This window comes from Edaphosphingomonas fennica, assembly GCF_003034225.1.
In the GTDB taxonomy this organism is placed as follows: domain Bacteria; phylum Pseudomonadota; class Alphaproteobacteria; order Sphingomonadales; family Sphingomonadaceae; genus Sphingomonas_E; species Sphingomonas_E fennica.
Genome location: NZ_PHHF01000054.1, coordinates 55,432 through 113,102, shown reverse-complemented (window position 1 = coordinate 113,102; position 57,671 = coordinate 55,432). Strand labels below are relative to the sequence as shown.

46 protein-coding genes (2 of these 46 only partly in view) are annotated in these 57,671 nt (G+C 67.1%); 27 read left to right on the top strand and 19 right to left on the bottom strand.

All coding sequences use genetic code 11. From position 1 onward, the window contains the following. The 7 genes from CV103_RS22485 to CV103_RS13545 all read left to right on the top strand — a co-directional run. Positions 1–4,984 carry the 3' portion of a hypothetical protein gene (locus CV103_RS22485; protein WP_107395224.1) on the top strand. 1,880 nt of this gene lie to the left of the window's left edge, so the window shows 4,984 of its 6,864 coding nt (coding positions 1,881–6,864); the start codon falls outside the window, past its left edge; its stop codon occupies positions 4,982–4,984. A gap of 87 nt (positions 4,985–5,071) precedes the next feature. Then, positions 5,072–6,604, top strand: coding sequence for a cysteine--tRNA ligase (gene cysS, locus CV103_RS13570; RefSeq protein WP_107395223.1), 1,533 nt, complete (start codon positions 5,072–5,074; stop codon positions 6,602–6,604). Between the two features lie 55 nt (positions 6,605–6,659). Then, on the top strand, positions 6,660–8,096 hold the full coding sequence (locus CV103_RS13565; RefSeq protein WP_107395222.1) for an aldehyde dehydrogenase family protein: 1,437 nt from the start codon (positions 6,660–6,662) through the stop codon (positions 8,094–8,096). A 138-nt stretch (positions 8,097–8,234) separates the two neighbouring features. Next, positions 8,235–9,641: a cytochrome c family protein gene (locus CV103_RS13560; protein ID WP_245896828.1), complete on the top strand. Its 1,407-nt coding sequence runs from the start codon at positions 8,235–8,237 to the stop codon at positions 9,639–9,641. Next, positions 9,641–11,647, top strand: a complete 2,007-nt coding sequence (locus tag CV103_RS13555) for a heme-binding protein (protein ID WP_107395220.1) — start codon at positions 9,641–9,643, stop codon at positions 11,645–11,647. The genes CV103_RS13560 and CV103_RS13555 overlap by 1 nt, the downstream gene beginning before the upstream one ends. 51 nt (positions 11,648–11,698) lie before the next feature. After that, positions 11,699–13,516, top strand: coding sequence for a hypothetical protein (locus CV103_RS13550; protein ID WP_245896831.1), 1,818 nt, complete (start codon positions 11,699–11,701; stop codon positions 13,514–13,516). After that, on the top strand, positions 13,516–17,658 hold the full coding sequence (locus tag CV103_RS13545; RefSeq protein WP_425443874.1) for a multiheme c-type cytochrome: 4,143 nt from the start codon (positions 13,516–13,518) through the stop codon (positions 17,656–17,658). Before CV103_RS13550 ends, CV103_RS13545 begins: the two co-directional genes overlap by 1 nt. Before the next feature lie 7 nt (positions 17,659–17,665). Here the strand turns inward: CV103_RS13545 and CV103_RS13540 are convergent, their stop codons facing one another. Continuing rightward, the gene (locus tag CV103_RS13540; protein ID WP_015457040.1) at positions 17,666–18,037 is read right to left on the bottom strand and encodes a winged helix-turn-helix transcriptional regulator; all 372 of its coding nucleotides are present in this window, start codon (positions 18,035–18,037) and stop codon (positions 17,666–17,668) included. Between the two features lie 103 nt (positions 18,038–18,140). Here CV103_RS13540 and CV103_RS13535 point away from each other — a divergent pair, with 103 nt between their 5' ends. Further along, the gene (locus CV103_RS13535) at positions 18,141–18,749 is read left to right on the top strand and encodes an NAD(P)-dependent oxidoreductase (protein WP_107395218.1); all 609 of its coding nucleotides are present in this window, start codon (positions 18,141–18,143) and stop codon (positions 18,747–18,749) included. Between the two features lie 45 nt (positions 18,750–18,794). On the opposite strand, the gene CV103_RS13530 is transcribed toward CV103_RS13535, so the two are convergent. The 3 genes from CV103_RS13530 to glmU all read right to left on the bottom strand — a co-directional run bounded on the left by CV103_RS13530 (position 18,795) and on the right by glmU (position 22,664). Continuing rightward, a complete protein-coding gene (locus CV103_RS13530) occupies positions 18,795–19,361 on the bottom strand; it encodes a HutD/Ves family protein (RefSeq protein ID WP_107395217.1) in 567 nt (188 codons plus the stop codon). Positions 19,362–19,371: 10 nt separating this feature from the next. Further along, positions 19,372–21,195, bottom strand: coding sequence for a glutamine--fructose-6-phosphate transaminase (isomerizing) (gene glmS, locus CV103_RS13525; RefSeq protein ID WP_107395216.1), 1,824 nt, complete (start codon positions 21,193–21,195; stop codon positions 19,372–19,374). Between the two features lie 101 nt (positions 21,196–21,296). After that, on the bottom strand, positions 21,297–22,664 hold the full coding sequence (glmU, locus tag CV103_RS13520) for a bifunctional UDP-N-acetylglucosamine diphosphorylase/glucosamine-1-phosphate N-acetyltransferase GlmU (RefSeq protein WP_107395215.1): 1,368 nt from the start codon (positions 22,662–22,664) through the stop codon (positions 21,297–21,299). 59 nt (positions 22,665–22,723) lie between these two features. Here glmU and gph point away from each other — a divergent pair, with 59 nt between their 5' ends. From gph to CV103_RS13465, 11 genes are all read left to right on the top strand, one after another. Then, positions 22,724–23,389, top strand: coding sequence for a phosphoglycolate phosphatase (gph, locus tag CV103_RS13515; protein WP_015457045.1), 666 nt, complete (start codon positions 22,724–22,726; stop codon positions 23,387–23,389). 58 nt (positions 23,390–23,447) lie between these two features. Continuing rightward, positions 23,448–24,749, top strand: coding sequence for an ATP-binding protein (locus CV103_RS13510; protein ID WP_070935798.1), 1,302 nt, complete (start codon positions 23,448–23,450; stop codon positions 24,747–24,749). A gap of 24 nt (positions 24,750–24,773) precedes the next feature. Further along, on the top strand, positions 24,774–25,826 hold the full coding sequence (locus CV103_RS13505; RefSeq protein WP_245896826.1) for a substrate-binding domain-containing protein: 1,053 nt from the start codon (positions 24,774–24,776) through the stop codon (positions 25,824–25,826). Between the two features lie 61 nt (positions 25,827–25,887). Further along, positions 25,888–27,273 carry a phosphate ABC transporter permease subunit PstC gene (pstC, locus tag CV103_RS13500; RefSeq protein WP_245896824.1) on the top strand — a complete coding sequence of 462 codons (1,386 nt, stop codon included), beginning with the start codon at positions 25,888–25,890 and terminating at the stop codon, positions 27,271–27,273. Continuing rightward, entirely contained in the window at positions 27,266–28,540 is a 1,275-nt protein-coding gene (gene pstA, locus CV103_RS13495; protein ID WP_015457049.1) for a phosphate ABC transporter permease PstA, read from the top strand. Before pstC ends, pstA begins: the two co-directional genes overlap by 8 nt. Positions 28,541–28,554: 14 nt before the next feature. Then, positions 28,555–29,364, top strand: a complete 810-nt coding sequence (gene pstB, locus CV103_RS13490) for a phosphate ABC transporter ATP-binding protein PstB (RefSeq protein ID WP_051128778.1) — start codon at positions 28,555–28,557, stop codon at positions 29,362–29,364. A 13-nt stretch (positions 29,365–29,377) separates the two neighbouring features. Further along, complete coding sequence (gene phoU, locus CV103_RS13485) at positions 29,378–30,079, top strand: phosphate signaling complex protein PhoU (protein WP_015457051.1); 702 nt, start codon at positions 29,378–29,380, stop codon at positions 30,077–30,079. Between the two features lie 4 nt (positions 30,080–30,083). Beyond that, positions 30,084–30,782: a phosphate regulon transcriptional regulator PhoB gene (gene phoB, locus CV103_RS13480; protein ID WP_015457052.1), complete on the top strand. Its 699-nt coding sequence runs from the start codon at positions 30,084–30,086 to the stop codon at positions 30,780–30,782. A gap of 135 nt (positions 30,783–30,917) precedes the next feature. After that, positions 30,918–31,355 (top strand): nuclear transport factor 2 family protein, encoded by a 438-nt coding sequence (locus CV103_RS13475; RefSeq protein WP_107395213.1) that lies wholly within the window; start codon positions 30,918–30,920, stop codon positions 31,353–31,355. A 77-nt stretch (positions 31,356–31,432) separates the two neighbouring features. Next, the gene (locus tag CV103_RS13470; RefSeq protein WP_015457054.1) at positions 31,433–32,332 is read left to right on the top strand and encodes an SDR family NAD(P)-dependent oxidoreductase; all 900 of its coding nucleotides are present in this window, start codon (positions 31,433–31,435) and stop codon (positions 32,330–32,332) included. Positions 32,333–32,413: 81 nt separating this feature from the next. Beyond that, positions 32,414–33,481, top strand: coding sequence for a hypothetical protein (locus tag CV103_RS13465; protein WP_107395212.1), 1,068 nt, complete (start codon positions 32,414–32,416; stop codon positions 33,479–33,481). A 55-nt stretch (positions 33,482–33,536) separates the two neighbouring features. On the opposite strand, the gene CV103_RS13460 is transcribed toward CV103_RS13465, so the two are convergent. The 4 genes from CV103_RS13460 to CV103_RS13445 form a co-directional block, all read right to left on the bottom strand. Continuing rightward, entirely contained in the window at positions 33,537–33,884 is a 348-nt protein-coding gene (locus tag CV103_RS13460; protein WP_015457056.1) for a DUF2794 domain-containing protein, read from the bottom strand. After that, positions 33,884–34,573, bottom strand: coding sequence for a serine O-acetyltransferase EpsC (gene epsC, locus CV103_RS13455; RefSeq protein WP_015457057.1), 690 nt, complete (start codon positions 34,571–34,573; stop codon positions 33,884–33,886). The genes CV103_RS13460 and epsC overlap by 1 nt, the downstream gene beginning before the upstream one ends. Before the next feature lie 75 nt (positions 34,574–34,648). Next, on the bottom strand, positions 34,649–35,170 hold the full coding sequence (ahpD, locus tag CV103_RS13450; RefSeq protein WP_015457058.1) for an alkylhydroperoxidase, AhpD family: 522 nt from the start codon (positions 35,168–35,170) through the stop codon (positions 34,649–34,651). Positions 35,171–35,267: 97 nt separating this feature from the next. Next, entirely contained in the window at positions 35,268–35,813 is a 546-nt protein-coding gene (locus CV103_RS13445; RefSeq protein WP_015457059.1) for a peroxiredoxin, read from the bottom strand. Between the two features lie 111 nt (positions 35,814–35,924). On the opposite strand from CV103_RS13445, the gene CV103_RS13440 reads away from it, so the two are divergent. Further along, complete coding sequence (locus CV103_RS13440) at positions 35,925–36,830, top strand: hydrogen peroxide-inducible genes activator (protein ID WP_107395211.1); 906 nt, start codon at positions 35,925–35,927, stop codon at positions 36,828–36,830. Positions 36,831–36,922: 92 nt separating this feature from the next. After that, positions 36,923–37,363 (top strand): DUF6628 family protein, encoded by a 441-nt coding sequence (locus CV103_RS13435; RefSeq protein ID WP_015457061.1) that lies wholly within the window; start codon positions 36,923–36,925, stop codon positions 37,361–37,363. Between the two features lie 18 nt (positions 37,364–37,381). Here CV103_RS13435 and CV103_RS13430 read toward each other — a convergent pair whose 3' ends face one another. Together CV103_RS13430 and CV103_RS13425 are read right to left on the bottom strand one after the other, a co-directional pair. Then, positions 37,382–38,716, bottom strand: a complete 1,335-nt coding sequence (locus CV103_RS13430; protein WP_107395210.1) for an AmpG family muropeptide MFS transporter — start codon at positions 38,714–38,716, stop codon at positions 37,382–37,384. 55 nt (positions 38,717–38,771) lie between these two features. Continuing rightward, on the bottom strand, positions 38,772–39,212 hold the full coding sequence (locus CV103_RS13425) for a response regulator (protein WP_015457063.1): 441 nt from the start codon (positions 39,210–39,212) through the stop codon (positions 38,772–38,774). Positions 39,213–39,346: 134 nt separating this feature from the next. On the opposite strand from CV103_RS13425, the gene CV103_RS13420 reads away from it, so the two are divergent. From CV103_RS13420 to rsmD, 3 genes are all read left to right on the top strand, one after another. Next, the gene (locus tag CV103_RS13420) at positions 39,347–40,666 is read left to right on the top strand and encodes a dicarboxylate/amino acid:cation symporter (protein WP_015457064.1); all 1,320 of its coding nucleotides are present in this window, start codon (positions 39,347–39,349) and stop codon (positions 40,664–40,666) included. A gap of 113 nt (positions 40,667–40,779) precedes the next feature. Beyond that, positions 40,780–41,793, top strand: coding sequence for a pseudouridine synthase (locus CV103_RS13415; protein ID WP_425443873.1), 1,014 nt, complete (start codon positions 40,780–40,782; stop codon positions 41,791–41,793). Between the two features lie 4 nt (positions 41,794–41,797). Then, positions 41,798–42,343: a 16S rRNA (guanine(966)-N(2))-methyltransferase RsmD gene (gene rsmD / locus CV103_RS13410; RefSeq protein ID WP_015457066.1), complete on the top strand. Its 546-nt coding sequence runs from the start codon at positions 41,798–41,800 to the stop codon at positions 42,341–42,343. Here rsmD and CV103_RS13405 read toward each other — a convergent pair. The 3 genes from CV103_RS13405 to aqpZ all read right to left on the bottom strand — a co-directional run bounded on the left by CV103_RS13405 (position 42,312) and on the right by aqpZ (position 45,408). After that, the gene (locus CV103_RS13405) at positions 42,312–43,586 is read right to left on the bottom strand and encodes an MFS transporter (protein ID WP_107395209.1); all 1,275 of its coding nucleotides are present in this window, start codon (positions 43,584–43,586) and stop codon (positions 42,312–42,314) included. The two genes, rsmD and CV103_RS13405, sit on opposite strands and share 32 nt — an antisense overlap. Positions 43,587–43,638: 52 nt before the next feature. Then, entirely contained in the window at positions 43,639–44,469 is an 831-nt protein-coding gene (locus tag CV103_RS13400) for a PEPxxWA-CTERM sorting domain-containing protein (RefSeq protein WP_107395208.1), read from the bottom strand. Positions 44,470–44,697: 228 nt separating this feature from the next. Next, positions 44,698–45,408 (bottom strand): aquaporin Z, encoded by a 711-nt coding sequence (aqpZ, locus tag CV103_RS13395; protein WP_107395207.1) that lies wholly within the window; start codon positions 45,406–45,408, stop codon positions 44,698–44,700. Between the two features lie 123 nt (positions 45,409–45,531). Between aqpZ and CV103_RS13390 the strand changes: the two genes are divergently transcribed. From CV103_RS13390 to CV103_RS13380, 3 genes are all read left to right on the top strand, one after another. Further along, positions 45,532–47,829: an ATP-dependent helicase gene (locus CV103_RS13390; protein WP_211314397.1), complete on the top strand. Its 2,298-nt coding sequence runs from the start codon at positions 45,532–45,534 to the stop codon at positions 47,827–47,829. 117 nt (positions 47,830–47,946) lie between these two features. Continuing rightward, positions 47,947–49,104 carry an LLM class flavin-dependent oxidoreductase gene (locus tag CV103_RS13385; protein ID WP_015457071.1) on the top strand — a complete coding sequence of 386 codons (1,158 nt, stop codon included), beginning with the start codon at positions 47,947–47,949 and terminating at the stop codon, positions 49,102–49,104. A 178-nt stretch (positions 49,105–49,282) separates the two neighbouring features. Next, entirely contained in the window at positions 49,283–51,532 is a 2,250-nt protein-coding gene (locus CV103_RS13380; protein WP_015457072.1) for a TonB-dependent receptor, read from the top strand. Between the two features lie 49 nt (positions 51,533–51,581). Here CV103_RS13380 and CV103_RS13375 read toward each other — a convergent pair whose 3' ends face one another. The 6 genes from CV103_RS13375 to CV103_RS13350 form a co-directional block, all read right to left on the bottom strand. Then, the gene (locus CV103_RS13375) at positions 51,582–52,112 is read right to left on the bottom strand and encodes a nuclear transport factor 2 family protein (RefSeq protein ID WP_015457073.1); all 531 of its coding nucleotides are present in this window, start codon (positions 52,110–52,112) and stop codon (positions 51,582–51,584) included. 128 nt (positions 52,113–52,240) lie between these two features. Continuing rightward, positions 52,241–54,544 carry a TonB-dependent receptor gene (locus tag CV103_RS13370; RefSeq protein ID WP_107395250.1) on the bottom strand — a complete coding sequence of 768 codons (2,304 nt, stop codon included), beginning with the start codon at positions 54,542–54,544 and terminating at the stop codon, positions 52,241–52,243. Between the two features lie 29 nt (positions 54,545–54,573). Then, positions 54,574–55,326: a glutathione S-transferase C-terminal domain-containing protein gene (locus CV103_RS13365; RefSeq protein ID WP_015457075.1), complete on the bottom strand. Its 753-nt coding sequence runs from the start codon at positions 55,324–55,326 to the stop codon at positions 54,574–54,576. Beyond that, the gene (locus CV103_RS13360) at positions 55,326–55,823 is read right to left on the bottom strand and encodes an SRPBCC domain-containing protein (protein ID WP_211314396.1); all 498 of its coding nucleotides are present in this window, start codon (positions 55,821–55,823) and stop codon (positions 55,326–55,328) included. Before CV103_RS13360 ends, CV103_RS13365 begins: the two co-directional genes overlap by 1 nt. A 178-nt stretch (positions 55,824–56,001) precedes the next feature. Next, entirely contained in the window at positions 56,002–56,706 is a 705-nt protein-coding gene (gene hutC, locus CV103_RS13355; protein ID WP_070934006.1) for a histidine utilization transcriptional repressor HutC, read from the bottom strand. Then, a protein-coding gene (locus tag CV103_RS13350; protein ID WP_107395206.1) for a formimidoylglutamate deiminase crosses the window boundary here: on the bottom strand, positions 56,703–57,671 show its 3' portion. The gene runs 405 nt beyond the window's last position; only the last 969 of its 1,374 coding nucleotides appear in the window; the start codon falls outside the window, past its right edge; its stop codon occupies positions 56,703–56,705. Before CV103_RS13350 ends, hutC begins: the two co-directional genes overlap by 4 nt.

Here is a 57,671-nt window from a genome sequence, read left to right as displayed (position 1 = left end):
CCTGCTCGATGTCGCCGGCCTGGGCGGCAACGGCACGGATTCCGCCGAAACGGGCTTTACCGGCGGCTCCGGCGGCAACGGCACCGGCGGTTCGGCGGCCGCCACCCAGACCGGCGGCTCGCTGTTCCTCGGCGGGCTCGATGTCCTCGCCAACGGCATCGGCGGCTTTGGCGGCCGGGGTTTCGATTTCGGCTATGGCGACGTCATCGACGGCGGCGATGGCGGCAGCGGCGCGGGCGGCAACGCCACGGTGGCGGTCGGTGCGCTTTTCGCCGCCGGGTCGATACTCCTCGATGTCAGCGCCACCGGCGGCGAAGGCGGCCAATCCGATACCGGCATGTCCGGCAATGGCGGCAGCGCCTTAGGTGGCGGGGGGAACGGCACGGGCGGCGCCTCGCTCAGCTTCGCGGATGCCACGCTTTCGTCGCTCGGCTCGGTCGCGGTCCTCGCCGATGCGGCGGGCGGCTCCGGCGCGATGCGCGGCGGCGATGCGTCCGCCGGCCGGGCCGCTCTCTCCTTCCGGGATAGCGGCCTGGTCAACCTCCCCTCGGCAACGATCGACGTCAGCGCGCGCGGCGGAGATGCATCGGCCACCGGCGGCACGGCGGGATCGGCCACGGCCGGCAGCGGCGCCTTCACCGCCAGCGGCAGCTCCATCTCGTCGCAGGCATTCTCGTTTGCGATCATTGCGCGCGGCGGCGACGCCTTCGACGTCGGCCACGGTGGCGACGCCACGGGCGGCTCCATGGAATTCCGCCTCGCGGATGGCGATCTCTCGCTCGGCGGCGGGCTCGATATCCAGGCCGATGCCGGCGGCGGCTCCGGCCGGTTCGGCGGCAGCGGCCAGGGTGGGCGGGTTGCGGTCGATATCGATACCGCCACGCTCACCCTCGGCAGCAATGGCGGCATCCTGCTCACCGCCGACGGCACGGGCCGGGGCATCGGCAGTTCCACGGACTTCACGTCCGACGACATTGGCGGCAGCGCCACGGGCGGCACCGTCAGCCTCCGCTTATCAAACACCACCCAGTCCGTCGCCCGCGGCGTGACGCTCAGCGCATCTGCCGAATGCGGCTCCAGCGGCGGTGCCGGCGGCGGCGGATCGGGCGGCGACATCAGCCTCGCGCTGGAAAATGGCGCGTTCCTCGATATCGGCAACGGCCTCGTCTTCGATGCATCCGCCCGTGGCGGAGACGGCACCGTCGGCGGCGCGGCGGAGGGCGGCGATATCAGCCTCGCGCTGTCCGGCAGCGCCCGCCTGTCGGCCGCGATGGCCATCGATCTGGATGCCACCGCTTATGGCGGCATCGGCGGCTATGCCGGCAATGGCGGCGACGCGCGGGGCGGATCGATCCTGCTCGATATCGCCGCCGCATCGGCGGAAAGCTTGATCGATATCGGCTACGGCATCGTGGCTTATGCCGATGCCTATGGCGGCGGTTCGACAGGCCAGACCTTCTCCAGCGAAGGCTTCGGCGGCACCGGCGGCAGCGGCACGGGCGGCGACATCCGCGTCAACCTCGCCAGCGGCGGCATCGGCTCCGCCTTCTCCAGCACCTTTTCCGCCATCGGCAGGGGCGGCAATACCGCCAGCAACAACGGCAATGCCGGCACGGGCATGGGCGGCAATATCGAGGTGAGCCTTGCCGGCGGCACCTTCGCCTTCGCCGGTCTCAGCCTCGACACGGCGGGCATCGGCGGCAATGCCGGCGAGTCCGGCTATGGCGACGGCGGCGATGGCGGCGCCGGCACCGGCGGCATCGCCGCGCTGCGGATCGGGCCGGGCGGCGTGCTGCAGACCGATTATCTCGACATCATCGCCAGTGGCACCGGCGGCGACGGATCGGTGGGCGATCTCGCGGCCGCCGGCACGGGTGGCGCGGGCCGGGGCGGCACGGCGTCGCTCCTGATCGAAGGCGGCGCCTTCAGCGGCATGGGCATAACCGTCTCCGCCGATGCCGATGGCGGTTCCGGCGGCGGCGCGTTGGGCGATGCCCCGGCCGGCATCGGCGGCGCCGGCACCGGCGGCTCCGCCACCTTCCGCCTCGCCGGCGGTACCGTGGAAGTCTCGGGCGCCACCGTCAGCGCATCCGGCAATGGCGGCTTCGGCGGCTATGCCAGCGGAACGGGCACGGGCGGCGCGAACGGCGGCGCCGGCACCGGCGGCACGGCCAGCCTGCGGGTCGAATCCGGCAATCTCGCCGCCGGCTACCTCTCGGCGATCGCCGATGCCCGGGGCGGCTATGCCGGCTACGGGATGTTCGATGGCCCGCGGGCGACGGGCGGCGCGGCCCAGGGCGGCTTTGCCGAGCTGACGCTCCAGCCCGCAGGCGCCGTCACCGCCGACATGTTGGAAATCTCGGCCGGGGCCACCGGCTATGGCTCGCCATATTCGCTGGTCGGCGATGCCCGGGGCGGCACCGCGCGGATCGCCACCTCGGGCGGTTCGCTTGCCATCGGGTCGGGCCTGTCGCTCAGCGCCGGCGCCTCGATCCGGGGCGAAGGCGGGGCCGATCTCGACGTGATCGGCGGCACCGTCAGCTTCAGCGCATCCAACGGCACCGCGATCGATTACGGCCCCGGCTCCCTCACGCTCGATGCCTCGGCCGCGATCCTCCCCGGCGAAGGCAGCGGAGAAGGCGAAGGCGGCGAAAGCGGCGAAAGCTTCGTCTTCGCGGCCGCTGCCGCAGCCGGCAATGTCGTAGGCGGCAGCAGTTCCCTCACCCTCGACGGCGTCATGCTGAACCTCACCGGTGATCTCGTCCTCGACGGCGGCAGCGGCGCGGCCACCGAAGGAGCCGCCGCCCAGGGCGGATCGGTCGCGCTCGCCGTGCGCAACGGCGGCCTGCTCACCGTGGGCGGCGGCGCAACGCTCAGCGCGATCGGCGGGGACGCCGCATCGGGCGGCACCGTCGCCGTCAATGTCGACAACGGCACGATCCGCGTTGCGGACAGCACCGCGATCACCTCGGGCGGCGATGTCGTCTTCGCCGCCAGCGGCACCGGGCTGTTCGACGTCGGCGGCGATCTTGCCGTCGTCGCCGGGAACGACATCAGGTCCAGCCACGCCCAGCCCGCCGATCCGGTGGATACGATCCGCGCGGCACGCGCCAGCTTCCAGGCCGGCGGCGACGTCGATCTCGGCAATGGCACCATCGTCAATGCCGGGGCGATCGACATGACGGCCAACGGCGCGGCTTCCGCCTCCACCCTGCGCGCGCAGGGCGATATCGCCATCGCCGCGGCCACGATCGCCATCGACACGCTGTCGGCCGGCGGCAGCATCAGTCTCGCGGCGGAAAGCGGCGATATCCGCATCACCAGCGATATCGCGGCGGGCGGCCCCATCGACCTTACCGGCGCCGGCATCTACCTCCGTTCGCAACGCGACCTCAGCCTCGCGGGCCTGCGCGCCACATCCGGCGATATCGATATCGGCAGCACCGGCACGCTGGATCTCGCCAATATCGAAGCCAGCGGATCGATCCGCCTCGACGGCACCGACATCAGCCTCGTCGATGCCCGTGCGGGCGACAGGATCGTCCTCACCACAAGCGGCTTCGCCACGGCCACGGGGATAGCCGCCACCGGCGATATCGACATATCCGCCCTCGGCGCGATCGACCTTGCCGGAGCCGATGCCGGCGGATCGATCCGCCTCGACAGCCGCGATGTCCGCCTTGTCGATGCCCGTGCCGGCAGCGCGATCGACGTCACCGCGCGCGGCCTCGCCACGCTGGACGGCACGATCGATGCCCGCACGATCAGCGTCGGTTCCTACGATATCGCGATCGGAACGGGACAGGGCGGCACCGCCCTGATCGGCCTCGATACGGATAGCATCACCCTCACCAATATCGGCGAGGGGATCAGCCATGTCGGCGGCGGGAACGCGGAAGGCTGGTCGCTTTCCAATGACGAGTTCGGCCGCCTGGCCGCGCACGACATCAATATCGTGGCCAATGGCGACATGGATGTCGGCCGCCTCGACGTGATCGGATCGGCCGGTGAGGATGGCGAGGCCGGCCGCCGCCGCAACCTGCTGGGCAGCGAATTGCAGCTGGGCGCCGGCGGCACGCTCCGCGTCGTCGATGCGATCTCGCTCACCGGCGCTGCCGACAGCGATCGGCTGGTCCTTGCGGCGAACGATCGCATCCTCGTCGATACCGCCACCGGATCGATCCGTATCGCCAACGCGTCCGGCGGGCTCGGCGGCACACTGGCGCTCGATGCCCCGACCATCTTCGTCGGCACCGCCCAGGCGTGGACGGATATCTCCGGCATGGCCGATATCAACGCCCGCAATGATCGCCTGGCCAACAGCGACGGCATCGACAATGCCGAAGGCTTCCTGCTGGCGCGGGGCATGGAATTCCGTGCCGGCCGGGGCCTCTATATCCAGAACAGCACCGCCGATGCCACGGCGGGCGGCGTGCGCGGCGGCTTCACCGTCGGCGAAGGCGGGCTTGCCCTCATCGCCGCCGGCCAGACCCCGGAAGTCGTCATCAACGGTCGCCAGGCGCTGGCGGACGGCACTTTCCTCACCGGCGAGGCGCTGGTCCGCACCGTGACTCTCCGGGGCGAGGGTTCGGGCTCGATGGCGGGCTTCCATCCCCGCTCGACGATCAACGGCTGCCTGCTGATCGGGCTTGCCTGCAGCATCGGAAGCTCGACCCCGATCGGCATTCCCCAGCAGGATGTGATCGCCGCGCTGGACCCGGACGAAGAGGACGGCGAAGGCGAATCCACCGGCCTTGTCCGCTCGCTCAACACGCCCGTCATCCAGTTCGCCGATGCCGCCGGCATCACGGCCGATCCGGTGATCGAACAGCCGGTTACCGGCGCCGGCAACGAGGATCTGTGGCTCGACACGCCCGATGGCGGCCTGGATACGGTCGGCCAGCAGGTCACCGGCACCCGCAAGGATGACGAGGATCAGGAAAAGCCCGGATCGGGCAAGGATCGCGGCCAGCACCAGCCCTGATCCCGGACTGCCCCTGATCGCGGGATTGGCGTATCCCGCGGCCATGGGTTAGGAGCCCGTTTTCCCTTCGACCGGATGAAGTGATCGATGCCGCATTCCGCCCCCGCCGGCCAGCCGCTGGTCCTGTTCAACAGCGTGACGCGCGCCACCCAGCCCTTCGCGCCGATCGATCCGGAAATGGCGAAGATCTATTCGTGCGGGCCGACGGTGTATAATTTCGCCCATCTCGGCAACCTGCGCGCCTACGTCTTCACCGATACGCTGCGCCGGACGATCAACTGGAAGGGCTGGAACGCCACCCACGTCATCAACATCACCGATGTCGGCCACCTCACCTCCGACGCGGACGAAGGCGACGACAAGATGGAGGTCGCGGCCCGCACGGCATCGCGCACCATCTGGGAAATCGCCGCTTTCTATACCGATGCGTTCAAGAACGACATCGCCCGGCTCGGCATCCTTTCGCCCACGATCTGGAGCGTCGCGACCGATCATATCCAGGATATGATCGCCTTCGGCCGCCGGATCGAACAGCATGGCTCGGTCTATGAGCTGGACTCGGGCCTCTATTTCGATGTCACCACCGTGCCCGATTATGGCCGCCTTGCCGGCACCCGGCCCGATGAGGTCGTCGGCCGGATCGAGGCGGTGGAGGGCAAGCGCCATCCGGCCGATTTCGCCATCTGGCGCAAGTCGCCCGAAGGCAGCACCCGCCAGATGGAATGGGCCTCGCCCTGGGGCGTCGGCGCGCCGGGCTGGCATCTCGAATGCTCGGTGATGAGCATGAAGTATCTGGGCGAGCAGTTCGATATCCACACCGGCGGCATCGACCATCGCGAAATCCATCACTGCAACGAAATCGCGCAGAACCAGGCCTTCACCGGCACCGCCGCCACCGGCGCCAACATCTGGATGCACAACAATTTCCTGGTCGATCGCGGCGGCAAGATGTCCAAATCGAAGGGCGGCTTCGCCACGCTGCAATCGCTGGTCGATCGCGGCGTCCACCCGCTCGCCTATCGCCTGCTCTGCCTGTCGGCGCACTACCGGTCGGAACTGGAATTCTCGCCCGAAAATCTGGGCGCGGCGCTCACCCGGCTGAAGCGGCTGCTGATCTCGGTCGTCCAGTTGCGCGATAAGGCCGGCGACCTGCCCTGGCTGCGCCTCGTTGCGGAAGCCGCGGCCACCAAGGGCGCCTCCTTCGCCTATCAGCGCAGCGTGCTGGAAAGCGATCTTCCGGCCGACGCGGCGGCGCTCGTCGCCCGCTTCGACGAAGCCGTTTCCGCCGATCTGATGATCCCGCAGGCCCTCCCCATCCTGGAGGAAGCGGTGGCGAAGAAGGCATGGTCGCCCGATCTGCGCCTCCGCCTCGTCGCCAGCTTCGATCTGGTGCTGGGCCTCGGCCTTCTCACGCTCGATCGGGCCGATCTGCGGATTCGCCCGGCCGGAGCCACGCTGGAGGAGGCGGATATCGAGGTCCAGCTCGCCGATCGCCAGGCCGCGCGCGCGGAGAAGGATTTCGCCCGATCGGATGCGATCCGCGACGCGCTCGCCGCGCAGGGGATCGAGTTGATGGACGGCGATCCGCTGCGTTGGGAATGGCGGCTCGCCCTCGATTGAGGCGATCCGCCGCCGGCGGCGTTTGAAGTTTCAATCCAAGGGGAGCCGGAAGCTCATGGCGTTGAAACCCACCTACCCGCTCTACGTCGCCAATGCGGCGCGCCAGCCCAATGCCGATCTTGCCGTGACGGACAAGTTCACCGGCGAGGTCGCGACCCGCGTGGCGCTCGCCGATCAGGCGGTGATCGAGGAAGGCATCGCCGCTGCCGTGGAGGCGGCCGGGCCGATGGCGCGGCTCGCCGCCTATGAGCGGCAGGCCGTCCTCCAGCATTGCGTGGCCCGCTTCACCGAACGGGCGGAGGAACTGGCCTTCGCGCTGTGCGTCGAGGCCGGCAAGCCGATCCGCGACAGCCGGGGCGAGGTCGGCCGCCTGATCGATACGTTCCGCATCGCGGCGGAAGAAAGCGTGCGCCTGACGGGCGAGGTGCAGCCGCTCGATATCTCGCCCCGCGCGCGCGGCTATCAGGGCATGTGGAAACGGGTGCCGATCGGCCCCTGCTCCTTCATCTCGCCCTTCAACTTCCCGCTCAACCTTGCCGCTCACAAGGTGGCGCCCGCCATCGCCGTGGGCTGCCCCTTCGTCATGAAGCCCGCCAGCCGCACGCCCCTTGGCGCGCTTATCATCGGCGAGGTGCTTGCGGAGACCGACCTGCCGAAGGGCGCCTTCTCCATCCTGCCCGCCCATCGCGACGGCGCGGACCTGTTCACCACCGACGATCGGCTGAAGCTCCTTTCCTTCACCGGATCGCCCGCCGTCGGCTGGGATCTGAAGGCGCGGGCCGGCAAGAAGAAGGTGGTGCTGGAACTGGGCGGCAACGCGGCCGTCGTGATCGATGCCGATGCCGATCTGGACGATGCCGTCGATCGCACCATCTTCGGCGCCTTCTACCAGTCCGGCCAGTCCTGCATCGGCGTCCAGCGCATCATCGTGCACGAGAAGGTCTATGATGCCTTCCGCGACAGGCTGGTCGCCAAAGCGAAGGCGCTCGTCGCCGGCAATCCGCATGATGAAGCCACCTTCATCGGCCCGATGATCGACGAGAAGGAGGCCGCGCGCCTCGAAGGCTGGATCGCCGAAGCGCTGGACCGTGGCGCCACCCTGCTCTGCGGCGGCACGCGCGACGGCGCGATGCTGGAAGCGACGCTGCTGGAAGGCGTGGCGGCCGATACCCGCCTGAACCGGGAGGAAGCCTTCGGCCCCGTCGCCTTCCTCATCCCGTTTGCCGAATGGGACGAGGCCGTCCGCATCGTCAACGACAGCCGCTTCGGCCTCCAGGCCGGCATCTTCACCCGCGATATCTTCAAGGTGCTGGATGCGTGGGACCGGATCGATGTGGGCGGCGTCATCGTCAACGACGTGCCGAGCTACCGGGTCGACAACATGCCTTATGGCGGCGTCAAGGATTCCGGGCTCGGCCGCGAGGGCGTCCGCTTTGCGATGGAGGACATGACGGAGATACGCAATCTCGTCATCCGCCGCCGTTCGCTCTGAAAAACGGCGGATTTCCGGCCATTATCCACTTTCCTGTCTTGCCTAGGCGGAAGGGAGCGAACATAGATGCCCGCCGATAAGCAGATCGGGTCACAGGGATAGGCAGCGATCCGGCCGTGGAGGCCGGCGGGGGGCGCAATGTCAGGGGGATTGTCGGCCGGCGCGTCCGCCCGGCTGATCGGCATGCTTGGTCTCGCAACGGCCGTGGCGGGGTTTCTCGCCCTGCTGCTGCTTGCCCCGCTTTCGCCCGGCCGCAGCGCGCCCTCGCGCGATACCGCCGCCATCCATCTCGGCGTCGCCTCCTGCTCCGGCTCCACCTGCCACGGCCGCAGCGAGGCGGACGGCCGCATCGTCCGGCAGGACGAGCTGATGCGCTGGCAGGAGCCATCCTCCCCGTCCGGCGCGCACAGCCGCGCCTTCCGCGTGCTCAGCGAACCGCGCGGCCGCGCCATCGCCCAGCGGCTCGGGCTGAAATCCGCCGCCAGCGCGCCGATGTGCCTTGGCTGTCATGCCGATCCGGCCGCGCCCTCGCTGCGCGGCCCGCGCTTTCAGATCGGTGACGGCGTCGGCTGCGAATCCTGCCATGGCGGCGCCGAAAACTGGATATCCAGCCATTATGCGGTCGGCGCCACGCATCAGGGCAATATCGCCGCCGGCCTCTATCCGCTCACCAACCCGCGCGCTCGGGCGGAAAAATGCCTCGATTGCCATTTCGGCAGCGATCGCCCCGGCCAGTTCGTCAGCCACCGCATCATGGCCGCCGGCCATCCGCGCGTCTCGTTCGAGCTGGATCTCTTCTCGACCCTTCAGCAGCATCATGACGAGGATGCCGATTATGTCCGCCGCAAGGGGCGGATCGGCAATGTCCGCATGTGGGCGGTGGGCCAGGCGGCGGCGCTCGAACGCGCGCTCTCGCTCTATGCCGATGCCCGCTTGGGACAGGATGGTCTGTTCCCCGAATTCTATTTCTTCGATTGCCATAGCTGCCATCGCCGCATCTCGGACGAGGCGGATTATCGCACGACGGCGCTCGCCAATCCGGGGCGCCCGATCCCATCCGGGATGCCACCGTTCAACGACGAGAACATGATCATGCTATCGGCCGCCGCGCGCGCCGCCGCGCCCGCGCTGGCCGACAGGCTGGAGGCGGACAGCCGCGCCTTCCACGCGGCCCTCGCCACCGATCGCCCCACCGCGATCCGCGCCGCCCAGCGCCTGCGCACGACGGCGAACGCTCTGGCGGACAGCTTCGCCGCCAATGAATTCGGCCGCGCCCAGACCTTCGCGATCATCGATGCAGTCGCGTCCACCGCGAGCGCCCAGCGCTACACCGATTATGAAGGCGCCGTGCAGGCGGTGATGGCGACGGACACGCTGCTGAACGGCCTCGTCAATGCCGGGCAGGTCGCGCCCGCCTCGGCCGCCGTGATTCGTGGGGACATCAACCGCGCTTATGCGGCGGTGCGCGATCCCAACGCCTTCCGCCCGCTGGAATTCCGGGCCGCATTGTCCAGCGCATCCTCGGCAATCGGCAGGCTGCGCTGATGCGGGGCATGCGGATCACGGCCTTCCTCTGCGGCGCCTCGCTGCTCGTCTCCGCCTGTGGCGGAGGCGGAGACGGAGGCAGCGGCTCGGGCAATGGCGGCGGCACGACTACACCGCCCTCCAACGATCCCTATACGGCGCCTGCGCAGGAAGCGCTCAGCGCCGCCGATGTGGAAGGCGTGCTCGCCCGCGCGGTGGAGGAAGCCGCCGCCCGCAACAGGCCGGCGGTGATCGCCGTCACCGATCGGGTTGGCAACGTGCTTGCCGTCTATGCGATGGCCGGCGCGCCCCTCACCCTCTCCATCCGGTCGCCCGCCAATCGCGGCCCGGTGACACCCGGCGATGCCGAGGGCCTGGACGTGCCCGTCGACGGCGCGATCGCCGCCGGGGCCATCGCCAAGGCGATCACCGGCGCCTATCTGTCGTCCAGCGGCAACGCCTTCACCACGCGCACCGCCAGCCAGATCGTGCAGCAGCATTTCCCGCCCGCGCCGAGCACGGTGGGGCTGGAAAGCGGGCCGCTGTTCGGCGTGCAGTTCAGCCAGCTTCCCTGCTCCGATCTCGCCGCCCGCTTCAACGGCACCGCATCGGCGGACAGTTTTATCGGCCCCAAGCGCTCGCCGCTCGGCCTCGCCGCCGATCCGGGCGGCATGCCGCTCTACAAGAATGGCGTGGTGGTGGGCGGCATCGGCGTGATGTCCGATCCGCTCTACAGCTATGACGCCAACACGCTGGACGTGGACGCCGATGCGGACGAGTTCATCGCGCTGGCCGGCCAGTCCGGCTTCGCGCCGGCCGATGCGATCCGCGCCGATCGCATCGCCGTGGACGGCACCTCGCTGCGTTATGCCGATGCCACCGCCGCCGGCCTGCTCAAACAGCCGTCCGCCGCCCGCCCGCTCGCCCAGCTGAACGCCGCCGGCCTTGGCGGGCTGATCGCGATCAACGGCTATTTCGACGGCGCGATCCGCGCCGGCCAGGCTTATGGCACGGAAGCCTCGGGCATCCGCGCAGCGACGGCAGCGGAACGTTCCTCCGGCAGCACCATCGACGACAAGGCCGCCTTCATCCTCACCGATGGATCGGGCGCCAACCGCTTCCCGATCCGCGCCGGCACCGATGGCGTTTCCCAGCCGCTCACCGCCGCCGAGGTCCGGGCGCTGCTGACCCAGGCCTTCACGGTGATGACGCGCGCCCGCGCCCAGATCCGCCGCCCGCTGGAAAGCCGCGCGCAGGTGACGATCAGCGTGGTCGATACCGATGGCGCGCCACTCGGCATCGTCCGATCGCCCGACGCGCCCGTGTTCGGCACCGATGTGGCGCTCCAGAAGGCGCGCACCGCCGCCTTCTTCTCCGGCCCGCATGCGGCCGATGACCTGCTCGGCAACCCATCGGCGGACGTGCAGGGCAATGTCGCCCGCGCGCGCGCCTTCTTCGGCGATCCGACGGCGCTTACCGGCAAGCTGGCCATGGGCGACCGCACCGTCGGCAATCTTTCGCGCCCCTATTTCCCGGACGGGGAAGTCGGCACTTCGCCCGGCCCATTCTCGCGCCCGATCACGGGCTGGAGCCCGTTCAACACCGGCCTCCAGTCGGCGCTCATCATCGGCAACATCCTGGAACATGTGAATTTCGTGCTGGGCGCGAGTGCGACCGATACGCCACGCCGCTGCACCCTCACCCCCGATGCCGCGCCGGGGCGCAACCGGCTGCAGAACGGCATCCAGATCTTCCCCGGCAGCGTGCCGATCTTTCGCGGCGGCGTGCTGGTGGGCGCCATCGGCGTATCGGGCGACGGCATCGACCAGGACGACATGATCGCCTTCCTCGGCGCGCATCAGGCCGGGCTCCAGCTCGGCGGCTTCGGCAATGCCGATCCCGCCCGCCGATCGGATCAGGTGCAGATCAGCCTCGCCAACGGCCGATCGGTCCGGCTGCGCTACATCGCCTGCCCGTTCGCGCCCTTCCTCGACACTTCCGACCAGAACGTCTGTTCGGGGAAATAGGCCGTGGCGCTCGCTTCCGCTTATGCCCTTCAGCTCGCGATCGCGGCCGCGATGCCGCCCGTCGCGGATGGCGCGGTTGCGGAGCAGATCGCGGACGCCCCGCCGTCGGTGGATGCGGATGCGACGCTGATCGACGGCCGCCGCCGCCCCGGCACCCATCGCGACCTGCCCGAACCCGTGGTGCAGGCCAATGAAGGCGCGGTCCGCCCGCCCCCGCCGGAAGCCTTCCCGGTCGATCAGTTCCCGATTCCCGATCGCTGGCGGCTGATCCAGGCGCTCTGCCCCGATCGCAACTATCCGGCGGCGGCCCTCACCTGCCGATCCCCCTTCGATCCCTATCACCAGAATTTCCTGAAGGGCGATCGCCCGATCGACCTGAAGTCCAAGCCTTCATGGCTGCCGATCAAGGGCGACGACTGGTTCCTGGTGCTGAACGGCGTTTCGGATACGGTGGTGGAGCCGCGCTCCTTCCCCCAGCCCGTCGGCGTCCAGACGACGGAGAATCCGGACAGCCTCGACGTGTTCGGGCGGGATGAAAGCATCGTCGCCTCCCAGACCTTCATCTTCGGCGGCTCGCTCATCAAGGGATCGACGGCCTATAAGCCGCCGAACATCGAATATCGGGTGATCCTGGCCTATAACGTCAATTATGTGGACGTCGGCCAGCGCCGCATCCTCCATGTCGAACCGTCGAAGAAAAGCCATCGCACGGATGATTTCCTGGGCGTGCAGGAACTGTTCGTCGACTATCACTTTCGCAACGTATCCGATCGTTTCGATTTCGATTCGATCCGCGTCGGCATCCAGCCGTTCAACATGGATTTCCGGGGCTTCCTGTTCCAGGACAACCAGCTCGGCATCCGTTTCTTCGGCAATCGCGACAATAACCGCATCCAGTATAATTTCGGCGCGATCTGGCGGCTGGAAAAGGACACCAATTCCGGCCTGAACAGCGTCGTCCAGCGCCCGCGCGACGATTTCATCCTGTTCGCCAACCTGTTCCGCCAGGATTTCCCCGTGCCCGGCCTTACGAGCCAGGCCAGCATCACCGTGAACCTCAACCGGGAAGACGGGATCGAGGTGGACGATAACGGCTTTCCCGTGCGCCCCGCCCTGCTCGGCTCGCTCCGTCCGCGCAATTACGACGTCACCTATCTGGGCTATGCGGTGGACGGCCATGTCGGCCGGCTCAACATCACCGGATCGCTCTACGGCGCGCTGGGCGAGGATCGGAACAGTTTCTTCACCGACAAGCCGGCCAAGGTCCGCGCCTTCCTCGCCGCGACGGAACTCAGCTACGATCACAACTGGATGCGCTTCCGCCTGTCCGGCCTCTATGCGTCCGGCGACGGCGATCCCTATGACGATCGGGAAACCGGCTTCGACGCCATCTTCGAAAACCCGCTCTTCGCCGGCGCGGACACCAGCTACTGGATCCGCCAGTCCGTGCCGTTCGCCGGCGGCGGCCGCGCGATCAGCATCAACGGCCGCAACGGCATCCTGAATTCGCTGCGCTCCTCCAAGGAACAGGGCCAGTCCAACTTCAACAATCCCGGCACGATGCTGCTCGGCATCGGCGGCGATTTCGATCTGACGCCCACCGTCCGGCTTTCCACCAACGTCAACCATCTCTGGTTCGAAAATACGGCGACGCTGAAGGCGCTGCGCATGGAAGGCAGCATTCCGAAGGCGATCGGCTGGGATTATTCGCTGGCGGCGATCTGGCGGCCCAAGGCGGTGCAGAACGCGGTGTTCCGCCTGTCCGCCGCCACGCTCGATCCCGGCAAGGGCTTTTCCGATCTCTTCACCAACAATCAGGGCGACGATCGCTATTATTCCGTCCTGTTCAACGCGATACTCACATTCTGATGGGCATGGGGGCGACTTTCCTGAAACGGGCGATGCTGGTCGCCGCGCTGCTGGCCGGCATGGCGGGCGGATCGTCGGGGCTTGCGTCCGAAGGGGAAAAGCCGCGTGCCATCACCTATGCCTTCACCGCCCCGGCGCCCGCCGGCCAGTCCTGGGCGGAGGCGGATGAAAAGAGCGCGGGTTGCGTCTCCTGCCACACCGCCAGCGATCAGAAGACGATGCACGCCTCCCCCGCCGTGGTGCTGGGCTGCGTCGATTGCCATGGCGGGGATGCCACCGTCCGGGGCGATGCGCGCCTGCCGCACGATGCCCCGGCCTATGTCGCCGCGCGGGACAAGGCGCACGTCCTGCCCCGATATCCCGAAAGCTGGCACTGGCCGTCCTCGGCCAACCCCAAGCGCAGCTACACGCTGCTGAACCGCGAGGCGCCGGAATATATCCGCTTCGTCAATCCATCCGATTACCGCGTCGCGCGCGCCGCCTGCGGCGCCTGCCATATCGAGATCATCGAGGCCGCCGAACGGTCGCTGATGTCCACCGGCGCGATGCTCTGGGGGGGCGCCGCCTATAATAACGGCATCCTGCCCTACAAGAACTACATGTTCGGCGAAGCCTATACGCAGAAGGGCGAGCCCGCGCAGGTGAAGTCCCCCGGCTCCCCGCCCGGCACCGTCACGGATGCCCAGGCAAAGCGCGGCGCGCTCGCCACCCTCTATCCGCTGCCGACCTGGCATGTCGTGCCGCCGGGCGACGTGTTCCGCGTGTTCGAGCGCGGCGGCCGCAATATCGGCACCCAGTTCCCGGAAATCGGCCTGCCCAATATCGGTGGCACCATCCAGCGGCTGGAGGAGCCCGGCCGTCCCGATCTGCGCCAATCCAATCGCGGCCCCGGCACGGGCCTGCGCGTCGCCATCCCCGTGCTCAACGTCCACAAGACCCGGCTCAACGATCCGTTCATGTGGTTCATGGGCACCAACGACCAGCCCGGCGACTATCGCAATTCCGGCTGCGCCGGCTGCCACGTCATCTACGCGAACGATCGCGAACCGCGCCACAGCCTGATCTACGCCCGATATGGCCGCGACGGGCAGACCGCCACGGCCGATCCCACCATCGCCGCCAAGATGGAGCCGGCCGATGACGGCCATGGCCACGGCAAGGCGAAAGGCCCCGTCCCCGCCGATCATCCGGTGGCGCCCGGCATCAAGGAAAAGGGCCACCCGATCCGCCACGCCTTCACCCGCGCGATCCCGACGGCGCAGTGCATGAACTGCCACATGCACCAGCCCAATATCTTCCTGAATTCCTACCTCGGCTACACGATGTGGGATTATGAATCGGATGCGCCGCTGATGTGGCCCAATCCGGAAAATCCGCTCGCCCCGCCCGCGGGCAAGGCGGCGGACGCCTACAAGAAGCAGAAATACCCCACCGCGGCCGAAGTCCATGCCGTGCTGGATCGCAACCCGGAAGGCGCGTCGCCGCGCGGCCTGTGGGCGGACGTGGATTTCCTCCGCAACGTCTATGACGATGTGAACGCGCGGGCGAAGGATACCCAGTTCGCCGATTATCACGGCCATGGCTGGAATTTCCGCGCCATCTTCAAGCGCGATCGCGAGGGCAATCTGCTCGACGCCGCCGGCAACATCGTGAAGCCGGACGATCCCGAGAAGTTCCGCCTCTACCGCCGCAACGCCGCCGGCCAGTTCGTCGACGAACATGGCGCCGTGGTCGATCCCGCCGATCCCGATCTCGACAGGAAAGCCAAGCCGATGTTCGCCGATGTCGGCCAGCAGCCGGGCAAGGCCGTCCACATGATGGACATCCATGCCGAGAAAGGCCTGCAATGCGCCGATTGCCATTTCGCGCAGGACAGCCACGGCAACGGCCTGATCTATGGCGAGGTCGCCAATGCGGTGGAGATAGGCTGCAAGGATTGTCACGGCACCGCCGATGCCTATCCCACGCTCCGCACCTCCGGTCCGGCGGCGCGGCCCGGCGGCACCGATCTGTCGCTGCTCCGCAACGCCGATGGCCGCCGCCGCTTCGAATGGGTGGAGAAAGCCGGCCAGCGCGTGCTCGTCCAGCGATCGATCGTCGATCCGAAGCTCGAATGGGAGGTCAGCCTCGTCAAGGACGCGGTGACCGAGGGCAATCCCCATTTCAACCTGAAGGCCGCCCGCGCCAAGCTGATGTCGCGCGAGGGCGCGGAAACCGGCCGCTACGTCTTCGGCCCCGGCGTCGCGATGGAGGATCGCGCGCACAAGGACCCGGACATGGCCTGCTTCACCTGCCACCTGTCCTGGACGACCTCGTGCGGCGGCTGCCACCTGCCGATCGAGGCGAACTGGAAGACCAGCAGCCATAAATATGACGGCATCGAAACCCGCAATTTCGCGACCTACAATCCCCAGGTCGCGCGGGACGAGATGTTCCAGCTCGGCCGCCACCAGACGACGAAGGGCAACCAGATCGCGCCGGTGCGCTCCACCTCGGCGCTGGTGCTTTCCTCCACCAACATCAACCGCGAGCGCATCTACATCCAGCAGCCGCCCATTTCGGCGATCGGCTTTTCCAGCCAGGCCTTCGCGCCCCATTTCCCGCACACCGTCCGCAAGACGGAGACGAAGACCTGCTCGGACTGCCACCTTTCCGCCGCGAACGACAATAATGCGATCATGGCGCAGACGCTGCTGCTGGGCACCAACTTCGTGAACTTCGTCGGCATGAACGCCTGGACGGGTGAGCAGGACGGCTTCCAGGCGATCCGTGTCACCGAATGGGAGGAGCCGCAGGCGGTGATCGGCTCCTACCTCCACAAATATGCCTATCCCGATTACTGGAAGGCGCATCAGGACCATGGGCGGGAACTGCTGGAATGGCGGCGCGGCCGCGCCTTCGACAGGAAGCTCTCGGGCGAAACCCGCGCGGTGGAGGAATTCGCCAATCCCCGCCAGGGCGCGCCCGATGCCGTCCGCTGCCTCCAGCTGCGCGGCGAATATATGTTCGTCGCGCAGGGCAAGGGCGGCTTCCAGGCCTATGACGTCGCCTCGATCGCCAACAAGGGCTTCTCCGAGCGCATCCTGACGGCGCCGGTCTCCCCGCTCGGCCAGGATATGCGGGTCAAGTCCGCCAATGCCACCTGCATGGCGCTGCCGACGATGCAGGCGATCGCCCCCACCCGGAACACGGCGGATCTGCGCGCCCTGAACCAGGAACAGCCTTTCCATCCCATCTATCACTACGCCTTCGTCACCGATGCGGAGGAAGGGCTGATCGTCGTCAATGTCGATACGCTGGCCGATGGCGAGCCACGCAACAACTTCCTGCGCCGGGACGCGTCGTGGAATGCCGATAATGTGCTGAAGGGCGCGCGCCACATCACGCTGGGCGGCCATTATGCCTATATCGCCGCCGATGCCGGGCTGGTGGTGGTCGATGTGGACGATCCGCTCCACCCCCGCCTTTCGGCCGTTCTGCCGGTGCGCGACGCCCGCGCCTCTGCCCTCCAGTTCCGCTACCTCTGGGTTACGAGCGCGGAGGGCGTGCAACTGTTCGACGTCACCGATCTCGCCCGTCCTCGCCCGGTCCCGGAAGCGACCGTCCCGCTGGCCGATGCGCGCCGCCTCTATGTCGCGCGGACCTACGCCTATGTCGCGGCCAAGCAGGACGGGCTCGTCATCCTCGACGTCAAGAATCCGGAGCGTCCGTCGATCTACCGCAAGGTCCGCCTCGAAGGCACCGCGCATCCCATCGACGATGCCGAGGACGTGATCGTCGGCACCACCAACGCCTCGCTCTTCGCTTATGTGGCGGATGGGCGGAACGGGCTGAAGGTGCTGCAGCTCACCTCCCCGGCGAGCCAGCCGAATTTCTACGGCTTCTCGCCCGCGCCCGTGCCGGAACTGATCGCCTGGGCCAGGACGCCCGCACCCGCGCTCGCCCTTTCCAAGGGCCTCGATCGCGATCGCGCGGTGGATGAAAGCGGCGGCCAGATCGCCGTCTTCGGCCGCCTCGGCTCGCGGCCCTTCACCCGGCCGGAGATGGAGCGCCTGTTCCTCAGCCGACGCGGCATCCCCTACAAGGTGGTGGACACGCCTTCCTTCGCGGACTGGCTGCCGGCGCGGGCCGCCCGCCGCTGAAGCGGCATCACGCCGCCTCGGCGATCATCCGCGCGTCGTGCCGGGCGCGGGCCGCCTCGATCTCGCTTACATTGTGCTCGGCCCAGCGGGTGATGCTGCCCATGATCTCGATCAGCCCTCCGGCCAGCGCCGCCAGCCGATATTCCACCGTCACCGGCACGGTCGGATAGGCGGTGCGGATCACCAGCCCGTCGCGCTCCAGCCCCTTCAGCACCTGCGACAGCATCTTCTGCGAAATGCCGTTCACCGCGCGCCGCAGCGCGTTGAAGCGCATCGGGCCGTCGGCCAGCGTCAGCAGGATCAGCATCGCCCATTTGTCGCCGATGCGGTCGAGGATCTGGCGGGTGGGGCAATCGGGGTCGAAGGCATTGCCGGTCATGGCGGTTTCGTCCGTGTAACCAGGTGAGGCGGAAGTGCGTTCTTCCCATCGGCTAGCGGAATGCATAGCTGGTTTCCATTCGAAACCACATGGGAGATCATCGATGAAGATCGCCGTCATCGGCGCCACCGGGCGCGCGGGCCGGGAAATCGTGGCGGAACTGGTCCGGCGTGGCCATCAGGTGACCGCCATAGCCCGCCATCCGGAAACGGCACAGGCCGAACCACTCGTCACCGCCGTCGCCGGCGATGCCAATGATGCCGCCGGGCTGGCGACGCTTATCGCCGGCCATGACGCCGTGGTGAGCGCGGTCATGTTCCTGAACAGCGATCCGGCGATCCTGGTGGATGCCGTGCGCCGGGCGGGCGTGCCGCGCTATCTCGTGGTCGGCGGGGCCGGCAGCCTCGAGGTCGCGCCCGGCCTGCGCCTTATCGACACGCCCGATTTCCCCGACGCCTACAAGGCCGAGGCATCGAAGGGCGCCGCCTTCCTCGATTATCTGCGCGGCGTCAGCGACATCGACTGGACGTTCCTGTCGCCATCGGCCCTGTTCTTCGAAGGCCCGCGCACCGGCAAGTTCCGGCTGGGCGACGACGCGTTGCTGGCCGATGGCGGCAACAGCAGCATCTCCTTTGCCGATTACGCCATCGCCATGGCGGACGAGATCGAGCGCCCGGCCCATAGCCGCCGCCGCTTCACCGTGGGCTATTGACCTGATCCTGCCGGCCCCTCGCACCGAGCGCGGGGAACCGTGCCGTCAGAGGGGCCGGAAGCGGACGAGCAGCGCGCCGGCCCCCGCATTTTCGATCCGCACCTCGGCCTCGCCATCCAGATCGAGCCCGTCGTGGCGATCCAGCCTGAAGGCGCGGCCTCCTGCCGTCGCCTCGATCGGCCCCAGCGCGATCAGGATGGCGAAGGGAGCCGCCACGGCATGCAGGCCGGCACCCAGCCGCGTCATCTCCGCGCGATAACGATCGCGGCGCACCATGGCGTTGAGGTCGATCACCGCCCCGCCGATCGGCGTGCCGTCCATGGCGACATCGCCGGCAAAGGCGAAGGGCGGGCTTTCCGGTGTGATCGTCCGTTCGCCGATCGCTTCGCCTGCCAGCCGCAGTTCGCCCGCCAGCACGGCCAATATCCGGTCGACGCCGGGAAAGATCGAGAATGGCCCGGCGGCCGCGACTTCCGCCATGCTGAACCGCCATTGGAAATCGCCCATGCCGGCACCGGGCGGGTGGGCGCGGATCTCGCGAGTCACGCCGCCGCCATTCTTCCACGGCACCGCCACTCGATCGCGGGCGCGAAGGAGGCGATCGGCGGTCATGCGCCCGCCGTCACTCCACCGTCACCGACTTGGCGAGATTGCGCGGCTGGTCCACGTCCGTGCCCTTGGCGACGGCGACATGATAGGCCAGCAGCTGCACCGGAATGGCATAGACGAGCGGCGCGATCAGGGGGTGGACCTCGGGCATCTCGATCGTCGCGATCGTGCCCTCGCCCGCCGCCATGATGCCGGCGGCATCGGAAATTAGCACCACCTTGCCGCCCCGCGCCTGCACTTCCTGCATGTTGGAAACCGTCTTGTCGAACAGCGGGCCCGACGGCGCGATCACGATCACGGGCACGTCCTCGTCGATCAGCGCGATCGGCCCGTGCTTCATTTCGCCCGCCGCATAACCTTCGGCGTGGATGTAGCTGATTTCCTTCAGCTTCAGCGCGCCTTCCAGCGCCATCGGATAATCGGGCCCGCGACCGAGATAGAGCACGTCGCGCGCCCTGGCGACGAGCGGGGCCAGCGCCTCGATCTCCTCGTCATGCGCCAGCGCCGCGTTCATCGCCGCCGGCGCCTCGGCCAGATGGCGCACGATCGCCTGTTCCTCATCCGGCGTCAGGCGCCCCTTCACCCGCGCGAAATTGGCCGCCAGCGCCGCCAGCACGGCAAGCTGGCAGGTGAAGGCCTTGGTGGATGCCACGCCGATCTCCGGCCCCGCATGGGTGGGCAGCAGAAGATCCGCCTCGCGCGCCATCGAGCTGGTCGGCACGTTCACCACCACCGCGATCTTCTGGCCGGCGGCGCGAGCATGGCGCAACGCCGCCAGCGTATCGGCCGTCTCGCCCGACTGGCTGATGAACAGGGCCAGCCCGCCTTCCTCCAGCACCGGCTCGCGATAGCGGAACTCGGATGCGACATCGATGTCCACCGGCACGCGGGCGAAGCGTTCGAACCAATATTTGGCGACCATCCCGGCATAAAAGCTGGTGCCGCAGGCGACGATCGTCACCCGGCGGATATCGGCGAAGTCGAATTCGGGGATCGGCAGCGCCACCTCGCCGGCCAGCGGCCGCAGGTAGGAACCCAGCGTCTGCGCCACCACCACCGGCTGCTCGAAGATTTCCTTCTGCATGAAATGGCGGTGATTGCCCTTGTCGATCAGCGCGCCGGTAAGGCCGGAAAGTGTGGCGGGCCGGTCCACCACGCGGTTCGCCGCATCATGGATGGTCACGCCGTCGCGGGTCAGCACCGCCCAATCGCCTTCTTCCAGATAGGCGATCTTCTGGGTCAGCGGCGCCAGCGCCAGCGCGTCCGATCCCAGATAGGTCTCGCCCTCGCCATAACCCACCACCAAGGGCGCGCCCAGCCGCGCGCCGATCAGCAGATCGGGATGCGTGCGGAACAGGAAAGCGAGCGCGAAGGCGCCGTGCAGCCGCGGAAGCACGGTGCGGACTGCTTCCTCCGGGCTCGCGCCGCGCTCCAGTTCGCGGGCGACGAGATGGCCCACCACCTCCGTATCGGTCTGGCTGGCGAAATGACGGCCCTCGGCCAGCAGCTCATCCCGCAGCGCCTTGAAATTTTCGATGATGCCGTTGTGCACCAGCGTCACGTCGCCCACGATATGGGGGTGGGCATTGTCCTCGGTCGGCGCGCCGTGCGTGGCCCAGCGAGTATGGGCGATGCCGACATGGCCGGCCAGCGGATCGGCCGCCAGCTTGCGGGCCAGGTTGTCCAGCTTGCCTTCGGCCCGGCGGCGATCGAAGGCGCCATCCTGCACGGTTGCAATACCGGCGGAATCATAGCCGCGATATTCCAGCCGCCGCAGCCCGGCCAGCAGCCGATCCGCCACATCCTCGCGCCCGATAATACCGATGATGCCGCACATATGGGTCGATCCGTCCTCTTGGGGCCAGGGCGAAATTCCGCCCCGGCCGATCCATCAATCACAAATTTTCCAGCAGATTATGCTGCAATTTTCAGAAGCGTTCAGCCCGCTTTCTTCTTCGCCAGCATCGCCTTGCGGAACCGCGCGGCCCAGCCGGGCTTCACCTCCTGCGTGCCCCGCGCCACGCCCAGCGCATCGGCGGGCACGTCACGCGTCACCACCGATCCCGCCGCAACGATCGCGCCGTCGCCGATCGAGACCGGCGCCACCAGCGCGCTGTTCGATCCGATGAAGGCGCCTGCGCCGATGACGGTGCGGTTCTTGAAATAGCCGTCATAATTGCAGGTGATCGTGCCCGCGCCGATATTGGCGCCCTCGCCCACCTCGGCATCGCCCAGATAGGTGAGGTGGTTGGCCTTGGCGCCCCTGCCCAGCCGCGCCTTCTTCATCTCCACGAAATTGCCGACGCGCGCGCCCTCGCCCACCTCGGCGCCGGGCCGCAGCCGGGCATAGGGGCCGATATCCGCGCCCGATGCGATCGTGGCGCCCTCGATATGGGAGAAAGCGTGGATCGCCACACCATCGCCCACGCTCACGCCAGGACCGAAGAAAACATTCGGTTCTACAATGACATCACGGCCGATCTTCGTGTCATGGCTGAACCATACCGTCTCGGGCGCGATCAGGGTCGCGCCCGCCGCCATCGCTTCGGCGCGGCGGCGCTGCTGCCATTCGACTTCGACGGCAGCCAGCTCCGCCCGGCTGTTCACGCCCGCCACTTCCCACGCCTCCGCCTCGATCACCGCCGATCGGCGGCCCTCGGCGGCGGCCAGCATCACGATATCGGGCAGATAATATTCGCCCGCCGCATTGGCATTGCCCACGCGCGCGATCAGCGGCCACAAGTCGCTGGCCCGCACCGCCATCAGGCCCGAATTGCAGAGGGTTACGGCGCGCTCCTCCGGCGTCGCATCCTTATATTCCACCATCTTAGCGATCAGGCCGTCCTGCGCGAGGATGCGGCCGTAGGCGGCAGGGTCCGCGGGATGGAAGCCCAGCACCACGGCCGCTGGCGCGTCGGGCTGGTCCAGCCGGTCCAGCATCCGCGCCATCGTCTCCGGCCGCACCAGCGGCACGTCGCCATAAAGGATCAGCACGTCGCCGTCGAAATCCGCCAGCGCCGGTTCCGCCTGCGCCACGGCATGGGCGGTGCCGAGTTGCGGCTCCTGCGTCGCAAGCTTGATGCCGGCGTCAACCGCCCGCTCCACCTGCTCGCGCCCGGCACCGACCACGACCACCTTGGCCGCCGGCGCCAGCGCGTCCACCGCCCCCAGCACATGGCCCAGCATCGGCCGCCCGGCGATGGGGTGCAGCACCTTGTGGAGATCGGATTTCATCCGTGTTCCCTTGCCGGCGGCAAGGATCACGGCAGCGAAGGGGCGGGACGGCTGGAAACGAGGGTCGGCCATGCGCGCTCCCTGCCACAGCGCGCTTGCCAACGCCATAACCGGCGGGTGAAAGGAATGTCATGATTGACTTCCCCTTCGCTGTCGTCGCCTTCGATCTCGATGGCACCCTCGCCGATACCGCTCCCGATCTCACCGCCGCGCTGAACCACGCGCTGGGGCGGATGGGCCGGCCGCCGATCCCGGCGGAGGATGTGCGGCACATGGTGGGCCACGGCGCCCGCGCGCTGCTGCAGAAGGGCCTTTCCGCCACGGGCGAGGTGAACGAGGCGCTGATCGAGGAGGGTTTCCCCATCCTGCTCGATTATTATTACGCCCACATCGCCGATCACACCCGCCCCTTCGACGGGCTGGAGGCCGCGCTCGATACATTGGCCGCGCGCGGCGTGAAGCTCGCGATCTGCACCAACAAGCTGGAGGGGCTGAGCCGCGAGCTGGTGGATGCGCTCGGCTGGCAGGATCGCTTCGTGGCGCTGGTCGGCGGGGATACCCTGCCCGTGCGCAAGCCCGATCCCGCCCCGCTGCTGGAGGCGATCGCGCGGGCCGGCGGCGGGCGGGCGGCCTTCGTGGGCGATTCGATCACCGATACCGATACGGCGCGCGCCGCCGGCATCCCGTGCGTGGCCGTGACCTTCGGCTTTTCGGACCGCCCGGTCGATCAACTTGGCGCCGACAGGCTCATCGATCATTTCGATGAACTTGTCCCGGCGCTGCTTGCTTTGGGTTAAGCGAAATACTTTCCACGGTGCATGGCAGATGTAACAATCCGGCCATAGAATGGCGGGCATGACTGCGCCGCCATCGTCCCGCATCCTCCTTTCCATCATCGCCGCCTGCCTGGGATTTCTCTTATCGTGGCTGCTCGGCGCGGGCGGGGAGCCGGCGGCGCTCACGGCGGCCATCGCCGCGGCAGGCGCCTGGTTCGCCTCGCGGCCGCCCTCCGTCAGCCCGGCCCAGGCGGCATCGTCCGACGATACGCCCCAGCCGAGCCTGGAGGAGGTAATGGAGGCGATCGACGATCCCATGCTGCTGGTCAGCGGCCAGCTCGTCACCATCGCCAACAGCGCGGCCCGCGCGACGCTGGGGGACCATATCGTCGGCGAGGATATCCGCCTTGCCATCCGCCACCCCGCCGCCACCGATCGGCTGACCCTGCAAGCCGAAAGCGGCGATGCGGTGCCAGGCGGGCCGATCGAGCTGATCGGCATCGGCCAGCGCGACCGGCGGTGGGAGCTGAACGTCCATCCGATACAGGGGCGCGGCCTGCTCGTCCGCCTTGCCGATCGCACCGGCACCCATGCGGCGGAACAGATGCGCGTCGATTTCGTGGCCAATGCCAGCCATGAGCTGCGCACGCCGCTCGCAACCCTGATCGGCTTCGTCGAGACGCTGGAGGATGGCAAGGCCGCCGAGGATCCGGCAACGCGCGGCCGCTTCCTCAAGATCATGTTCGGCGAAGCCAAGCGGATGCAGCGCCTAGTCGACGACCTGATGTCGCTTTCGCGCATCGAGGCGGAGAAATACAGCCTGCCGCAGACCCCGATCCCCCTGGCCCCGCTGATCGAGGAAGTGCGCGGCGCGCTTCACAGCGGCATCGTGGCGGACAAGGACCGGGTGATCGTGGAGATCGCCCCCGATGTGCCGCCCGTCGCCGGGGATCGTGCCCAGCTTTCCCAGCTTCTCCACAACATCATCGGCAATGCGCTGAAATATGGCCGCCCCGGATCGCCGGTGCAGGTTTCGGTGAAGCTGGCGCGCGACAATATGGTGAAGCTCGCCGTGCGCGACGAGGGCGAGGGCATACCGGCCGAGCATATCCCGCGACTCACCGAGCGCTTCTACCGCGTCGATCCGGGCCGCAGCCGCTCGCTGGGAGGAACCGGCCTCGGCCTCGCCATCGTCAAACATATTGTCGAGCGGCATCGCGGCAGACTGGAAATCCGCAGCGAAGTGGGGCGCGGCACCCTTGTCTGCGTCCTCCTCCCCGCCGCCACGGCGCCCCTTCCGCCGGCCCTGTCATCAAAGAGTCACACGAATGTCACAGAGGGCACGCCGAACCGCTCTAGCGCGCATATCGACCCGGCGTGACGCCGGCACCGAAGGGAGGACGATTTGGCGAAGTTGCATTATCTGATCGGGATGGCCGCATTGGCGCTGGCCGGCTGCCAGGGCCAGGACGGCGGCGACGCCGGCGGGGCGGCCCGCGATCAGATCCGCGCGGTCGGATCGTCCACCGTCTATCCCTTCACCACCGCGGTGGCCGAGCAGTTCCCGCGCAAGTTCCCGTCCTTCAAGGCGCCGATCGTCGAATCGACCGGCACGGGCGCGGGCCTGAAGCAGTTCTGCGCCGGCGTCGGCGCGCAATTCCCGGATATCGCCAACGCTTCGCGCCGGATCAAGAAGTCCGAGCTGGACGATTGCGTCAAGAACGGCGTGAGCGAGCTGGTCGAAATCCAGATCGGCATCGACGGCATCGCGCTTGGCGAAAGCAAGGCCGGGGCGGAAATGGCGCTGACCGAAGAGGATATCTACAAGGCGCTCGCGGCCAATCCTTATGGCAAGCCCAACACGGCCAAGACCTGGAAGGATGTGAACCCCGCCTTGCCCGCCATCGCGATCAAGGTGTTCGGCCCGCCGCCCACCAGTGGCACGCGCGACGCCTTCGCCGAGCTGATCCTGGAAAAGGGCTGCGACGCCAATGCCGAGATGAAGGCGCTGAAGACCACCGACAAGGACCGGCATCAGGCCGTCTGCACCAAGATCCGTGAAGACGGCGCCTATGTTGAATCGGGCGAGAACGACAATCTGATCGTGCAGAAGCTGGTCGCCAATCCCGATGCGCTCGGCGTGTTCGGCTACAGCTTCCTCGAGGAGAATCTCGATAAGGTGCGCGGCGTGAAGCTGCAGGGCGTCGCCCCCACCTACGATACGATCGCCAGCTACGAATATCCCGGCGCCCGCCCGCTCTTCATCTACGTCAAGAGCGCGCATCTGAAGGCCATTCCGGGCCTCAAGGAATTCGTCGCCGAATATGCGGGCGCGTGGGATCCCGACAGCGGCTACCTGAAGCGGCGCGGGCTGATCGCGGCGCCGGCCGATGTGCGGGCGAAGAACCTGGACATCGCCACCAAGCTCACGCCGATGGATCCGGCCACGGTCAACTGAACCGATAGCGGCCCCTGCCCTCAAGCGGGGCCGCATCCTCAACGTCAGGGAAGGCCCAGCCTTGTCCATCCTTGCCATCCTTTTCCTGGTCCTGGGCCTCGGCTTCGTCGCGTGGTTCGCCGCGCGGGCGAAGGCCGCCGGCTTCCAGCCGGAAAACGGCATCCGCCCGCACAGCCGCCCTGGCCATCATGGCTGGTATGTCGCCCTGTGGGCGATCGTGCCGGCGCTGATCTTCCTCGCCGTCTGGGCCAATATCGCCCCCGGCCTCACCATGGCGGCCGCGATCGAAAGCCCGGCCGGCGCCGGCCTGCCGTCCCCCGGCATGGAGCGTTCCGCCATCCTTTCGGAAGTGCGGGGCCTTGCCGACGGCCGCATCCAGGGCGGCTTCTATCCCAAGGCGCAGGAGATGCTGCCCGCCTACAAGGCGGCGCGGATGCGCTACGGCATCGCCGGCGCGAGCCTTGCCCTCATCCTGGCGCTGGCGGGCGGAACCTATGCCTTCACCCGCCTGCGCCCCGATTTCCGCGCCCGCACCCGCGTGGAACGGGTGGTGATGATCGGCCTGCTGGTCGCATCGCTGATCGCGATCCTGACGACGCTCGGCATTGTCGCCTCGCTGCTCGTCGAAACCATGCGTTTCTTCTCGAAGGTCTCGCCGGTCGAATTCCTGTTCGGGACGAGCTGGAGCCCGCAGACGGCGATGCGCGCCGATCAGGTCGGCTCGTCCGGCGCCTTCGGGGCGATCCCGCTCTTCTGGGGCACGATCTTCATCGGCGCGATCATCGCGATGGTGGTGGCGATCCCGCTCGGCCTGATGAGCGCGATCTACCTCACCCAATATGCCGCGCCCGCCGTCCGCAAGTGGCTGAAGCCGATCCTGGAGGTGCTGGCCGGCGTTCCCACCGTCGTCTACGGCTATTTCGCGGCGCTGACGGTGGCGCCCGCCGTCCGCAGCTTCGCGGTGATGGCCGGCATCCCCGGCGCCTCGTCGGAATCCGCGCTTGCCGCCGGCCTCGTCATGGGCATCATGATCATCCCCTTCGTCTCGTCGATGGCGGATGATTCCATCGCCGCCGTGCCGCAGGCGATGCGCGACGGCAGCCTCGCCATGGGGGCGACCACATCCGAGACGATCCGCAAGGTGCTGGTGCCGGCGGCGCTGCCCGGCGTGGTCGGCGGCGTGCTGCTGGCCGTCAGCCGCGCGATCGGCGAAACCATGATCGTGGTGATGGCCGCCGGCCTTGCCGCAAACCTCACCGCCAACCCCTTCGCCAGCGTGACGACGGTGACCACCCAGATCGTGCAGCTGCTGACCGGCGACCAGGAATTCGACAGCCCGAAGACGCTCGCCGCCTTCGCGCTGGGCCTCGTCCTGTTCATCGTCACCCTGCTGCTCAACATCGTCGCGCTGCGCGTGGTGAAGAAATATCGGGAAGCTTATGAATAGCGCCACCGCCACGGCGGAACTCCGCCGCCCGACCGACTGGAAAGGCAGCGCGATGCAGAACCGCATCCGCCGGCGCTATGCGGCGGAACGGCGGTTCAAGCTGCTGGGCCTGCTTTCCATCCTGGTCTCGGCCGCCTTTCTCGCTTTCCTGCTGGTCACGATGATCGGCAACGGCGCGCGCGGCTTCACCCAGACGGAAATCCGCCTGCCCGTGGATTTCCCGCGATCCTCGCTGATGCTCGATCCGGCGGCGCTCGCCGGCTTCGGCGCGGATGCCGCGCTGGCCGGCGCCGATATCGAAGGCACGACGGCCGCCGCCGCCGATGCCGCCTTCGGCGCAGGCGGCGCACGCCTGCTTTCGGACGGCGCGTGGCTCAGCGTGCGCGATGCCATCAAGCGCGATCCGGCGATCCTGCGCGGCAAGGCCGAAATCTGGGTGCCCGCCGCTACCGCCATCGATCTCGCCGCCAAGGGCAATGCCGCGCCGGCCGCCGAGGCCGCTTATGGCAAGCTGCAAAAGGCGGATGTGGTGCGGACCGGTTTCAACTGGACCTTCCTGACCCGCGCGGACTCCACCGATCCCACGCTGGTCGGCATATGGGGCGCGCTCAAGGGATCGCTGGTGACGATGTTCGTCACGCTGGTGCTCGCTTTCCCGGTGGGCGTGTTCGCCGCGCTCTATCTGGAGGAATATGCGCCGCGCAACCGCTGGACGGACCTGATCGAGGTTTCGATCAACAACCTCGCGGCGGTGCCGTCGATCATCTTCGGCCTGCTCGGGCTGGCGGTGTTCCTGAACTTCATGCACCTGCCGCGCTCGGCCCCGCTGGTCGGCGGCCTGACGCTGGCGCTGATGACGATGCCGGTGATCGTGATCGCCGGGCGCAACGCCATCAAGGCGGTTCCGCCGTCGATCCGCGATGCCGCGCTGGGCATCGGCGCCAGCCGGGTGCAGGTGGTGTTCCACCACGTCCTGCCGCTGGCCCTGCCCGGCATCCTCACCGGCACGATCATCGGCATGGCCCGCGCGCTGGGCGAAACGGCGCCGCTGCTGATGATCGGCATGCGCGCCTTCCTCGCCTCGCCCCCTGGCGGCATCATGGACCCGGCCACCGTGCTCCCCGTCCAGATCTTCCTCTGGTCGGACGAGGTGAGCCGCGGCTTCGTCGAGAAGACCTCCGCCGCGATCATCGTGCTGCTGGTCTTCCTGCTGGCGATGAACGGCGTCGCCATCTATCTCCGCAATCGCTTCGAAAGACGCTGGTAATGAACGATCAGACCATGAGCGCCCCGCTGCTGCACCCGTCCGCGCCATCGCCAGCCAGCGACGGCGGCACGCTCAAGATGACGGCGCGCAACGTCAACGTCTTCTACGGGGCGAAGCAGGCGATACGCGACGTCTCGATCGACGTGACGCAGGAAAATGTCACCGCCTTCATCGGCCCGTCGGGCTGCGGCAAGTCCACCTTCCTGCGCACGCTGAACCGGATGAACGACACCGTATCCTCCGCGCGCGTCGAAGGCCGGATCACGCTGGACGGCGAGGATATCTACGCGCCGGACATGGACGTGGTGCAGCTCCGCGCCCGCGTGGGCATGGTGTTCCAGAAGCCCAACCCCTTCCCCAAGTCGATCTACGAGAATGTGGCCTATGGCCCGCGCATCCACGGCCTCGCCTCCGCGCGGGCGGACATGGACCAGATCGTCGAGAAATCGCTGCGCCGCGCCGGCCTGTGGGATGAGGTGAAGGATCGCCTGAACGACAGCGGCACCGCGCTTTCGGGCGGCCAGCAGCAGCGGCTGTGCATCGCCCGCGCCATCGCCGTCGACCCGGAAGTGATCCTGATGGACGAGCCGTGCTCGGCGCTCGATCCCATCGCCACCGCCAAGATCGAGGAACTGATCCACGAGCTGCGCGGCCGCTACGCCATCGTCATCGTCACCCACAACATGCAGCAGGCCGCCCGCGTGTCGCAGCGCACGGCCTTCTTCCACCTCGGCACGCTGGTCGAATATGGCGATACGTCCGAAATCTTCACCAATCCCCGCGAAACGCGGACCAAGGATTACATCACCGGCCGTTACGGCTGAGGAGAACAGGCACATGGCCACCGGGCACACCGTTAAGGCATTTGACGACGATCTCGGCCAGCTCCGCGCATTGGTCGCCGAAATGGGCGGCCGTGCCGAACAGGCGCTGGCCGATGCCGTCCAGGCGCTCGTCCGCCGCGATCTCGATGCCGCCGTCCGCATCGTCGAGGACGACAAGAGGATCGACGAGCTGGAGGTCGAGGTCGAACGCCACGCCATCCGCCTCATCGCGCTGCGCGCGCCGATGGCGGACGATCTGCGCGACGTGCTGGCGGCGATGAAGATCGCCGGCGTGATCGAACGCATGGGCGATTATGCCAAGAACATCGCCAAGCGCATTCCCGTGCTCAGCGATATCAAGGGGATAGAGCCGATCTCCATCCTGCCGGCGATGGCGCGATCGGTGTCGGACATGGTGCATGCCGTGCTGGATGCCTATGCCCGCCGCGATGCGGCCGGCGCGGTGCGCGTCGCCGAAAGCGATCGCACCGTGGACGATTTCTACAACAGCATCTTCCGCGCGCTGCTGACCCACATGATGGAAAATCCCCACACCATCACTGCATCGACGCATCTGCTGTTCATCGCCAAGAATCTGGAACGGATCGGCGATCACGCCACCAACGTCGCGGAGATGGTCTATTACGCCGCCACCGGCCACCAGATGGCCGAACGCGCGAGAGGCGGCGATCCCCTTGCCGCCGAGGAGGAATGAGCCGATGGCCCGTGCCCGCCTGCTGCTTGTCGAGGATGATGCCGCGCTCGCCGAACTGCTGATCTGGCATTTCGAGCGCGAGGAATTCGAGGTCGAACATACGCCGGACGGCGAGGAGGCGCTGCTCCTTGCCCAGGAAAGCCCGCCCGATCTCGTCCTGCTGGACTGGATGATCGAGGGGCTTTCCGGCATCGAGGTCTGCCGCCGCCTGCGCCGGCTCAACGATACGGCCAACGTGCCGATCATCATGCTCACCGCGCGCGGCGAGGAGGAGGATCGCGTGCGCGGGCTGGAAACCGGCGCCGACGATTATGTCACCAAGCCCTTCTCCCCGCGCGAGCTGGTCGCCCGGGTCGGCGCGGTGCTGCGCCGCGTGCGCCCGGCGCTGGCCGGGGAACGGCTGTCCTATTCGGATATCGAGATGGATACGGTGAGCCACAAGGTCCGCCGCGACGGGGCGACGGTGCCGCTCGGCCCCACCGAATTCCGCCTGCTCAAGCATTTCCTCGAGCATCCGGGCCGCGTCTTCTCGCGCGAGCGGCTGCTGGATTCGGTCTGGGGCCGCGACAGCGATATCGAGCCGCGCACGGTGGACGTGCATATCCGCCGGCTACGCAAGGCGATCAACGATGGCGGCCGGCCCGATATCATCCGCACCGTCCGCTCAGCCGGCTATGCCCTGGACGTCGAGGGCGCGCTATAGGCTGCGCGTCACGAACATGGCTGCCCCGGCCGCGATCGCTTCGCGTAGCGATATGGCGCGCCGGCCACGCATCTTGATCGACAGCCCCCTGCCCCGCATGCTAGCCCGACGCCAAAGCATCAGGGGAGAATGGCAATGAAGGCAACACCGGAACAGGTTCGCGCGGGCCTCGAAAACTATATCCGGGCCTGGCAGACGCGGGACAAGGATCTGCTGCTGTCCGTGTTCGCGGAAGATGGCGTGCTGGAGGACCCGGTGGGAACTCCGCCCTTCGCCGGCCACGAGAATATCGGCCGCTTCTGGGATTTCGCCTGGTCGGACAGCCGCCGCCAGGTGACGCCGGTGCTGGAGGAAATCCGTGCCTGCGGCAACCAGGGCATATTGCGCTTCACCATGCAGGTCCGCCTGCCGAGCGAGAATGCCGGGCTCGACCTTTCGATCATCGAGCATGCCCAGTTCAATGCGGACGGCAAGCTCTGCCATCTCCGCGCCTTCTGGGACGAGAATTCGGTGAAGAAGCCGGACGGCATGGACCTGTTCGCCCCCAATATCGACGAAGCCTATCAAAGCTGAACCACATTCATCTTGCCGTCTTCCCTTCGCCGGTCCGTTGGTTTACCTGACGCGAACGTAAAGCGCGGGAGAGAGGAATGACCATCGGTTTCGAAGGGCGGGTTGCGATCGTCACGGGCGCGGGCGGCGGGCTTGGCCGCGGCTACGCGCTCGAACTGGCGCGGCGCGGCGCCAGGGTTGTCGTCAACGATCTCGGCGGCGCGCGGGACGGCACCGGCGCTTCCGACGCGGCGCAGAAGGTGGTCGAGGAGATTCTGGCCGCCGGCGGCACCGCCATGGCCAATGGCGGCAATGTCACCGATGCCGAACAGATGCAGGAAATGGTCGCTCGCGCGAAGGAAGCCTGGGGCGGCGTCCATATCCTCATCAACAATGCCGGCATCCTGCGCGACAAGAGCTTCGCCAAGATGACGATGGAGGAATTCCGCCTCGTCGTCGAAGTCCATCTCAACGGATCGGCCAACGTCACCAAGGCCGTGTGGGAATTGATGCGGGAGCAGAATTACGGCCGCATCCTGATGACCGCATCGTCCACCGGGCTCTACGGCAATTTCGGCCAGGCCAATTATGGCGCGGCGAAGCTGGGCCTCGCCGGGCTTACCAAGACGCTCTATCTGGAGGGCGCGAAATATAACATCCGCGTCAACACCATCGCCCCCGTCGCCGCCACGCGGATGACGGAGGATGTCCTGCCGCCGGAGATGCTGAACGTCTTCGCGCCGGAAAAGGTGGCGCCCGCCGCGCTCTATCTGGTGTCGGAGGACGCGCCGACCAATGTGATCCTGAGCGCGGGCGGCGGCGTGGTCCAGGCCGCCTACATCACCCTCACCCAGGGCGCGGTGCTGCCGGCGGACCAGCAGACGCCCGAAGGCGTCGCCGCCGCGTGGGACAGGATCGTCGACCGCAGCGGGGAGATCGTCCCCCAGAACGGCCTCGAACAATCCATGCTGATCGCCTCCCTGCTCCAGCAGGGCTGATCCGGGGCTTATACAGGCCCACCGCATCACTGTATTGCAACACCAATACAGTGATGCTATCTCCGGGGCAGGAGATGGGCCATGTATAGCAGCAGCGATATAGACGACGCCGTCGGCGCCGGCATCCTTACCCCCACCAGCGCCGCGGCCTTCCGCGCCTTCGTCGCCGGGCGGCAGCGCACCTCGCTGGTGGATGAGGAGCATTTCCGCCTCATCACCGGCTTCAACGATATCTTCGTGACGATCGCGGCGGTGCTGCTGCTGGTCGCGGTGGCGTGGATCGGCAACGCCGTTCCCTTCTTCCGCCTGCCCGGCGGCCCCAATGCGCTGAGCGGCCTGCTCGTCGCCGCCACCGCCTGGGGCCTCGCCGAATTCTTCACCCGCAAGCGCCGCATGGCCCTGCCCAGCATCGTCCTGCTGCTGGCCTTTGCAAGCGGCATATTCATGGCGATGCTGGCCTTCCTCGCCAGCGGCCAGCCCAACCCGTCCGATCGCGGCATGGCACTGACGACCGTCGCCGTCACCGCCGTCACCGCGCTGGCGACATGGCTCCACTGGCGGCGCTTCCACGTGCCGATCACCGTGGCCGCCGGCACGCTGGCGATCGCGGGCCTTGCCGTCGGCCTGCTGCTGGCGGCCGTGCCGGTGATCGGCGGCTGGCTCTATGCCGTGCTGCTGGCGATCGGCATCGCGGTCTTCGCCTTCGCCATGCGCTGGGACATGAGCGATCCCGCCCGCCTCACCCGCCGGGCGGACGTCGCCTTCTGGCTGCACCTGCTGGCCGCCCCGCTGATCGTCCACCCCATCTTCGCGCTGCTCGGCCTGCTGGACGGAGGCGCGAGCGTCGGCGAGGCCGCGGTCGTCCTGCTGGTCTATTGCGCCATGGGGCTGATCGCCATCGCCGTCGACCGGCGCGCCCTGCTGGTTTCCGCCCTCGCATACGTGCTCTACGCCTTGAGCACCCTTTTCCGCGAGTTCGGCGCCGTCAGCCTCAATCTGGCGCTCACCTCGCTGGTGATCGGCTCGGCGCTGCTGCTGCTCTCCGCCTTCTGGCATGCGGTGCGCATCCATGTCGTCGCGATGCTTCCAGCCGCGTGGCGCGCGCGGCTGCCCGACACGCAGGCAGCAACGGCGCCGGCCAGCGCCTGACGCCGAATTTCACCGATAGCAAAGCTTACTGGGCGGGCGCGGCGCCCGCCTCCTTTTATTCGCCGACCAGCTTCAGCAGCCGCCGTTCGATCGGTGCCAGCAATGGCACCAGCTCATGCCCGCGCTTCAGCACCGATCCGCTCTCGCCGATCAGCGCCCACATGCCCTGTCGCTGGCGCAATGCGGGGCGTTTCTCGATACGATACTCGGGCCGCTCGGCCGCCCGCCGGAAGGCGGAGAAGGAAGCGGCTTCGCGTCCCAGATCGATCGCATAGTCCCGCCAATGCCCGGCGGCCACCATGCGGCCGTAGAGATCGAGGATGCGGGCCAGTTCCTGCCGATCGAAGCCGACCTGCAAGGGCCGGAAATGCGGCGTCGGGAACGGCGTGACGATGGCGCTCATCAGGCGCAGTCACGCTCCTTGTCGGCGCCGTCGCGCTTTTCGATCAGCTCGGCCAGCTTGGCGCGCAGCGACTCCACCTCGCACTTCAGCATTTCGAGCTGCTGGGTCGCGGGGTCGAACCGTTCGGAACAGGGCGTGCCATAGGGCACGAAGCTCTTCTGGTAATCGGTGGCTTCCACCAAGGTCGGCCGCGCTGGGATGCCGACCATCGAGGCGCCTTCCGGCACATCCTTGGTCACCACCGCATTGGCGCCGATGCGCGCCCGGCGGCCAACGATGATCGGCCCCAGCACCTGCGCGCCCGATCCGATGATCGCGTCATCCTCGATCGTGGGGTGCCGCTTGCCGGGAACGCCGTTGGCCGGGTTCGTCCCGCCCAGCGTGACGCACTGATACATGGTGACGTTGTCGCCGATCACCGCCGTCTCGCCGATCACGCTGAAGCCGTGATCGATGAAGAAATTGCGGCCGATCTTGGCGCCGGGATGGATGTCGATCGCGGTGAGCAGGCGGGAGAAATGGTTGACCGCGCGGGCCAGGAAATAAAGCTCGCCCTTGAACAGCCAATGGGCGATGCGGTGGAAGCCGACCGCCCAGACGCCCGGATAAAGCAGGATTTCCCAGCGCGAACGCGGCGCCGGATCACGCGCCTTGATCGAGTCGAGATAATCGACAAACGCGTCGAGCATGGAACATCCCCAGGTCGGTCTTCTATATATCGGCCGAATGTAGGCCGCCGGCCCGGGGATTTCCAGCCTTGCCGTTCAGACGGCGGTGGCGTGAACCGTGGCCACCGCCTTCAGGATCGCGCCGACGCGGGCGGCCGTCTGGATCACATCCGTCGCCACGCCATGGCCGCGCAGGACCTTTTCATGGCTGTCGATGCACATGCCGCAACCGTTCATCGCGCTGACGGCGAGGCTGAACAGCTCGAAATCGTCCTTTTCGATGCCCGGCGATCCGATCACGTTCATGCGCAGCTTGGCCGGCAACGTGCCATATTCCTTGTTCGAGGCGAGGTGGACGAAGCGATAATAGACGTTGTTCATCGCCATCACCGCCGCCGAGGCGCGGGCCGCATTGGCGGCTTCCGGCGAAAGCTTGCCCTCCGCCTCGGCCTCGACCGCCTCGACGAGCGGGCGGTAGCCGGAGCCGTGGGCGCAGGCGAGCAGCAGGCCATATTTGCGCTGATCGCCCAGCGTCTGGTCGTTGAGCAGCGAACCGACGTTCAGCCGGATATCCTTGGCATAATCGGGCAGCGTATCGGCGAAAGCCTTGAGCGACATGGAAAGCTCCTGATGATCAAAGAAAAGGGCGCGGGAGGCATCCCCCCGCGCCCCGTCGCCGAGCGCTGACGCGCCACGGCTGTGCGGCCCCGAAGGGTCAGGCCGCCGGCTTCAGAACCTCTTCGCCCTGGTGCCAGTTGCACGGGCAAAGCTCGTCGGTCTGCAGCGCGTCGAGGACACGGATCGCCTCGGCCGGGTTACGGCCCTGGTTGAGGCCGTTGACCGTGACGTGCTGGATCACGTTGTGCGGATCGACGATGAAGGTGGCGCGCAGCGCGACGCCCGCATCCTTGTCGACGATGCCCAACGCGTTCGCCAGTTCCTTCTTGTTGTCCGCGATCCACGGGAAATCGCAGTTGGCAAGGCGTTCATCCGACTTGCGCCAGGCGAAGTGGACGAAATCGGTATCGGTCGAGGCGCCGATCAGCACCGCGTCGCGATCGGCGAAATCCTTCACCAGCTCGCCATAGCCGATGATTTCGGTCGGACAGATGAAGGTGAAGTCCTTCGGCCAGAAGAACACGACCTTCCACTTGCCGTCGGTCTTCGACAGGTCGATCGTCTCGCCGGCGGGAAGCGCGGACACGCCCTGCTGGACGGGAACGGTTACGCCGGGAAACTGATCGCCAACGGTGAGGGCCATAAGGATGCTCCTTCGAGTGGGTGGGTTGAAACTGACGAGAAGCGATATGGGGGGATAGCATCGAAAGAGCAAATTGATTATTTGTGGCTCATTGATCGATAGAGGCGATGAATGAGCACCTACCTCCCGACGCTGAAACAACTGCAATATCTGGTGGCGCTGCGCGACCACGGGCATTTCGGCCGCGCGGCGGAGGCATGCTTCGTCACGCAATCCACGCTTTCGGCGGGTTTGCGCGAGCTGGAATCGCTGATCGGCATCACGCTGGTGGAACGCACGCGCCGCGTCGTCCGCTTCACGCCGCTGGGCCTGCGCATCGCGGACAAGGCCCAGCGCGTGCTGCGCGAGGCGGAAGAACTGTCCGATCTGGCACGGGCGGCCGGAAAGCCGCTTTCGGGCGAACTGCGCATGGGCGTGATCCCCACGATCGCCCCCTTCCTCCTGCCGCGCATCCTGCCCCGCATCCGCGCCGAATGGCCGGACCTGAAGCTCTATCTGCGGGAGGAGACGACAAGCGCCGCCTGCGATTCGCTGCACCGCGGCCATGTCGACTGCGTGCTGCTGGCGCTGCCCTATCATTGCGGCGACATCGAGCATGAGGATCTGTTCGACGACCGGCTGTTCGTGGCCTTCCCCGTCGGCGAGGCGCCGACCGGCAGCAATGCGATCGAGGCCGATGCCATCGACGAGCGGCGCCTGCTGCTGCTGGAGGACGGCCATTGCCTGAAGGATCATGCGCTCGCCGCCTGCAACCGCCCGGAATTGCGGGCGGAAGCCGCGATGCTGGGCACCTCGCTCCATACGCTGGTGCAGATGGTGGACAACGGCCTGGGCGTGACCTTGCTGCCGGAAATGGCGATCAAGGCCGGCATCCTCGACAATACCGATATCATCGCGCGGCCGCTGGATGCGGATCACCCCGCCCGCCGCATCGCCATCGTGTGGCGCAAGGGCAGCCCGCGGGAAAAGGAATTTCGCATGCTTGCCCATGCACTTGCCAAAAGCCATGTCGATTGAGCAGCCACGGATCGTCGCAAGCCCTCTTAATTGCGATTGACTCGCAATAGCCGGACTGCTTTCATCCTCCTCCAATCTCGGGAGAGGAAAGCATGCCCGGCGAGACCGTCCATCCGATCGAACTCCTGCCCCACCCCACGCCGATGGACGAAAACCGCCGGCTGCTGCTCTTCGGCATCCGCCGCGTCGCCGCCCATGGGCTGGACGATGCGCATGCCGCCCATGCCATGCTCTGCGGCTTCGGCCTCAGCTTCCGCCGGCCGCTGGTGCTGCTGCGCGCGCTGATGGCGGAAGCCTCGCGCGTATCGAGCCGCCGAATCCTGGTCGCCCCCTGCTGCTGCCCGCGGATGACCGACGCCGAGGCGACCATGCTGGCCGCGATCGGCGTGGCCCGGAACGACGCGCCCGCCGCCCACCGGTTGCTAGCCGGCATGCTGGGCGTCGCCAACTGCCTCGGCGCGCTCAGCAGCGCCCAGGCGCTGGCACAGGCGTTCGAGGATCTGGGCAAGCCGCTGCCCGCCCGTCACGGCTGACTTTCGTCGGGTGCGGGCTCAGCCCGCGTCCATCTTGGTCTCCGTTCCCGCCGTGCCGATCGAACGATCGATCAGGCCGGCCCGCATCATCAGCCAGAACAGGATGATGCCGGGCAACGCCAGCACGGTCGTCAGCAGATAGAAATTCACGTAGCCGACGGCCTCGATCATCGCGCCGGCGCCATATTCGGGGTTGCCGGTCAATATGCGGCCCACCACGCTGGCCGCCGCCGATATCAAGGCATATTGGGTGGCGGTGAAGCGCAGGTCGCACAGCGCGGAGAAATAGGCGACCACGCAGACCCCGCCCACGCCGCTGGCGAAATTCTCGAACCCGATGGCCCCCGCCATGCCGATGTTGGAATGGCCGGCGGCGGCGAGTAGCGCGAAGCTGAAGTTGGAAACGCCCATCAGGATCAGGCTGAGCAGGACCGATCGCTTGAGCCCCAGCCGGGCATAGAGCACGCCACCCACGAATATCCCGAGCAGCAGCGCCCAGAAGCCGACGCCGACGTCATAGATGGCGATCTCGTCATTGCTGTAGCCGAGATCGTTGAACAGGAGGCGCAAGGTGAGGTTGGCCAGCGTATCCCCGATCTTGTGAACCAGGATGAACAGCAGCACCAGCCAGGCGCCCGATCGCTGGAAAAATTCCACGAACGGCCCGATCACTGCCTTGCCGAGCGACGAGAGCGATTTGCGTTCGCTTACCTCGCGATGCCGTGGCGGCTCGCCCATCGCCAGCGCCACCACCATCGCCGGCAGCGCGAACATGGAACAGGCGATATAGGCAAACGCCCATCCGGTGCGCGCCGCCAGCACGAGCGCCAGCGCGCCCGCTGCGGCCGATCCGATCCGCCAGCCATATTGCGACATGCCGGCGCCCACGCCGAGCTGCCGGGGCTCGAGCTGCTCGATACGATAGGCGTCGATGACGATATCATAGGTAGCGCCCGCGACGCCCACCAATATGGCGGCGATCGCGGTGGCCATGATGTCCGCCTGCGGATCGACCAGCGCCAGATTGACGACGGCGGCGATGACCAGCGCACCCGCAAGCAGCATCCACGACACGCGCTGCCCCAATCGACCGATCAGCGGCAGCCGGACGCCCTCGACGATCCAGGCCCACAGGAATTTGAAATTATAGGCCAGGAAGACGAGCGAGAATGTCGTCACGCTCTTCTTGTCGATCCCGTCCTGGGCAAGGCGTGTCGAAAGCGTCGCGCCGATCATCGCATAGGGAAAGCCCGATGATATGCCGAGGAACAGGGCCGCCAGCGGGGCGGGTTCGAGATAACGCTTGGTGGCGGCGAGAAAGCCCGGGCGGGCGGCGCTGGTCGTGTCGGTCATCGCCGCGACAATAGCGTCGCGCGCGCCGGCGCAAAGGGAATTGTCGCGGCGTTCGCTACGCCACGGCGCCGCCTTCGCGGTCGTAGAGGACGAGGCCGGCCGGGAGCCGCCTGGCCCTGCCACCGGAAAGGCGATTTTCCACCGCCTCGATGGCCGCCTTCAGGCCGCGATGGGAATAGGGCTTGGCAAGGCAGCCGACCGCGAAATCGCTGGCGCCGGGCGGGCATGTGCCGGTGACGAACAGCACAGGCACGCCCTGTTCCAGCGCGACGCGGGCGACATCCAGCCCGCTTCCCGCCGAAAGCTTCACGTCCGCCAGCACCAGATCCACCGGCTCGCGCTTCAGCACCTTCACCGCCAATGTCGCTCGATCGACGGTGGCGACCACATGATAGCCGACATCCGACAGGAAATGCTCGCTATCGAACGCGACCAGCGGCTCGTCCTCGACGATCAGAAGCCGCCTTATCGCCCGAGCCCGACCACCGAAGATCATCGCGTCGAACCTCCCTGTCGCCGGGGATAATGGCGCATGGTCGCCAAATGTTCCACCCCTGTTCGAGGCTGGCGGCTTGACCCGGACGCACTTTCCGTCAACGAGTGCCCGCTTTCCAACTCTCGGAGACGTCGGTGGCGAAGCGCCTCACACTCTTCATTCTTGTCGCCATGGTCGCCGGCATCGTCGTGGGCCTCGCGATCAACGCGATGGTGCCGGACAAGGCGCAGGTTGCCGCCATCACGGATTATTTCTCGATCGTCACGGATCTGTTCCTGCGGCTGATCAAGATGATCATCGCGCCGCTGGTCTTCTCCACGCTGGTCGCGGGCATCGCGCATATGGGCGACACGGCGGCGCTGGGCCGGGTGGGCGCGCGGACGATCGCCTGGTTCCTGTGCGCCAGCCTCGTGTCGCTCACGCTCGGCCTGATCCTCGTCAACATCCTCCAGCCGGGCGCCGGGCTCGCCTTGCCGCTGCCGGAGGTGACGGCGGCGAGCGGCGTCGACAAGGCTACCTTCACGCTCAAGGATTTCGTGACGCATCTGGTGCCGAAATCGATCTTCGAGGCGATGGCGACCAACGAGATCCTGCAGATCGTGGTCTTCTCGATCTTCACCGGCGTCGCCATCACCGCCGTGGGCGAAAAGGCCGCGCCGCTGGTGCGCGGCGTCGAGGCGCTCGTGCAGGTGATGCTGCAGATCACCGATTATGTGATGCGTTTCGCACCCTTCGCCGTGTTCGCGGCCGTCACCAGCGCGCTGGCGAAGGAAGGCGCGTCGATCCTCATCACCTTCGGCTATTTCATGGGCGGGTTCTATATCTCGCTCGTGCTGCTCTGGTCGCTGCTGCTGTTCGCCGCCTTCCTGATCGCAGGCGGGCGGGCGCGCATCCTGTTCCGCTATATCCGCGATCCCATCCTCCTCGCCTTTTCGACCGCATCGTCCGAAGCCGCCTTCCCGCGCACGCTGGAGGCGCTGGACCGCTTCGGCGTGCCGCGCAGGATCGCCAGCTTCGTGCTGCCGCTGGGCTATTCGTTCAACCTCGACGGCACGATGATGTACTGCACCTTCGCGACGATGTTCATCGCGCAGGCTTATGGCATCCATATGTCAGTGGGCGAGCAGGTGACGATGCTGCTGCTGCTGATGGTGACGTCCAAGGGCGTGGCGGGCGTGCCGCGCGCCAGCCTGGTGGTGATCGCCTCCACGCTGGCCTTCTTCAAGATACCGGAAGCGGGCCTGCTGCTGATCCTCGCGGTCGATCATTTCCTCGACATGGGCCGGTCGGCGACCAATGTGGTCGGCAACGCCGTGGCCAGCGTCGTCGTGGCGAAGTGGGAAAAGGCGCTGGAGGTGGTGGAATCGCCGGTCATCGAACCGGCCCGCGCGCCCAGCCATACGCCGGAGAGTGGCCGGCGCGGCCTCGATCTCGATCCGGACGCCAATCGCTGAAGCTGGCGCTGGCCTGAAAGCGCGATCGGGGCTAGGGGATCGCGATGCGACCTCCCCGCCCCCCGCGCGACGATAAACGGCCCAACCGGCAGCGCCCCGGCACCGACCGGCCCGTGAAAAGCCATCCCCCCAAAGGCCGACCCCGCAAGGCGGCGGCCGAGGGAGAAGGCGCGTCCGCCGACAAGCCGCTCCGCGCCAAGAGCCCCTCGGCATCCGCCCGCGATGCGCGCCGCGCCGCCGACCACGCGCTGCGCACCGGCAAGCCCAGGGCCACTCCGCGCCCGAAGGATGGCGTGGCCAAGGCAGGCGCCACCGGAACCCCGGCCCGCGACGCCCACCCCCGGCGCGGCGCGGCGCGGCTGGAACGGGCCGCCGTCCCCGCCCGGCCGGCCACGCCCGTGGCCCCCGGCGAAGGCGATCGGATCGCCAAGCTGCTGGCCCGTGCCGGCATCGCATCCCGCCGCGAAATCGAACGGATGATCGCCGAAGGGCGCATCGCCATTGGCGAGGATGTGGTGGAAACGCCCGCCACGATCCTGAAATCGCTCGCCGGCGTCACCGTGGACGGCAAGCCCGTCGCCGCGCCCGAGCCGACCCGCCTGTTCCGCTTCCACAAGCCCAACGGCGTGCTGACCACCGAACGCGATCCCAGGGGACGCGCCACCATCTATGATCGCCTGCCGCGCGGCCTGCCCCGGCTGGTGCCGGTCGGCCGGCTCGACCTCAATACCGAAGGGCTGCTGCTGCTCACCACCGACGGCGGCCTGAAGCGCCAGCTCGAGCTGCCGGCCACCGGCGTCGAGCGCAGCTACCGCGCCCGCGTGTTCGGCGAGGTCAGCCAGGCGATGCTGGAGGACCTGATCGAGGGCGTGGAGATCGAAGGCGTCCGCTACGGGTCGATCGATGCCAATCTCGAACGGCGCACCGGTCGCAACGCCTGGGTGGAGATGAAGCTGAAGGAAGGCAAGAATCGCGAGGTCCGCCGCGTGCTGGAATATCTCGGCCTCCAGGTCAGCCGGCTGATCCGGACCAGCTACGGCCCCTTCCGCCTCGGCGATCTTCCCGTCGGCGCGGTGGACGAGGTGCTGCAGCACGAACTGGTCGCCTTCCGCAAGACGCTGAAGTGAGATCATGCGCATAATCGCAGGCAAATGGCGCGGCCGCACGATCGCCGCCCCTCCGGGAGACGCCACCCGCCCCACGAGCGACCGCACGCGCGAGGCGCTCTTCTCCATGCTGGCCAGCCGGCTCGGCGATTTCGAAGGGCTTCGCATAGCCGATCTGTTCGCGGGATCGGGGGCGCTGGGCTTCGAGGCGCTGTCGCGCGGCGCGGCGCACGCCATTTTTGTCGAGCAGGATCGCAAGGCGGTGGAGATATTGCGCGCCAATGCCGCGAAGCTGGGCGCGGTTGCCGATATCCGGGCGCAGCCTGTCGCCACGCTCGGCCCCGTGTCGCAGCCCCACGATCTGCTGCTGTTCGACCCGCCTTATGGCAGCGGCGGCGCGGGCGCGCTGCTGGAGCGCCTCACCCGGCTCGGCTGGGCGAGCCCCGGCGCTTGGGCGAGCATCGAGACGGGCCGGGACGAACCCGTTTCCGCCACCGGCTGGTCCGTGGATGCGGAACGCACCCACGGCAAGGCCAAGCTCACGCTGCTGCGGCGCGACGCAGCGGAATAAGCGCGATCAGGCTGAGCAGCGCGGCCGCGGCGAGGTAGAGGCCGACGGGCACCAGGCCATGGTCCCGCGCCAGCACCTGCGCCACGGCCGGCGTCAGCCCGCCGCCGATGATGCCGCCCAGGTTGAAGGCCATGGACGCGCCGGTATAGCGCACCCGGGCCGGGAACAGCTCCGGCAGCCAGCCGCCCAGCGGGCCGTAGACGAAGCCCATCACCCATAGCGACAAGGCCAGATAGGCGCCGACCATCAGCAGGCTGCCGCCGCCCAGCATGGGCGCCATCAGCATCCCGGTGACGATGGTGGCGATGCAGCCGCCCATCAGCACGCGGCGGGGATCATGCAGGTCGGCCAGCCAGGCCGCCGCGACGATGCCGGCCGCCATGAAGAGGATCGCGACGAGTTGCACCGCGAGGAACGTCTCGCGCGGGTAGCCGAGCGTGGTGGTGCCGTAACCCAGCGCGAAGGCGGTCGCGATGTAGAAGAGCGCGAAGCAGGCGACGACAGCGAATGTGCCGCCGATCGTTTCCACCGCATGGTTGCGGACCAGTTCGGCGATCGGCACCCGGGCCGGCGGCGCTTCCTCCAGCGCGGCGGCGAAGGCCGGCGTCTCGGTCAGCTTCAGCCGCACCCACAGGCCCAGCATCACCAGCACGGCGCTCGCCAGGAACGGGATGCGCCAGCCCCAGGCGCGGAACTGATCGGGCGTGAGGATCAGGCCCAGCAGCAGGAACAGGCCGTTGGCGGCGATGAAGCCCACCGGCGCGCCAAGCTGCGGCGCCATGCCGAAACGCGCCTTCCAGCCGGGCGGGGCGTTTTCCACCGCCAGCAGCGCGGCGCCGCCCCACTCCCCGCCCAGGCCGAAACCCTGGCCGAAGCGGAGGAGGCAGAGCAGCGCCGGCGCGACCCAGCCGATCGACTGGTAGGTGGGCAGGAAGGCGATCGCCATCGTCGACCCGCCCATGATGAGAAGCGACGCAACCAACGTGGATTTGCGCCCGATCCGGTCACCGAAATGGCCGAAGGCCACGGCGCCGACCGGCCGGGCGATGAAGGCCACGGCAAGGCTGGCATAAGCGGCGAGCAGCTGGATGCCGGGATCGGCCGCGGGAAAGAATAACGGCCCGAAGACCAGCGAGGCGGCGGTCGCGTAGATATAGAAGTCGTAGAATTCGACCGCCGTGCCGATCAGGCTCGCCCCCAACACCCGCCTTGTCGAGGGCGCGCTCGCTTTGCTTCCCGTCATCCGGCTCCATCCCTGAAATGCGGGCGGGGATTGGAGCCTCGGGCGCCACGCGTCAAGCCATGGCCGGACGCGCCTTCCTGATCCGCATCGCGCTGCCCACCAGGCCGAAGCCCATGATCATCAGCGCCCAGCTCGCCGGTTCGGGCACCGCGTTCTGCTGCACGAAATCGGTGATCGAGGCCTGCGAATGGCCAAGGATGACGTCACCGGAGACGAGCCGCCCGCCCAGCAGGAAATCGTCGAAGGTGATGCGCAGCGCGTTGGTGGCAAGGCCGATGCTGTTCACACCGTCGCCCCAGCTCGTCTGTTCGTTGAGGACGATGCGCAGGCCCAGGAGGTCGAGCAGCACGGTGTTGGGATCGGGGTTCACGAACAGCGCCGCGTCGATGAACAGCCCGCCCAGGCCGAGGCCGGTGAGGTCGAGCCCGGCGATCGTGGTCGCCCCGGTGGCGCTCAACCCGCCCACCGCGCTCACCGATGTGGTGGAGGTGATCGCGTCCGCCGTCAGGCCGAGGATGGTCAGGGGCGGCAGGAACAGCACCTGCGTCTCCAGCCCGATATCGACGCCGGCGATCGCGGAGGTGGCCGTGCCCGTCGGCATCACCGGATAAGGCGACGAGGCGGAGCTGGTGACGACCCCGGTGTTGAGCCGCTGGTTGATCGATACGAGGCCGAGGCCGGCGAACTGCAATTGCTGGTCGATCGTCGCCAGCGCGGCGCTGTCGTTATAGGCCGGCGCGGCGGTCCCGCCCGCGGCGGCGAGCGGCCCGATATCGACCAGCACGGCGTTGACCGCGCTCAGCGAGGCGCTCAGCGCATAGGCCGAACTGTCGACCGTCGTCACAGCATGTGCCGGCGCTGTGACGAAAGGCAGGGCCAGCACGCAAAATGCAGAAAGTTTTCCAAGGGATTTCATGATCCTAGCCTCCTGTTTTGGCGACAGGGAATAGGCAGGAACCATGCCAGCCACGGGAATGCGCCATATAGGGGCGCAGGCGCACAGCGCGCTGTCAGCGGCCGCGACATGGAAAATACCGAAATGACGAAGGCCCGCCTGCGCATGCGGACGGGCCTTCCGTTCGACGAGCCGGCCGATACCGGCCGAGTCAGCTTATCGAGCCGCGGGCGGATCCCCCGCAAGCGCGCGATAGGCGAAGCCGCCCAGCGCACCGCCGATGATGGGGGCGACCCAGAAGGCCCAGAGCTGCTGCAGCGCCAGCCCGCCCACGATCAGCGCCGGCCCCGTGCTGCGCGCCGGATTGACCGACGTGTTCGTCACGGGGATGGAGATGAGGTGGATCAGCGTGAGCGCCAGGCCGATGGCGATCGGCGCGAAGCCGATCGGTGACCGGCTATCCGTCGCGCCGAGCACGACGATCAGGAAGCCGAAGGTCAGCACCGTTTCGATCGTCAGGCCCGCGCCCAGCGTATAGCCGCCGGGCGATTGCGGCCCATATCCGTTCACGGCAAGGCCGTTGGGGCCGAGCACGAAATCGGGCGATCCGCTGGCGATCTGGAGGAGGATGAAGGCGGCGATGATCGCGCCCACCACCTGGGCGACGATATAGGGCACCACGTCCTTCGCCGGAAAGCGGCCGCCGGCCCACAGGCCCACGGTGATCGCGGGGTTGAGGTGGAAACCGGAAATATGGCCGATGGCATAGCCCATCGTCACCACGGTCAAACCGAAGGCCAGCGCAACACCGGCAAAGCCGATCCCGGTTTCGGGAAACTTGGCCGCAAGCACAGCGGCGCCGCATCCACCAAAGACAAGCCAGAATGTTCCGAAGAGTTCAGCCACGAGTCGTTGCATCAAAGGCATCACAACCCCCATTTCGACTTACGGAGAAAGCGAAACTATCACGTATTGTTACGCAGCACGAACATAGAATGCGCGGATCGCGGGAGGTTGCCCCGGCGGGCTCCGTTCCCTAACTGTTCACATGTGAATCACTCGCCCCCTTCCCTGCCCGGCGCGCTGGCCGATCCCGCTTCGGCCCCCCCTTATCTGCGCGGCCTCAATCCGCCCCAGCGCGAAGCCGTGCTGGCAACGGAGGGGCCGGTGCTGGTGCTGGCCGGCGCCGGCACGGGCAAGACGGCGGCGCTCACCGCCCGGCTCGCCCATCTGGTGGCGACGCGGCTGGCCTGGCCGTCGGAGATCCTGGCCGTCACCTTCACCAACAAGGCCGCGCGCGAGATGAAGGAGCGCGTGGGCCGGATGCTGGGCGATACGGTGGAAGGCATGCCGTGGCTCGGCACCTTCCACGCGATCTGCGCCAAGATGCTGCGCCGCCATGCCGAGCTGGTCGGCCTGCAATCCAACTTCACCATTCTCGACACCGACGATCAGCTGCGGCTGATGAAGCAGATCATCCTCGCCGAAAATCTGGACGAGAAGCGCTGGACGGCCCGCGCGCTGGGCGGGCTGATCGATCGCTGGAAGAATCGCGGCTGGACGCCCGACGATGTCGATGCCGGCGAGAGCGAACTGTTCGCCAACGGCCGCGGCCAGCAGCTCTACCGCCTCTACCAGGATCGGTTGCGCGCCGTGAACGCCTGCGATTTCGGCGATCTGCTGCTCCACATGCTCGTCATCCTGAAGGCGCACCGCGACGTGCTGGAGCAATATCAGCAGCGCTTCCGCTACATCATGGTGGACGAGTATCAGGACACCAACAGCGCGCAATATCTGTGGCTCCGGCTGCTCGCCCAGCAGCGCAAGAATATCTGCTGCGTGGGCGACGACGACCAGTCGATCTATTCCTGGCGCGGGGCGGAGGTGGCCAATATCCTGCGCTTCGAGAAGGATTTTCCCGGCGCGAAGATCATCCGGCTGGAACAGAATTATCGCTCCACGCCCCACATCCTCGCGGCCGCCGGCGGCGTGATCGCCCATAATGGCGGGCGGCTGGGCAAGGAATTGTGGACCGAGGCCGACGTGGGCGAGAAGGTCCGCGTCATCGGCGTGTGGGACGGGCCGGAGGAAGCCCGCCGCGTGGGCGACGAGATCGAGGCATATCAGCGCCGGGGCGGCAGGCTGGACGATGTCGCCATCCTCGTCCGCGCCCAGTTCCAGACGCGCGAGTTCGAGGATCGCTTCATCGCGATCGGCCTGCCCTATCGCATCGTCGGCGGCTTCCGCTTCTACGAGCGCGCCGAGATACGCGACGCGCTCGCCTATCTGCGGGTGATCCACCAGCCGGCGGACGACCTCGCCTTCGAACGCATCGTCAACACGCCCAAGCGCGGGCTGGGCGACAAGGCCATCGCCAAGGTCCACCAGCTCGCCCGCGCGGAAGGGATTCCGCTGACGCTGGCGGCCGCGCGCATCCTCGACACGGATGAGCTGACCGCGCAGGCGCGGCGATCACTGGGCAATCTCGTCGGCGATATCGCTCGCTGGCGGGATCGGCTGAACGATCTGCCCCATGCCGAGCTGGCGCGTCAGATGCTCGACGAATCCGGCTATACCGCGATGCTCCAGGCCGAACGCACCGCCGAAGCCGCCGGGCGGCTGGAAAACCTTACCGAGCTGACGCGGGCGATGGAGGAATATGAAACCCTCCCCGCTTTCCTGGAACATGTCAGCCTCGTCATGGACAATGACGCCGATCGCGATAGCGCGAAGGTGACGGTGATGACGATCCACGCCGCCAAGGGGCTGGAATTCGACACCGTCTTCCTGCCCGGCTGGGAAGAAGGCGTCTTCCCGTCGCAGCGCGCGCTCGACGAAGGCGGCATCGCCAGCCTCGAGGAGGAGCGCCGCCTCGCTTATGTCGCGATCACCCGCGCGCGGCGGCAGGCGACCATCCTCCACGCCGCCAACCGGCGCATCTACGGGCAATGGACCTCCTCCATCCCATCGCGCTTCGTGGCGGAGCTGCCGGCCGAGCATGTCGAAAGCGAAACGACGATGAGCGGCGGCGAAAGCCTGTGGCGGGCGCAATGGTCCGAACAGGCCGATCCGTTCCACGATATCGGGCGCGGCACCGGGCGCGGGCCGGGCTGGCAGCGCGCGGCCGCCGCCGGCTACGATCCGTCGCCCAGGCGCGTGGTCGAGGTGCGGGCCTCCGCCACCTCCTACGCCGCCAAGCCGCGATCGGATATCGCCATCGGCCAGCGCGTATTCCACACCAAGTTCGGCTACGGATCGGTCGCCGAGATAGAAGGCAACAAGCTGGAGATCGATTTCGAGCTTTCGGGCCGCAAGCGCGTGCTGGACAGCTTCGTCAACCCGGCCTGAACCCTTTGTAAAACCATCGCTTACTTCGCTCCTACGCGGCTGGTCCAAATGGACGATGCTGCACCTGGGGACTCACGCCATGATCGTTTCAAATTCCATGGGAAGAGGAACGAATCGATGAAATTCTCCATCATCTACGAAGCGCAGATGGCGGACCCCTCGCGCGAGTCCGAGCGCCGCTGCTTCGAGGAGATCGTCGAGCAGGTATTGCTGGCCGAGGAACTGGGCTTCGACAATGTCTGGGCCGTGGAGCACACCGCGCTCACCCAATATGCCCACATGTCGGCGCCGGAAACCTTCCTCGCCTATATCGCCGGCCGCACCACGCGGATCGGCATCGGCCATGGCGTCGTCTGCCTGCCGCCGGCCATGAACCACCCGGTGAAGGTGGCGGAACGCATCGCCACACTCGACATCCTGTCCGGCGGGCGCGTCCACTTCGGCATGGGCAAGGGCGGCACCCAGCAGGAAGCCGGCACCTTCGGCTACGACCTCGCCGAACTGCAGCCGATGATCGATGAATCGATGTATCTGATCCCGAAGATCCTGAAGGACGGGCACGTCGAGCATGACGGCAAATATATCAAGATCCCGTCGCGCCCGATCCATCCGAGCCCGGTGCAGGATCCGCACCCGCCGATCTATTATGCCTGCACCCGTGAATCGACGCTGGAGCTGGCCGGCCGTCGCGGCATCGGCGCCCTCGTGCTCGGTTTCTCCGGCCCCGAGGAGATCGCCCGCAAGAACGCGATCTATAGGGAGAATTTCAAGAACCGCAAGCCCGAGGATCAGGTCGGCTTCCGCCCGAACGAGCATCTCGCCGCCTTCTGCGCGGCCTGCGTGCTCGACGATCGCGAGAAGGCCCGCCGCATCGGCCTGCGCGGCCAGCGCTTCTTCGCCGAGGCGATCGCCCACTGGTATCAGGGCGGCCCGAAGCCGACCGTGGACGTGGATTCGGCCGAGGAGAATGAAGCCGCGCTCGCCCAGACCCGCGAGCATGTCGTGGCCTATATCTCCGAGGAAAAGATCGTCGACGGCGGCGATGCGATGACGAGCAACTACACCGTCGCGCAGGATGCCTATGGCGATGCCGACGACTGCATCCGCTACTGCACGCGGCTTCAGGAAGCCGGCGCGGACGAAGTGCTGTTCCTCTTCCAGATGGGCACCATCCCGCACGAGGCGATCATGGAGACGATCCGCAACATCGGCGAGAAGGTGATCCCGCACTTCCGCGCCAAGGCCGCGCAGCGCGAGGCGATCGCCGCCGAGTAAAGCGATACCGAAGCCTTCCGCTACGGCGGAGGGCTTCGGCGCTTGCGACCAGAACGTATCATTTCGGGCCGCATACAACGCATATCCGCCGGATTTGCGCTGTCTGCTGTTGCTTTGCGCTCCCCGGACTGCCTAGGCGCCACCATAGGCGCCTGGCGCCGTTCAGGGAGAAACAAAAATGTCTGTTCGCAACCCGCGTGCGCTCCGCGCGCTCCTCATGCTGTCGGCATGTTCCGCCGCCATCGGCTATGCGCCGGCGGCCCACGCCCAGGATGATGCCGTCGCGGCATCCGCGGCCGATAATGGCAGCGACATCGTCGTCACCGCCCGCCGGCGCGAGGAAAAGCTGCAGGACGTGCCGATCGCCGTCACCGCCGTCAGCCAGGCCAACCTCGATTCCCGTGGCTTCGATGCCGTCACAGACGTCCAGCAGATCGCCCCGAACCTGAATTTCACTCCCGGCCAGGGCGGCAATAGCGGCGGTATCGCCGCCTTCGTCCGCGGCGTCGGCGAAAACGACTTCATCATCACCGCCGATCCGGCCGTGGGCCTCTATATCGACGGCGTCTATGTCGCGCGCACCTTCGGCGCGACCACCGAGCTGCTCGGCATCGACCGGATCGAGGTGCTGCGCGGGCCGCAGGGTTCGCTGTTCGGCAAGAACACCATCGGCGGCGCGATCAACGTGGTCAGCCACATTCCCGATGGCACCACCCGTCTCCAGGCGGATGTCCGCTACGGCTCCTACAACACGGTCCGCACCCGCGCGAACGTGGAAACCGCACTGACGGACAAGCTCTCGATCGGCATCTCCGGCCTCGGCGAGTTCGGCGAAGGTTGGCAGAAGATCCCGTCCGGCAAGAATCTGGGCAACAAGAATATCGTCGCCGGCCGCATCACCCTGCATTATGATGGCGGCCCCTTCGATGCGGTGCTGACGGCCGATGGCCTGCACCGCCGCCAGAATTCGGCCGCGCACTCGATGCTGGCCTTCACGCCGACCTTCATCTCCGATCTGCAGAGCGCGCTGATCGCGCCCTGCTGCACGGTGCCCGACCGGATCGACCGGACGGATTCCACGCCCGAGCTGAACCGAGACGACGCCGATTCCGCCAATGTCGGCCTCACCCTCTCGCATGAGCTTGGCGCCGGCACGATCAAGTCGATCACCGCCTATCGCTGGGTGAACGCCGTCTTCGGCCGCGACGGCGATGCCTCGTCCGCCGTCAATTATGCCGGCGACATCCATGATGAGACCGCGCGGCAGTTCAGCCAGGAGCTGCAATATACCACGCCCCTGTTCGGCGATCGCGGCAACCTGCTGGTCGGCGGCTATTTCTTCCGGGAAAAGACGCGGGACGACACCCGGCTGATCGTGGCGGACGGCCTCTATCCGGCGATGATCGAGGCCGGCTTCGATCCGGCCCTGGCCGAGGCGCTCGATCTCAACATCGATTTCCACAACCGCCAGAAGACGACCAACTACGCCGCCTTCGGCAACTTCACCTACGATCTCACCGACGCGCTCGTCATGGAGCTTGGCGGCCGATACACTTATGAGAAGAAGACCTTCACGCAGAAATCGCTGCGCATCTACAGCCAGCAGCCGCTGATCCCCGGTTTCTACCCCTATACGCTGTCGAAGCATTGGGACAATTTCAGCCCGCGCGCCTCGCTCAGCTACAAGTTCCAGCCGGGGGTGCTGGGCTATGCCTCCTGGTCGCGGGGTTTCCGCAGCGGCGGCTTCAACGGCCGTCCCACGGCGGAGGCCGAGATCGGCTCCTACGATCCGGAGCACCTGACCGCCTATGAAGTGGGCGTGAAGAGCAGCTTCGGCCCGGTGACGATCAACCTCGCGGCATTCCGCAACGAATATAAGGACCAGCAGCTGCTGGTGAACAAGACGAACCTCAACGTCACCTACGAGAATGCCGGCAAGTCCCGCATCCAGGGGCTGGAGCTGGAGCTGGACGCGCGCGTCACCTCCCGCCTCCGCGTCAACGGCTCGCTGGGCCTGCTCGACGCCAAATATCTGGAGTTCGAATCCTACATCAACGGCGTGCTGACCGACCTCACCGATCGCAAGCTGAAGCAGGCACCGGACATCACCGGCAGCCTGAGCCTGGTCTACACCCAGCCGATCACCGACAGCCTGGACGCCACCTTCCGCGCGGACGCCAGCTATCGCAGCCTCACCTATATCGACGTCGAGAACTCGCCGCTGCGGGCGCCGGATCATGCGATCCTGAACCTCAGCGCCGATTTCGACCTGCCGTGGGACGGCACGTCGCTGCGCTTCGCGGTGGATAACGTCACCAACAAGCAGGTGCTGACGGCGGGCTTCGACGGATCGGCCACCTTCGGCTTCCGCGAAGGCTTCTTCAGCGATCCCCGGCGTTATTCGGTGACGCTCTCGATCCGCCGCTGATCGGATATCGGGCCCCGGCGGATACGTCCGCCGGGGCCTCTTTTTTTAGTCAGGCCCCGCGCCGGATCAGCCGGAAAAAGCCATAGGAGGGATCGGCCGGGCCGGGCCTGCCGATCTTCGCGCCCTCCAGGAAGGGATGCTCCAGATCGATGATCGACGGCGAATGGATGTTCGCCCAGTCGGCCACGATCACCCGGTGCAGGAACTTCCACCGCCCCTCGCGCCGGGCATATTTGTCGAAATAGCGGCCGCCCACCAGCACATCCATCGGCCCGTCGGGCGTCTTCGCGCGATGCAGCGCCAGCAGATAGACCTCGCCCTCCGCATAATCGCCGTCGATCGCGAGGTTGATGGTCGTCACATTGTGATGGAGGATTTCCATCGGCGCCTGGATTTCGGGCAGCTTGTCGATGAACTCCATCGCCGGCCCGCAGAACATCGCGCCATGATCGTCGATCGCATCCGCATGATAGAGCGTGCGCATCTTCTCATGGTCGTGGCGGTCCGCCGCCTGGCAATAAGTGGTGATGAGCTGGCGGATCTCCTCCCGGTCCAGCAGGTCCTGAATGCGCGCGTCCATATCCTCTCCCAAAAGCAAAGCCCCTCCCCGGCTGGCCGGAAAGGGGCTTGGCATGCGGATGGCCCCGACCGGGACGATCCGCACATCCGTTTCCGCGCCGGGCAGGCCGCCCGGCGCGGATATTTTCATCAGAAGCGGATGCCGGCGGTGATGCCGTAGGTCCGCGGATCGGGGAAGTAAGCCACGGTCATGCCACCGAAGCTCGGCCCGAAATCGATGAAGTTCTGCGGATTGTTCTCCTTGAACAGGTTGCGCACCCAGAAGGAGAATTGCGCCTCGACACCGCCCAGCGGCACATCCGACACCACACCGCGCAGATTGACGATCGTGCGGCCCTGCGACTGCGTGGTCATCGCCGTCTGGTCCGACGGACCCGTCACGTCGATCGCATAGGGATAGGTGTAATATTTCGAGACGTAGTTCAGGTCGCCGATCAGGTTGAACTTGCCCCAGTCTCCTTCCACCACACGCCAGTCCGCACCGATCGAGGCGGTGTATTTCGGCGTGTGCGGGAAGGCACGGTTGTCGGCCACCTGCTGGGGAACGCCGTTCGCGTCATCCTCGATGAACGACTTATACTTGGCGTCGAGGATCGAGAAGGAGGTGTTGAACGTCAGGAAATCCGCAGGCCGGGCGATGGCCTCGATCTCGATGCCACGGATGCGCGCGGCACCCGCGTTGCGCACCACCGAGGCAGCCGCGCCGGAACCGCTGAACACGGCAAGCTGGATATCCTTATGCTCGTCCCAGAAACCGGCGACGTTGAGCTGCAGCTTGTTGTCCAGCATGCGGCTCTTGAAGCCGATTTCGTAGCTGTCGACCTTCTCCGGCTTGTAGGGATTGCACAGTTCCGGCGCGCCCGATGGGCAATCCGTGGTCGGCATGACGACTTCGTTGGTTTCGCCGTTGAAGCCGCCGGACTTGTAGCCGCGGGCATAGCGGGCATAGACGTTGACGCGATCGGTGATCTCGTAACGCACCGTCGCGGCCGGGCTCAGATTGTTATATTTGGCCTTGGGAACGTCGCCATAGGCTACGTCGATCAACGGCATGCCGTTGAAGGCCAGATAACGGCTGATGTCCTTGGTTTCGTGGTTGTAACGCAGGCCGCCGGTCAGCACGAGCTTGTCGGTCGCGTGGAAATCGACCTGGGCATAGGCGGCATAGGCTTCCGTATGCGATCCATAGGTCGAATCATAGTTGGTGGAGTGAAAGAAGAACGCCTGCGGATTGTCCGTTTCCGAATGATCCTTGAAGTAGAACAGGCCCGCCACATAATCGATGCGATCGTCGAGCGCCTTGCCGGAAACCTGCAGTTCCTGGCTGAACTGGTGATATTTCACGTTGCGGGCGGTGTTGGCGATATCCAGCGGCGATCCATCCAGATCGAGATTGTCGTGGAAGCGCAGCTTGCGATAGGCGGTGATCGACTTGATCGTCGCGTCGCCCAGGTCGAGGCTCGCCGTCAGCGCATGGCCCTGCGTCCGCGTCTTTTCATAGACGTCGGCATCGATATGCGCGGTCTTCTGACGATCCTTGTTGGCGAACATGCCGAGCGGAATGCCGGAATAACCCACGCTGTTCGGATCGAAAATGTCGCCCGGCTGACCGTTCTGGTTCACCTTGTAGAGCTGGGCATAGTCCGGCCGCTGGTTGAAGTTCGAATAGTCGTAAGCGTAATCGAGCGTCAGATTGTCGGTCGGCTGCGCGCGGAGCTGGACCATGAAGCTCTGATTGTCGAGATCGTTGGTGTCGGTGATGCCGAAGGCATTGTCTTCCACCTTGATCACGCCGTCGCGCTTCTGGATCTGGCCGGAGACCTTGGCGGAGAAGATGCCCATCTGCGGCAGATCGAGCACGCCCTTCAGCTTCCAGGCATCGAAATTGCCGTAGGTCAGCTCGGCCGATCCGCCCAGCTCGCCGCTCGGCTTCTTGGTGACGAGGTTGACGGCGCCGGCCAGCGTGTTGCGGCCATAAAGCGTGCCCTGCGGCCCGCGCAGCACCTCGATCCGCTCCAGATCGGCGATGTCGAAGATCGAACCCTGCGCCTTGGCGATGTAGACGCCGTCGACATACATGCCGACCGCCGGTTCCCAGGTGATCGCGGGGTTGATCGTCACCGAGCCGCGGATCGCGATCTGGGAGATCGTCTTGTTCGAAGGCGCGCGATCGATCTTCATGTTCGGCGCGACCGAGCCGAGCTGGTCGATCGAGCTGATGTCGCGCGACTGCAGATATTCGGAATTGACCGCCGAGATGGCGATCGGAACCTGCTGCACGTTCTCGCTGCGCTTCTGGGCAGTGACGACGATATCCTCAAGGCCGCCATTGCCGGCCGGGGCATCGGCCGCCGTCTCCTGCGCCAGCGCCGGCACGGTGCCGAACGCCATCGCCAGCGCGAGCAGGCTCGCGCCGCGGTTGAAACGGGTCATATACACTAGATACTCCTCCCAGTCGTCGGTCAGGCCGTCGTTGCGGCACTCAGTTTGGCGGAATGGTCGTGGCGGCCACGTCCGCAAAAGCGGTCGATCGCATCGCTGTCGGCACGGCCGAAAGCGGCGACATCATCGGAAAGCAGGGCATCGAGCGCGGCCACCGCCCGGCCCGTCGCCGGCCGCGCCAGCCCGGCCTCGAACCAGCGGCGCAGCGCCGGAAATTCGTTCCAGGCCCCTTCCCGCTTGAACAGCGGGAAGATGCTGTCGGCGGTGCGGATCCACGGCAGCGTCGCGACATCGGCCAGGCCATATTCCCCGCCCGCGAGATTGGGGCTTTCGGCCAGCCGCCTTTCCAGCACGCCCAGGATGCGCACGGCCTCGCTTTCGTAGCGGCGCAGGCCATAGCCGCGCTCATCCTCCGGCGCGTAGCGGAAGAAATGGACATACTGGCCGAACATCGGGCCGACGGACGCCGTCTGCAGCATCAGCCAGGACATCGCCCGCGACCGCAGATGCGCGTCGGCCGGCATCATCAGGCCGGATGCCTCGGAAAGATAGAGCAGCGCGGATGCGCTTTCGAACACCGCGAAGGGCTCCGCCCCGCGCTGGTCGATCAGCACCGGCACCTTGTTGTTCGGGCTGATGGCGAGGAAGGCCGGGTCGAACTGCTGGCCGGCGAACACGTCGACGTGGCGCAGCCGATAATCGAACCCGCATTCCTCCAGCATCAGCACGAGCTTGAGGACGTTGGGGCTGCTCATGCCCAGCACTTCGAACATCAGGCGGCCTTCCGTTCGGAATGGATGGCTTCCGCCCGCGCCTTCAGCGCCCGGGCGGTATCGTCGAAGGCGCGCTTCACCCAGTCGCCGCAGAAACGCATCACATGGATGCCGTTGTCACCGAAGAAGGCGTCGGTGCTGTTATAGGCGCAGCGATCCGGGCCGAGCGGCTCGATGATCTGGTCGCGCCGGGCCGGATAGGGCCAGATTTCCATGAAGGGCAGCTCCCAGGAAATCAGGCGCTCGGGCTCGATCGCGCAGATATATTCCACATTGTCGACGACCTGGCCGGGCACGGTGTAGCTCGCCAGCTTCATGTTCACGGCCGCGCCGATCTCCAGGCGGCTGTCGCAATCGATGCAGAACGGATTCCACGCCTTGTAACTGGCGAAATCCGTCAGGATCTCCCACACGATCGCGGCGGGAGCATCGATCTCCACGCGCTCCGAACGCACTACGTTCGCCGGGTCCAGGTCCATGCCGTCGGTCAGGGCCATTGCCTTCTCCTAAAGAGTCGGCCTTCTTGTCCGCTGGGCGGCGGGCCGTGGGCTTTCCTCTGGCAGCTATCGGGGGGGCGCGTCAATGGCCCAATACGCAAACCGACATTACAAAACGTTCGAATTGACGCTTTGCGGATAAACCGTTGCCAATCCGCCTCAGCAGCCGATCGGAAAATCAGGATTTCGGCGTGAACCGGGCGACCAGATCATAGTCCGATCCCGGATATATCTGGCGGACATGGGTGACGTCCATCTCGCCCCGCCAGGTGCGCCGCTCGATCGAAAGGCAGGCGGTATGCAGCGGTATGTCCAGCAGCGCCGCCTGCCGGGAATCGGCGTTCACGGCGGCGATGCGGTGCTCCGCCTCCGTCCAGGCCACGGCATCCAGCAGCCAGGTGCCGGGCGGCACTTTCGCGAAATCGGCATCGGCCGCGTCGGGCACCGCGACAAGGCCGATCAGGCGCTCCTCCAGCGCGAAGGGGCGATCATCCGCAAGGTGGAGGCAATCGATCGCAATCAGGTCTCCGCCGCGGGCGAGCTGCGCCTCGCCTTCGGATCGCGGATCGGCCGCGCGCCGCTGCCGCGCGAGCAGCTTCAGCCCGTATCGGCGGCCCCGCGCCTCCACTTCGGCGCGTATGTCCGGCACCGCCAGAACCGGCGCATGCACGCGCGGCTCCGCCACGAAGGAGCCGCCACGCCGGCGCCGAACCACCAGCCCCGCCTCGACCAGCGCGGCGATCGCCTTGTTCACCGTCATCCGCGAACAATCGAACCGGGCCATCAACTCATGCTCGAAGGGGATGCGATGCCCCGGCGGCCAGGCCCCGGAGAGGATCTTCTCCTCCAGATAATCGCGGATGCGGCGGTTGAGCGTGGTCATGCGGCAAGCAGCCTGCCTAGCACCGCCGCATAGCGTGCCGTCACCGCCGCGCGGGCATGGTGCACGCCTTCGGCCACGACCTGCCGGCCGCCGCGCCACACGCCCGCGATCGCATCGCGCCCGCCCGCGAAGATGAAGCTGTCCAGCACGGCATCGTCCGCGCGGCCGATCATCGCCGGATGCGCCGGATCGATCGCCAGCCAGTCCGCCGGGCCGCCTTCGCGCAATCCCGCCACGGCGCCCGTCGCCCGCGCGCCGCCCAGCAGCGCCTCCTCGAACAGGCAACGCCCGACCGAACGATTTTCCCCCGCCAGCACGTTGCGCGCGCGATGGTGGAGGCGCTGGCCATATTCCAGCAGCCGCAACTCGTCGGCCAGATCGATCCGCACGTTGGAATCCGTCCCCACGCCCCAGCAGCCACCCGCTTCCCGATAATCGATCGCCGGGAAAAGGCCATCGCCAAGGTCCGCCTCCGTCACCGGGCAGAGCCCCGCCACCGCGCCGGATGCCGCCAGCCTGCCGGTCTCCGCCGCCGTCATGTGGGTGGCGTGGACGAGGCACCAGCGATCGTCGACCGGGGCGTGATCGAACAGCCATTCCACCGGCCGCCGGCCGCTCCACGCCAGGCAGTCCTCCACCTCGCGCACCTGCTCGGCGATGTGGATGTGGATCGGCCCGCCTTCCGCCAGCGGCAGGATCGCCGTCAGCGCGTCGGGCGTCACCGCGCGCAGGCTGTGGGGGGCGATGCCGGTCACGGCATCCGCGATCGGCGCCAGCGCCCGGCGGCTCGCCTCGATCAGGCCGGCATAGCTGTCGACAGTGGAAAGGAACCGCGCCTGCCCCGGCCCGGCCGGCGCGCCGCCAAAGCCGCCCTGCGCGTAGAATACCGGCAGCAGGGTCAGCCCGATGCCCGCCGTTTCGGATGCCGCCGCGATGCGCGCCGCCATCTCGGCCGGGTCGGCGAA

What these genes read in the sequence shown, in the direction of transcription:
- CV103_RS13565 (WP_107395222.1), top strand. Translation starts at nt 6,660, where the DNA reads ATGGCGTTGAAACCCACCTACCCGCTCTACGTCGCCAATGCGGCGCGC.
- CV103_RS13445 (WP_015457059.1), bottom strand. Translation starts at nt 35,813, where the DNA reads ATGGCCCTCACCGTTGGCGATCAGTTTCCCGGCGTAACCGTTCCCGTC.
- CV103_RS13560 (WP_245896828.1), top strand. Translation starts at nt 8,235, where the DNA reads ATGTCAGGGGGATTGTCGGCCGGCGCGTCCGCCCGGCTGATCGGCATG.
- CV103_RS13370 (WP_107395250.1), bottom strand. Translation starts at nt 54,544, where the DNA reads ATGACCCGTTTCAACCGCGGCGCGAGCCTGCTCGCGCTGGCGATGGCG.
- pstA (WP_015457049.1), top strand. Translation starts at nt 27,266, where the DNA reads ATGAATAGCGCCACCGCCACGGCGGAACTCCGCCGCCCGACCGACTGG.
- phoU (WP_015457051.1), top strand. Translation starts at nt 29,378, where the DNA reads ATGGCCACCGGGCACACCGTTAAGGCATTTGACGACGATCTCGGCCAG.
- CV103_RS13365 (WP_015457075.1), bottom strand. Translation starts at nt 55,326, where the DNA reads ATGTTCGAAGTGCTGGGCATGAGCAGCCCCAACGTCCTCAAGCTCGTG.
- gph (WP_015457045.1), top strand. Translation starts at nt 22,724, where the DNA reads ATGATTGACTTCCCCTTCGCTGTCGTCGCCTTCGATCTCGATGGCACC.
- CV103_RS13425 (WP_015457063.1), bottom strand. Translation starts at nt 39,212, where the DNA reads ATGATCTTCGGTGGTCGGGCTCGGGCGATAAGGCGGCTTCTGATCGTC.
- aqpZ (WP_107395207.1), bottom strand. Translation starts at nt 45,408, where the DNA reads ATGCCTTTGATGCAACGACTCGTGGCTGAACTCTTCGGAACATTCTGG.
- glmS (WP_107395216.1), bottom strand. Translation starts at nt 21,195, where the DNA reads ATGTGCGGCATCATCGGTATTATCGGGCGCGAGGATGTGGCGGATCGG.
- cysS (WP_107395223.1), top strand. Translation starts at nt 5,072, where the DNA reads ATGCCGCATTCCGCCCCCGCCGGCCAGCCGCTGGTCCTGTTCAACAGC.
- pstB (WP_051128778.1), top strand. Translation starts at nt 28,555, where the DNA reads ATGAGCGCCCCGCTGCTGCACCCGTCCGCGCCATCGCCAGCCAGCGAC.
- CV103_RS13540 (WP_015457040.1), bottom strand. Translation starts at nt 18,037, where the DNA reads ATGACCGGCAATGCCTTCGACCCCGATTGCCCCACCCGCCAGATCCTC.
- CV103_RS13430 (WP_107395210.1), bottom strand. Translation starts at nt 38,716, where the DNA reads ATGACCGACACGACCAGCGCCGCCCGCCCGGGCTTTCTCGCCGCCACC.
- CV103_RS13535 (WP_107395218.1), top strand. Translation starts at nt 18,141, where the DNA reads ATGAAGATCGCCGTCATCGGCGCCACCGGGCGCGCGGGCCGGGAAATC.
- CV103_RS13475 (WP_107395213.1), top strand. Translation starts at nt 30,918, where the DNA reads ATGAAGGCAACACCGGAACAGGTTCGCGCGGGCCTCGAAAACTATATC.
- CV103_RS13545 (WP_425443874.1), top strand. Translation starts at nt 13,516, where the DNA reads ATGGGCATGGGGGCGACTTTCCTGAAACGGGCGATGCTGGTCGCCGCG.
- CV103_RS13470 (WP_015457054.1), top strand. Translation starts at nt 31,433, where the DNA reads ATGACCATCGGTTTCGAAGGGCGGGTTGCGATCGTCACGGGCGCGGGC.
- glmU (WP_107395215.1), bottom strand. Translation starts at nt 22,664, where the DNA reads ATGGCCGACCCTCGTTTCCAGCCGTCCCGCCCCTTCGCTGCCGTGATC.
- CV103_RS13385 (WP_015457071.1), top strand. Translation starts at nt 47,947, where the DNA reads ATGAAATTCTCCATCATCTACGAAGCGCAGATGGCGGACCCCTCGCGC.
- CV103_RS13460 (WP_015457056.1), bottom strand. Translation starts at nt 33,884, where the DNA reads ATGAGCGCCATCGTCACGCCGTTCCCGACGCCGCATTTCCGGCCCTTG.
- CV103_RS13510 (WP_070935798.1), top strand. Translation starts at nt 23,448, where the DNA reads ATGACTGCGCCGCCATCGTCCCGCATCCTCCTTTCCATCATCGCCGCC.
- phoB (WP_015457052.1), top strand. Translation starts at nt 30,084, where the DNA reads ATGGCCCGTGCCCGCCTGCTGCTTGTCGAGGATGATGCCGCGCTCGCC.
- CV103_RS13375 (WP_015457073.1), bottom strand. Translation starts at nt 52,112, where the DNA reads ATGGACGCGCGCATTCAGGACCTGCTGGACCGGGAGGAGATCCGCCAG.
- CV103_RS13405 (WP_107395209.1), bottom strand. Translation starts at nt 43,586, where the DNA reads ATGACGGGAAGCAAAGCGAGCGCGCCCTCGACAAGGCGGGTGTTGGGG.
- CV103_RS13555 (WP_107395220.1), top strand. Translation starts at nt 9,641, where the DNA reads ATGCGGGGCATGCGGATCACGGCCTTCCTCTGCGGCGCCTCGCTGCTC.
- CV103_RS13550 (WP_245896831.1), top strand. Translation starts at nt 11,699, where the DNA reads ATGCCGCCCGTCGCGGATGGCGCGGTTGCGGAGCAGATCGCGGACGCC.
- CV103_RS13435 (WP_015457061.1), top strand. Translation starts at nt 36,923, where the DNA reads ATGCCCGGCGAGACCGTCCATCCGATCGAACTCCTGCCCCACCCCACG.
- hutC (WP_070934006.1), bottom strand. Translation starts at nt 56,706, where the DNA reads ATGACCACGCTCAACCGCCGCATCCGCGATTATCTGGAGGAGAAGATC.
- CV103_RS13380 (WP_015457072.1), top strand. Translation starts at nt 49,283, where the DNA reads ATGTCTGTTCGCAACCCGCGTGCGCTCCGCGCGCTCCTCATGCTGTCG.
- ahpD (WP_015457058.1), bottom strand. Translation starts at nt 35,170, where the DNA reads ATGTCGCTCAAGGCTTTCGCCGATACGCTGCCCGATTATGCCAAGGAT.
- CV103_RS13530 (WP_107395217.1), bottom strand. Translation starts at nt 19,361, where the DNA reads ATGACCGCCGATCGCCTCCTTCGCGCCCGCGATCGAGTGGCGGTGCCG.
- CV103_RS13360 (WP_211314396.1), bottom strand. Translation starts at nt 55,823, where the DNA reads ATGGCCCTGACCGACGGCATGGACCTGGACCCGGCGAACGTAGTGCGT.
- rsmD (WP_015457066.1), top strand. Translation starts at nt 41,798, where the DNA reads ATGCGCATAATCGCAGGCAAATGGCGCGGCCGCACGATCGCCGCCCCT.
- CV103_RS13465 (WP_107395212.1), top strand. Translation starts at nt 32,414, where the DNA reads ATGTATAGCAGCAGCGATATAGACGACGCCGTCGGCGCCGGCATCCTT.
- CV103_RS13440 (WP_107395211.1), top strand. Translation starts at nt 35,925, where the DNA reads ATGAGCACCTACCTCCCGACGCTGAAACAACTGCAATATCTGGTGGCG.
- epsC (WP_015457057.1), bottom strand. Translation starts at nt 34,573, where the DNA reads ATGCTCGACGCGTTTGTCGATTATCTCGACTCGATCAAGGCGCGTGAT.